Below are 57,671 nucleotides of genomic sequence, written 5' to 3' on the forward strand. Positions count from 1 at the left end.
CAGCACTCTGAGTGCTGTTCTTCATTTAATTGGTAAGACATACAATAACACACAAAAGAAATGAGCAATACTTCCAACCATTACAAAGAGATGCCATACCGCATGGTGATACTTGAAAGCCCGCCAAACATAAAAGATCGCTCCCAGTGTATAGGCACCGCCGCCGATGACTAGGTACATCAACCCTTCTGGCGAAAGATTTTCAAGTAAAGGGTTCCAGGCTAAAACAATTAACCATCCCATGATGACATAGAGAATGGTTGAACTAAATAAATACTTTTTTACAAAAAAACATTTAAATACGGTACCAGCAATAGCGAGACCCCAAACGACGCCGAAGAGTGACCAACCCAATGTCCCTTTAATGACGATTAATAAAAAAGGCGTATAGGTCCCCGCAATAAAAAAATAAATGGAGGAATGATCTAAAATCTCAAACACATCCTTGGCCTTTCCTTCAGGTAAACTGTGGAGCAAGGTGGAGGACATATAAAGGATGAACATAGTAATACCGAAAATCGAGAAGCTAACGACATGCAAAATTGACCCATAAAGGGATGCATAAACAATTAAAATAACTAAGGCAGAAATGCTAAGTAATGCTCCAATTCCATGTGTAATCGAATTAGCTATTTCCTCCTGTTTAGAAAAAGTATGTGTTGCTGCCAATGATAAGACTCCTTTCTATACTTACTACTCCACGCAGGGAGAGTTTCAAATAAATTCACATCTATTTAATCAAAATAACATGTTCATAGATCCTAGACAATGGACACTTATCATATGAAAAATGACAGAAACGGAAAATAATTTCCCACCGAACCTTTCTTAAACTATTAATTAAACCTTAATAGTTTGTTCATATTTGTCCAATACAATGTAAATAGGTTCTCGGAAGAACCTTAAACCTCCGCCCCCTTTTATATAGATTTGTTTAACTGCCCGGTTATGTAGCCGGGTAATTTTTTTGTCTACATATCCATTTTTTCTTTTCAAAACACTTTTCTTTAATCGTAAGTATACATTTCTAAAACCCTGTCAATAACAATATCAACTAAGTGTAACTGAGAGGGTGTTAGTAATGAAGGGAATCTATTTTATTAATGAGAGGATCAGTTTTGAAGGTTTTTCGAAAGAAGAAAGTATACAAATGCAAGAACAAGCCATTAAGAACTTTCTATCTGTTCAAAACATACAAGTAGTCACGCTTAATCCGCACCAATTGAATGAATATTATAGCATTCCACATGCCCTACTCTATGATCTAAAAAAAGAAAACAGCCAGTTTGACTGTTTAGTCTATTATTCACTTCCAGCTATTGCTGATTTTATTTATACCTATCCCGCAAAATGGCTTATCTTAAAAAGCTTTTTTAAAGAAATCATCAATGTCGATAAATCATCCGACTTTACTATTCAACAAGTTATTTAATCAAGTTTTATTAGCTGTCCTTCTGTAGATTATCACCAAGTTTAGGAAGAAAATAATGAGCACATAACAACCATATATCCCAATCGAATAAAGTTTATTACTGCTAAAAAGTGAACCAGCATAAGATAGGATTAGAATGTTAGGAATTTTCCCAAGCGTTGATGCCACGAAAAAAATGATCCATTTCACACCGCTCAATCCACAAATAATATTCACAATAGGAGCCGGAATAATAGGGATAAGGCGGCACGTTAAAATTGCCACAAACGAATTACGGTTTAGAAACTCCTCGTACTCCGTTATTTTCGGGTATTTTGCTAATTTCTCTACTGCAAAATCCCGAAATCCATATCTGCTTAAAAAGAAAAAGGCCATTGTCCCGACGATAGCGCCCGCTAACGAAATAAACACCGCTAAGGTAGCACCAAAGACCGCTCCGATTACCCCTGCTAATACAGGAAAAGGAATAATCGGAAAAAATACACATATCGCTACCATTAACATACTAATCAAAATGGATAAATTTCCGCCTTGCTTAATCATTTCTAGCAAATCATCCTTCTGCAAGAAACCAAGAATAATAATGACTAGTAAAATACCAACGCTACTCATTCTTTTAATCATCTGATTATCCTTCCTCGTCATACCTGACGCTTTTTCTCCTACAATTTATTCAGAATTGTTTGTCTTAATAGTAAAGTAATCCCTTGCTGATTTACAAGCTTAAAGACCTTGATAACTTCACAAACATGTAATAGGAATGTAGAAATATTGTAACAAAGCTACCATGCACTTCATCTGGTTAAAATTATAATTAACCTATAGAAATCGTTTTTATGGTTAAAAATAAAACAGAATTTGGTGATAAATATGCAAGGTATTGGTAAAGGACATCCACATTCAATGGGACATCCACATTCAATGGGACATCCACATGGAGCAGGAATGAAAATTGATTATGATATGAATCCGTTTATTGTCATTTGGGAAGTAACACGAGCATGTCAGCTTAAATGCGTTCACTGCCGCGCTGATGCTCAACTCACAAAAGATCCAAGAGAATTAACACACGAAGAAGGCATTAATCTAATTGATCAAATTTACGAAATGGATAATCCTATGCTCGTCTTTACCGGCGGGGATTGTATGATGAGAGAAGATCTTTATCAGCTTGCTGATTATGCAATCAAAAAGGGAATGCGCGTTTCCATGACACCTAGCGCAACGGACAATGTGACCAAGGAGAAAATGAAACTCTTTAAGGACGTCGGTTTATCACGCTGGGGCTTCAGTTTAGATGGACCAACCCCTGAGATTCATGACCATTTCCGCGGAACCCCAGGTTCATTTGATTTAACGGTAGAAAAAATTAAATACTTAAATGAATTAGATATGCCGTTACAAATCAATACGGTCATCTCACGCTATAACTATGATTCGCTTGAACAAATGTCCAAACTAGTCGGAGAACTTGGGGCTGTTATGTGGTATATTTTCTTACTTGTACCAACTGGCCGTGGTCAAATGGATGCTTGTATCTCTCCAGCTGAACATGAAAAGGTATTCCGCTGGTTGTACGATTTAAGTAAGACCGCACCATACGATATTAAAACAACCGCAGCACAGCATTATCGTCGAGTCGTCCTACAACAAAAACAGCGGGATCATTTAATTGAAAAAGGAGAACTTCATTACGAAGACACCATTACAACTGATTTCGCTTCCATGCATGATGGCTTAAAACGTGCTCCAAAAGGGGTTAATGATGGAAATGGTTTTGCCTTCGTCTCCCACACTGGTGACGTCATGCCTAGTGGTTTATTGCCAATTGTTGGCGGGAATATCCGTGATACGCCACTTGCTGAAATTTATCGGGAAGCCAAGGTCTTTAAGGAACTTCGCCAGCCTGACAATTATAAAGGCAAATGCGGCGTTTGCGAGTATAACAAAATTTGTGGTGGTTCCCGTTCAAGAACCTTTGCCGTTACAGGGGACTATTTGGAAAGTGAACCATTCTGTGTGTATATTCCACAAGCCATGCGGAATAAAGAGTCTACAACAACTATATAATTTAGAGGAGGCATTTCATCTTAAGGGAATGCCTCCTTCTTTATTCAATTAACCCTGTATCCTCGATTTGAACTTTTGTTTGAACTTTAAAGGCAATCGTTGGATAAATCTGTTTCCATTGTTCCCAATCATCATTATTGAAGTGCCTAGAACGGTACCGCAATCCAAATCCAATCGGATCTAGATTCGCTTTTTGAATTTTAACAAGTATATTTTTAACTTCCTTACTGATTGATTTTTCGGCGGCTCTCTCAAAATCAGATAATTTTTCTTTTGGGACCCGCTTTGTAGTTTCCTCCAAATTCCCCTCAACTGATACATTTACCTTAATAAAGGGTGCTTTTCCTTTAGGCGTTACTATTTTATATTTCGTATTTACCTTATGGGTATCAATAACGATCGTCGTTTTTCCTCTGGTAATCTTATTTGAACTTTTCTCCTCACGTCTTCTAAGAAAATTTAATATTTTTGTCTCTTCTGGTGGTAGTGTCAATATCATATGACTTTTATTAAATAAACCAACCTTATTTATTTCAAAAAAACCCTTTTTGGCATCTATTATAGGAAGGACTGGGTCTATTCCTCTTTCAATTAACCTGTATTTCATGTCGAATAGGAATTCTGACATCACATAAGGGCTCTCCGAACCATCCTTTCCTAATGAAAGGAACAAGGCATTTGATGGAATACGCTCTGACTTAGGTTTTACTTTTAAGACCTTGAGAGCACTAGGACGACCAATGGCTACCCAAGAGATTTTTTGGATATCTCTTCTGCGGGCAAACCAATAATAAATACCGGCATTCCCCTTTTCTCTAACCAATTCCTCACTGAGGACGATGGCTTTAGCATGACTGAAATCAATCTCTTTATCCACCTTTGTTTTAATCATTCTAACTGCTTCTGACATGGAATTTGCCTTTTCCGAAATAATTTGGAATTCAGTTGGAGTTTCTTTTGAAGCATTTGAGACTGCGAACTTTAAGCTAACCAAATAACGTTTACTATTCGTTTTATCCAGATCCACTCCGATACTAACCACAAAATATCGCTTATCAATATCTTTAAAACCACAACTTGTTAACAAAAGGACGGACATAACCACAATCATCAAATACTTCCATTTGTTTAAGAAGTTCAAGCAGCCCGCCTCCTAGCCCAGAAGAAAAATATACAGACCACGAGAAGTTCAAAGCCTAAACGTCCAATCAACCAGTACACAGTTATTTTATTTAACAGCAGTGCGTTCAGATAAATAACACCGATAACAGAGAAAACACCAAAGAAGCTAAGCACGATCCAATTCTTTTTCATATTGACCTTTCCCCTAAAGGTTCCTTTTAATAATTCTAAAGCCACATGCCAATGAATCGAGATACTCATAAGGGATATACTCATATAGAACATAAGAAATAGGAAGATAACACGTTCAATCGGACTATAGACTAATCGAAGTGAATCTGCTGTTGTGATCCATGGATAAAGCAGTTCCTGAGCCCCATCTGAACCATGGAACCCAATTGGGATAAAGAATGTAGTAAATAAATTGAACACCCCTAAAACTGTAATAATAAAGAAATTCCATAATTTTAATTTCCCTTTTATGACTCTATTAAAGATAATTAAGTTTGTATAACCTGAAAAGCAGTAGGTTGCCGCAGCAATCGCTTTTAAACTAGGCCACGCCCATATATGCGTGCCTACCTCTAGCATCGAATCCCAACTAAGATACTCATTTGAGAATGCCTTAAAAATAATAAAGGCAATTAAGGGAGTATTGAGGAAAAGGATAATTTCTAAAAGATACATAACCCTATCTGTCGGCATCTGAATAATTAGAAATAATGCAGCTAAAAAAATGGTTAGTAGCAGTAGCTTAGGCATCTCGGGGTTAATAAATCGAGTTAAAATATCAATAAAACTTATCAATGTAATTAGCCCTGCTGTGAACCATACCAGTTGAATGCCAACTAAATGTACTACTCCGAACCAGTGATGCTTAAGTAGACTTATTATCTCTGGAAGACCTTGTTGCGGAAACTTAGTGAGAGTAGTGCTAAAAAGGTAGTTTAAAGCAATGCCAATGGGAATGGCGATTAACACCCCCATTACAGCTCCATCATAACGATATTCAATTAAAATCTTCGGTACAAAAATAATGACATTAATGAGCATATTCAGTAACACTAAATATAAAAAGTAACGATTCATAGCCCACCCCCTCCTAATAATTTCACAATTTCTTACTCGGTTTACTTTGAATCAGGGTAAGGAATGGCTGTCCAAAGCTATCTAGTTTCACCATATAGGCCACCAGCAGCAAAAATCCAAACACGACACCAACTAAACCAAAGATGGTTCCCAAGACTAAGACAAAATATTTCATAATTCTTAGTGTAAAACTGAAAGCGTTGATGGGAACAACAAAGTTTGAAATGGCCACTGAAGATGTAATGATAATCATAATATTACTGACAAGTCCTGCCTCCGTTGCTGCTTGTCCAAGGATTAACCCTCCTACTGTTGTTGCCGTTGGTCCAATTGCTTTTGGCAGCCGAATACTTGCTTCAGTCAGCATTTCCATCATAAACAGCATTAGCAATACCTCTATAAATGATGGATATGGGACACTTGTCCGACTTCCAGCGATATTTAACGCTAATTGAACCCTAAATAACTCGGGATTATAACTGGTTACTGCCACATAAAGTCCTGGGAGAACTAGGCTAGTCATAAAACCGATATACCGTAAAACCAGTAAAAATTTTGCCACCCAATAGGTTTGATAAATATCTTCCATCGACGACATAAAATCCTTCATGACAGTTGGAAGGACAACCGCAAATGGAGACCCACTGACAAGTAAAATAATCTTTCCAGCAGCGATATTCACTACCACCCTATCAGGTCTTTCCGTCACAAGCATTACGGGTATGAGTGCCCGGTTGCTTTTTTTTATGATATCTAACAATTGTTCCCCTGTTTGAAACATTTCAATGTCAATGGATGATAAAAATTGCTTTATTTTATGTAATGTTTGTATGTCGGCAACCTTACGATCATGAATTATCATGACTTTCGTTTTTGAAATGGTCCCAACTGTTGTTGATTCCACTTCTAGTGTGTTTTGAGGATATCTCTGCCTAATAAGTCCGATGTTCGTCGGTAAACTTTCACTGAACCCTGATTGTGGGCCTTGAATGGTTGTTTCAACAGTTGTATCCAAAACCGAGTTATTTCGATCAACCTTACTATCCAACAGGAAAATATGGTCCTGATAAAACAGAATGGCATCCCCTCTAATTAATTCATCAAGAGCACCATCCTCTTTTTCAAACATTTTTATAGTAGGCAGCGATTGAAGATAATCTAAAAACTGGTCAGGATTAGCTATTTCGAAAAAAGGGATAATCAAATTATCTTTAATAACCATTCCATCACTGACTGTTTTAATATAGAGTATTTCAATGTATTTTTCTTTTGTATGGAGTTCTTTATAAACAACATCTTCAGACGGCAGAATTTTATTTCTCAAGCTTTCTTTGATTATTTGAACTTTGTTTGATGGCATTTTTCTACCTCTCATTGAACTTCTTTCTACATAATGTCCCGCTATGATTGGCATTTTATTCTAAAAAGTAGTTCCCCGTATCGATTGAACTTCTTTAAAAATTCATTCCGTTCGTGTTTGTTTATTTTATTTTGCCAATCGATTATAGTGGATAGAGAAGAATGACAATAAGGAGATTTTATGATTAGAATAATTGCAGTGGATAATAATTTTGATGTGTTAAACAACGTTGAGATTGCAGAGGTGGTCAACGGGGATTTTCGTTGGTACTGGATTGATTTTCACCAGCCAAGCAAGGAAGAAATAGACTTTCTTAGAAGCCCTCTTTCTTTCCATCCTTTAGCAATAGAAGATTGCGTGAACCATTTGCAACGTCCGAAGCTGGATTACTACGAGGGCTATACATTTTTTGTTACACAAGCACTTAATGAACTATCAATGTCTAGAGAAGAGATTAATTTCTTTCTTGGTGAGAATTATATCGTCACTTTTCATCATCAACCATCAAGCGTAATCGATGAAGTATGGGAAAGATTAACCGTGTCAAAAACTATTGAAAAGTGGGATCCCTCGCATATTCTTTACTTTGTCCTTGATCAAATGGTCGATCATTATTTCCCACATGTATATCAAATTGAAGATATGCTATCTGAAATTGATGAGAATTCAAAAGGAAGATCGATGGAAACATTGCTAGATGATTTATTTGGCACGAGACATCGCCTACTTTCTTTACGGCATACGATTACCCCGATGCGTGATCTGTTATATAGAATATTAAACTCTCAACGGGAAACTTACATTCAAGGAAAACATGAGTACTTTTCTGATATCCATGACCATCTATTAAAATTAACGGAAATGGTTGAGGCGAATCGTGAATTAACGACTGACATTCGAGATAGCTATATTTCACTCAATTCCCATCAAACGAATCATGTAATGAAGGTATTAACGGTTATCACTACGATTTTCATGCCCATTACCTTCATCGCAGGTTTATATGGTATGAATTTTCACTATATGCCTGAATTAAGCTGGAAATATGGGTACTTTGGCTCTTTATTCCTAATGGTCATCGTTACAGTCGCTATGTCATTATGGTTTAAGAAAAAAGGATGGTTTAAATAGGCACATAAAAATACAGGCAGCAGGACTAGTGAATCTAATCATGCTACCTGTTCTTTTTTACTATCGTTACTCCCACTCTTGATAGTCAACGGTCCCACCCGTTAAGTCGATCGTATTTCGCTCGCCTTTATAAAAGGTCTTCCCATCTTTTTTAAAGATTAAATTATCATACGTATATACCTTTTGTCCGTTCGGTAAATGAATAACAACCTTTTCCCCTAAATCCTCTGATGGTGCTTCTATTTCGATCGTACTCTGATAGTAGTAGCGAAAAACAAAGAAACTTAACGATAGAATCATGCAAGCTACAATGAAAAGAAATAGACCTCTCCAAGAAAATTGCTTCGCCTTTTGGTTATATAGTTCTACTCTGGTCAACCTTTTCTCCTCCGTTTGTACAAATGTGATTCACAACCACAATTTTTAAAATAATTAGAATAGTTCCATTTATGCCCACATATATCACTTTTAAACCCTCAACACCCATTAACATATGCGTAAGGACGTAAAAAGTTGACCAATATCTTATTTTTTCACATGGGAATTTTGATTTTATGTATAATAGTAACGAATGAAAATTCAGAAAGGGGGACCATCAATGGTTCATATAAAAACAGATGAAACGGTTAAATTAATTGCAGACTTAGTGTCCATTCCGAGTCCATCCGGTAATACAAATGAGGTCATCACTTTCGTCGAAAAATTTTTAGCTGAGCTCCAAATTAAATCAGTCAGAAACCGAAAAGGTGGTTTAATTGCAACATTAGAAGGAAAAAACACAAGTAAACATCGGATGTTAACGGCCCATGTTGATACACTCGGCGCAATGGTAAAGGAAATTAAGTCAAATGGGAGATTAAAGATTGATTTGATTGGAGGATTTAAATACAACTCCATTGAAGGAGAATACTGCCAAATTGAAACAAGCAGTGCTAAGAAATTCACAGGGACAATTTTAATGCACCAAACCTCCGTCCATGTCTATAAGGATGCTGGAAAAGCAGAACGGAATCAGGAAAATATAGAAATTCGAATCGATGAAAAAGTACATAATGCCGAAGAAGTTCGAGCACTTGGGATTGAAGTGGGCGATTTTGTTTCATTTGACCCGCGTGTGGAAGTAACGACAAGTGGCTACATTAAATCAAGACATTTGGATGATAAAGCTAGCGTTGCCATCTTGCTTCAATTAATGAAGCAAATTAAAGCAGAAAATATTACTTTACCTTATACCACACATTTTTTAATTTCCAATAATGAAGAAATTGGTTATGGTGGTAACTCGAATATCACGCCTGAAACGGTTGAATATTTAGCAGTGGATATGGGAGCGATGGGTGATGGTCAATCCACTGATGAATACACCGTTTCCATTTGTGTCAAAGATGCGAGCGGTCCCTATCACTATGGATTACGTAAACAATTAGTCCAACTTGCCGAAGAAAATAATATCGATTATAAACTAGATATTTATCCATTCTATGGCTCCGATGCCTCAGCTGCGATCCGCTCCGGTCATGATATTGTTCACGGCCTAATTGGTCCTGGAATTGATTCATCACACGCTTTCGAACGGACACACCAAGCATCAATAGAACATACCGCAAAACTTTTATATCATTACGTCCAGTCAGACATGGTTTTATAAGAAAGGTAAAAGCCTTCCAGCGTTGAATTAAATGGGTTAGCAACGTAAAATGTTCGTACTAGAACAATCCGGAGAAAAAAGGTACAATAAACGGGAAGTCGAATGAATTAAGATTAGGAGATGTAACAAATGTTCTCTAATATAGGTGTTCCAGGATTAATTTTGATTCTAATAGTAGCCTTAGTTATCTTCGGCCCGAGTAAACTACCTGAAATTGGCCGTGCTGCTGGAAAAACAATACGTGAATTTAAAAAGGCAACTGAGGGAATTGCAGATGATTTAAAGGAAGAATTTAAAGACGATTTAAAAGACGATTTAAAAGAAGCCAAAAAAGTTGATTTAAAAAAATAAAGTAGTGTTTCATGCATCCCCTCAAATAGGGGGATGCATTTTTTAATAAGACTTTTTATCGTTTCGATTTTTCCGCAAATGCCTGGAATTGATTCATTAATTTCTTTCTCGATTTTGGATTGCGAAGTAAATATGCTGCTCCTAAGCCAATAGTCGTCATCATTAAACCTTTTCGCTTCATGGAAACCCCCTCCTAAAACTTGCTTACTACTTAAATGTTCCCTTTGCTGCCTCATTTAAAACTCGAAAATATTGACAAAACATATGGTGATTAAGTCCCTATTTACTATGGAATAATAATCATCCGAAGCATAAAAAAAAGTCAATCCTAGTCTGGAACTGACTTTTTTTATGCGACTTAGTTACTTCTTTAATTTCTCTTTCATCTGTTGATTATGCTGTTTAGTTTGTTCTAACAATTGATTCAGCAGGGTTGCCACTTGTTTATTATCCTTTTTCTCTACTGCCAGCTTTAATTCACGATAGGTCTTCCAATGTCCCATCTTTTTCTCGCCATGCAACTTGTTTATAAACTCTTCTTTGGTGATCTTGCCTTCATCTAATTGTTTCTTTAATTCCTGCATTGTCGCCATTTTTTCTTTTTTCCATTGTTCACGTTTGGCAGCATTTTCAGGGCTCATCCATTGGCCGCGAAGATTTTTCTTTTCCTCAAGAACTTTTGTCCATTCTTCCTTTTTGTCAGGAGTATATTGATTAACCCAAGCGAGAAGCTGCTTCTCTCTTTCAGCCATCATAGCCTGCCAATCTTTATGCATCATATGATGGCGACCGCCTTCATGACAATCACATGGTTTTTCCTCATGGTCGACAGGTATATTCATATTTGCTGCTGCAAAATTTGGCACCATGACTAATAGTGCAAAAGTAAGAAATAACATTTTTAGCTTCATAACGATCTCCTTCCATTCCTTTGAAATATGTTGCTTTTTTCAGCACGAAATTATCATGCCCAGTTTGTCAAAAAAAATTTACCATTTCGACAAATATTTAGTCAAAAACCTATTGTGATGTCAATTTATTTATCGTATTCTATGAATATAGAAGATATGTGAATGATTTCACATAAAAGAAAAGAGCATTTGCTCTAATTTTTTAAAATATTATTGTGAATTGATTCACAATTTAATTTAAAAAATATAAAAGGGGATTGGAGTGGAAGTTTTATGAATAAGCCAAAAATTGTTATCTTAGGTGCCGGATACGGTGGAATTATGACCAGTAAGAGTCTTGAGAAGTTATTAAAATCTGGGGAAGCAGATGTTACCCTCATAAACAAACATGAATATCATTATCTTTCAACACAGCTTCATAAAACAGGAGTTGGAACAGCAGCAGATCGCCAAATTGCCATGTCCATTCCAGAACTAATCAATCCAAGCAAAACTCATTTTGTCAAAGCTGCCGTATCCTCAGTAGATATTAATACGCAAGAGGTTCATCTAGAAGGCGGCGAGAGCATTAGCTATGATTATTTATTAATCGCGCTTGGCTTTGAGGTAGAAACGTACGGTACTCCTGGGATTAAAGAAAATGCCTTCGAAATTCGCAGTTTTAGAACTTCAAAAGCAATTTATCACCAAATCAATAAACAATTAAACCTATATAAGCAAGATCAAGATCCTTCTCGTCTAACCTTTGTTGTAGCTGGTGGCGGATTTACCGGCGTTGAAATGCTTGGCGAATTAGCTGACGGTCTTCCAAACTTATGTAAAGAGCACAATGTTCCATTTGAAAAAGTTAAAATTGTTGCCATTGAGGCTGCACCATCTGTGATTCCATTTTTTCCAAAGCAGTCCATTCAATATACAACTGAGGTACTTGAAAAGCTAAATGTCGAATTGATTACGGGGAAGAAAATTCTCGAATGTACACCTGAAAAAGTGGTACTTGAAAATAATATAGAAGTTCGCACACGGACACTCATTTGGTCATGTGGTGTAAAAGGAAACACAATTGTTCATAATTGGGGCTTACCAATTGTGAGAGGAAAAATAGCAGTTGAGGCTGATCTTCGTGTAAAAAACATGAAAAACGTTTTTAGCATTGGCGACTGCTCTATCTTCATGAAGGATGAAAAGAATGCTTTAGCGCCGACTGCACAGGTCGCCCTCCAACAAGCACCTGTTTGTGCGAAAAATATTGTCGCTGCACTACGTGGAGAATCCTTAACAGCATTTGAATATCATCACAAAGGTTCTGTAGCATCGATCGGACTGAAAGCTGGTGTAGGTAAAGTAGGGAATGTACGCTTATCTGGTCTTATTGGGGCCTTTATGAAACTCGTTATTGAGGCTCGCTACCTCTTTAATCTAGGTGGCCCAGCACTGATCATTAAACAACATTTTGGTGTAAACCGTGAACCGCTTAAAGTAACAGCAAAACAATAACATCACCTTGCTTATTTCCCTAGCAGTAGGACATCCCTCCCCCTACTTGCTATTTGTATAAATATATTGCTATAAACTTATGTCTTAAATCCCCCAATTTAAGACGAAACCCCCATTCCATATAGGGATGGGGGTTTTCATGCTGACTTATAAAGAAGTGAAACCTACTTACACTAGGGAGATTGAAATCTACCTTTAAAGTCAAAATCATGCTAAGCTATTCCTGCTTATCAGGGATAGCTTGTCTTTTTAATAAACATCCTTTTTCGTAAAGGCAATAAAAGAAACCACTAAAGCAGCAATCCACCAAATAATTAAGACCATCATGGAAAATGAAAGATTCATTCCTTCAATAGGAGGAGCGGTTCCTTTCATATAATCAGTTAATCGTAAATTCACCATAAAAAAGTATTTAGCTGATTCCCATGAGGACACCATATTATTTAGAATGGCTCCTGAAATGAGAGCGGCTAGCATCACGCCCATTCCTGCAGCCGTACTACGAATTAAAACTGACAGCATGAAGGACAACGTACCTACGACAATTGCCACAAACCATACAAGCCCAAAATCCATCAATAAGAACTTCCATTGGCTTAATAACTTTACTTCAGAGGTATTTAATCCAGTATCTGTCACATTAAAGCCTGTTAATATTGGCGCTCCCCAGCCTTTGTATCCAAACACTACTCCTGATATCAAATAGGAAAGGACTCCCGCTATTGCTATGATTAAAGAAATGGCTAAGCAAAGGGTAATATATTTACTTAAGAGAACCTTCCACCTTTTCACCGGTCTCGTCAACAATAGTTTAATTGAACCAAGACTATGCTCAGAGGAAACCAAATCACTTGCGATGACCATAACCATTAAAGGAATAAATAAATCGATTGAGCTTTCCAAAAAGATTCGGATGAAAGTTGGTGCACCTGGTTCTGATGGATTAATATCATGGTCGAGATAATATTGTTGCTGCTGCAGTGAAATTTGCAGTTGCTTTTTCCATTCATCTGAAATTCGACTACTACTTAATCGATTCGTTGTATCAACAATTTGCTGTTGTAATGTCGTCCGCCAATCACTTGTCCCTAATTTTTCACGTTGTGTTTCAACTTGTTTATATTGTGCATATGTAAATAGAATTACCAAAACTCCTATGATCAGGGCAATAACGACAAGTCGCTTTTTAGCAATTAGCTTCATCATTTCATTTTGTATAAGTCTATTCAATGGTGTCACCACCTGTCAATTCAAGGAATAAATCTTCAAGCACTGGCATTTTCCGATAGATTTCGGTAACAGATACACCAGCTTTGACCAATTGTTTATTCCATTCTGGTGTTTTCTGCTCATCAAATTCCGTCAACAGCGTTCCATCTTCCATTTCTTCAATGGACGTGAAGGAACTAAGAACTTGCTTACCTTTTTCTAATGGAGATATACGCCAGACTACTCGCTCACGATTGGCTAACAGCTGTTGAACGGTATCAATCCGAACAATTGTCCCCCTAGAGATAATTGCCACACGATCACATAATAATTGAATTTCACTCAATAAATGACTCGAAACAAGGACACTTAGGCCTTCCTCTTCAGCAAGAAATCGGATAAATTGCCGCATTTCCCGAATTCCCGCAGGGTCTAATCCATTTGTTGGTTCATCTAGAATTAACACCTTGGGTCTACCTAATAAGGCTTGGGCAATTCCTAATCGTTGTCTCATCCCCAATGAGTAAGTTTTCACCTTGTCATGAATGCGGTCAGAAAGACCAACTAGCTCCGTAACCTCTTTGATCCGCTCTTCCCCAATTCCGTCAATCATGCGAGCGAAATGTAACAAATTGTTATAACCAGATAAATATGGATACAATTCTGGATTTTCAACAATGCATCCAAGGTTATTCATCGCCTCTTGAAATTGCTCTTCGACGTTGTAGTCACAAATGCGAATGCTGCCTGCCGTTGGCTTTATTAGTCCTACCAACATACGGATCGTTGTCGTCTTCCCTGCGCCATTGGGTCCTAAGAAACCAAATACTTCCCCTTCGCGTAAATCAAACGTTAAACCCTTAATAATTTCTCGTTTACCAATGACTTTTTTTAAATTTTTGACCGCTAATGTAATTTTTTTCTCCATCTATATCCTCTCCTTACCAGGTGAGCAATGAGGCCACCCGTTCAGCAATTAACCGGTACCCTTTAGAATTCGGATGAAACTTGTCAGAATAAAGGTAATCATTTACTTTTAACTCAAATAAGTCAAAGGTTGGCACAAACACAATTTTGGGATAGGCGGCACTAATTTCTGCACTGTCATAATTCCAGTGACGGACCACCTTCGACATTTCTTTTCCTTGGTCTAACTCAATAAATGGATTATACAAACCAATGAAAAATACATTGGCATTACTATTATTCTTACGAATTTGATCAAAAATAAATTTTAGATTGTCTAGATAATCTTTTTCAATTGCAGCAATATCCTCTGTAGCAAAATCTTCTAATCCTTGCCCGCCACGAAACAAATCATTACCGCCAATAGTTACTAACACCAAATCAGCCTTTTTAATTTGCCTGCCGACCTCCGTTTGTTGAACTTGTTTCCGCAATTGATCGGATCTTTGACCATTTATTCCAAGGTTTGTCAGTTGAACAGGACGCTTTGTCTTTTCCTTGATTTCATCCATCAAGACACCGACATACCCTTTTCCTGTCTCATCACCTGTACCTCTCGTTAATGAATCACCTAAGGCTACAATCGTTATTCCTTTTTTGTTTTCAATCTTCTCGTTTACAAGCTTGGTAGTCGGAACTTTCTCTGGTTGCCCTGCATAATATTCACCAACTGCCCATCCCAGTCCGAGTAGCCAGATGAGGCAAAATAATGCGGCAACGACAGTGATGGAACGAATGGTATTCTTGTTCATGAACAACATCCTTTCTGGCCTTTTCTATTATTTAATCATAGTTAACTGGCAAATCAAACTTTCAATGACCTGTCTTGGCGATAATTTCATAAAGGTTCAATAAATGTTAACTTTTTCAAATAAATCCTTCCGTATGAAATGGTGAAATGAATTCTAGTAGTTAAATCCCCACATACCTCATATGAATCAATTTCATAACCAGCAGAACTATTCTTCACAAAAAAGCCGATCTCCCCTCAAGGAAATCGGCTTTAAGTGATTCTATTCTTCTAAATTACCCATTGGGCCAAAGAACTCAAAGTGAATTCTGTCATCATTTACTCCTAAAGCTTTTAATGAACGATTCATTGCTTTCATAAATGGAACTGGTCCACAGAAATAAAATTCTCCCTCTTCAATGGAAGTTCTTTCTTTTAACCATTCAGTAGTGATATACCCTTCCACATCAAAACGGTCATTTACACGATCCTCTTCTGTAGGTGAATCATAAAAGAAAAAGGATTGAACATGATCAAGTCTTGATAATTCTTCTACTTCATCTCTAAGTGCATGAACATTCCCATTTGCTGCCGCATGAACAAAGGTAACCTTACGACCTGGTTGAATGTCTACAACTGTTTTTAACATACTCATCATCGGTGTTAAACCAACCCCACCACTTAACAAAACAAGCGGGTTATTTTTCTTCGTATCCAGTACAAAATCACCGGCAGGAGCACTTATTTTCACAATATCTCCTTCATTTAAACCATCATGTAAATAATTTGATACAATTCCATCCGGATTCATCGGCTGAGCTTCTCGTTTTACACTGATTCGGTAATAATCTTTCCCAGGGGCATCTGAGAGACTATATTGACGAATATGTGTGAATTTCTCCCCCTCAATTTCCAGTTTTATACTAATATACTGCCCAGGGATAAAACCTGCGATTGTCCCGTTATCTTCAGGCTTAAGGTAGAAGGATGTAATAACATCACTTTCGATCACTTTTCGATCAACGATAAAATTACGGAAGCCATTCCAACCTCCCTCTTGATTTGTTGCTTCGTCATACATTTCTGCTTCCACGCTGATGAAAGCATCAGCAATCATGTTATAGGCTTGGGCCCAGGCATCAATAATTTCATCCGTTGCAGCATCACCTAATACCTCTTTAATCGCTAGTAAGAGATGCTTTCCAACGATTGGGTAATGCTCGGGCTTTATGCCAAGACTTCTATGTTTATGGGCAATTTGTTTTACGACCGGAAGTATGGCTTCAAGCTGATCTATATACATCGCCGCAGCATAAACGGTTCCTGCAAGTGCTTTTTGTTGTCTACCTTGTTTCTGATTAGCATGGTTAAATATATTTAATAGCTCAGGATGGTTACCAAACATTAGCTGATAAAAGCGAGTGGTAATCTTTTCTCCGTGTTCTTCAAGAACGGGTACAGTTGATTTAATGATGTCAATTGTGTGTTGATTTAACAAACTAAACACTCCTTATGATGTTTTTTACTATGAACATAGTGTTTATTATATGGAATTAAACACAGCAAATAAGTGATTCAAATCACACTTCACTATAATTTGCTCCCTTTTCTCGGACATATCCGGCAATCGTCACAAAATGTTCAATTTTACACATGACAAATATAACTAGTTGATAGGATGACATTCTTGTATCGTTAAACCTAGTTAATGAAGATTATGCCCAGGGTGTTGTTATTGAAGTTCCTTTGAAGTTGGCATAATCAGTGAATGTACTGGAGGAAGAGAATAATGACTAGAGGAAAAATTGCCTGGATCACTGATACGACTGCTTCGCTAAGTAAGGAATTTATTGAGAAGCATGATATACATGTCATTCCCCTGCACGTTGTGATTAATGATGAATTCTACAAGGAAACGATCGATATTTCCGCACAGGAATTTTATGATCGAATGGAAAAAGAAGAAGGTAAATTTCAATCTTCTCAACCTTCTATTAACGACTTTGTCGAGCTCTATCAAAAGTTAAAGAAAGATTATGACTTTGGTATAGCGATTCATGCCTCTAGTACTCTAACAGGAACCTATCAATCATCTGTTTGTGCGGCAGAAATGGAAGATTTTAAACTATTTGCGATAGATTCACAAACTGGTTCCTATCCTCTCTCCTTTTTAATTCAACGAGGACTTGATCTCGTAAATCAGGGAATAGAAGCCGAAGAAGTGGTAACACAATTAAAGGCATTACGTGAGCACACTCGTTTGTATTTGGTTCCATCCAATTTGGATCAACTGCACAAAAGCGGTCGTGTATCTGGTAGTCAAAAAATATTAGCCTCACTTTTTAATATTAAGCCGATTCTAGCGATTGAAGATGGAGCGGCACAGATTAAGGAAAAGGTCAGGACTGAGAAGAAGGCACTAGCATGGCTTGTTGCAAAATTAAAAGAAGACCTCGAAACTAAAATAGTAAAAAAAGTTGCCATAGTACATGCTAATGATTTAGAAAAAGCCATCAGTTTTGAAAAATGTTTGAAGGAAGCACTCCCTGAATTAGACACAGAAATATTAATGCTCATAACAGTTGCAGGTGTTCATACTGGTGTTGGGACACTTGGATTGTCGTGGGTTTGTGAATAAAAACTTGCTTTTTTAAAAGGAGTATCATAAAAGGTGCATGAGAGACTCATGTGCCTTTTATCGTTTTTTATTAAACGACAAAAATTGTTATAATATGGTACTATCAAAATATAATTAGTCTATGAACAAAACTACTAATTAAATCATAGGAATGGATTTGAAAAGATGAAGAAAAAGAGGACAATGTTACGTTTAATTGCTTTCTTAGTGGTAATAGGTTTGATTTATGTTGGGATATTACAATATAAAATCAGTCAGTATAGTGATGAAACACCTTCTAAGAATGCTGATTACTTAATTGTTCTTGGGGCAGGGGTTAGAGGGACTATTCCTTCATTGGCGCTTGCCAGCAGAATAAATGCTGCTGGGGCGTACTTAAAGAATAATGAGAACACTGTAGTGATTGCTTCTGGGGGAAAAGGACCTGGCGAAGAAATTTCTGAAGCGGAAGCCATAAAAAGAGAACTCGTCAAGCAAGGAATTAGCGAGTCTCGTATCATAATGGAGGATCGATCCACTGATACATATGAAAATATTGAGTTCTCGAAAGAGTTAATTCCTGGTGATGCTAGCGAAGGACTTGTCGTAACAAATAAATTTCATCTCTATCGTGCCCTGTCAATTGCCCATGACCATAACTTGGAGGTTAAGGGAATTCCAGCAGAGACTCCATGGAAGGCAGTTTTAAAATCGTACACACGTGAATACTTAGCCATTACCAAATATTATTTAAAGCACTTTTTTTAGACTGATAAAAAAGGAAAACTCGACTAAAATGGTCGAGTTTTCCTTTTTATTTTTGCATAGATACAAGTATCGCGCAGATCTACTCCATCGACAGACAAACTATCATTTTTCAATATCCCTTCTAATGTAAAGCCCAACCTCTCGGGAATGGCACGACTTTTGCTATTTACTTGATCACAACGAATCTCCACTCGTTTTGCCTTTAATTCAGTAAAAGCAAATTCCGTAATGGCTTCAGTCGCTTCCGTCATATAGCCCTTCCCGCTTAAACGAGAATCTATCCAATAGCCAATTTCAAACTTGGGCACATCCCAATTAATTCGGTGTAAACCAGAGGAACCGATGAATCCCCCGGTTTCTCTATTAAATAGATGAAATCTTAGATCCTCTCTCGTTAAAAACTTCGCATGGGCATTCCGCATATTGGCCTCAACATCTTGCTCTGTTTGCTCGTTTAGAGCCCAAGACATCCAAAGCTTTAGTTCTGGTAATGATGCCTGCATTGCATCATATACTGACTTCCCATCCCCGGGCATTGGCTTTCGAATAAATAATCTTTTCGTATAAAATTCTTCTGGAAAATCAATTAAGATCGGCTTCATCTATTTTCATACCCTCCTCCGTCTCTTTAGGATTCGCTAGAAAATACGTTAAATCCTTTTTAATCTGGGGAATATGAAAAGCTCTCCCAAAACGGAAGAGCCCACTCAATTACTTATTTTTAGTATGCTTTTGCCCAATAAACCATTTTATCAGCTTCTTGTCCACAGCATACACACTTGTCTGAAACCTGTTCTTGCTCGAATGGCATACATCTAGATGTTGCACCTGTATCTTCTTTAATTTTTTCCTCACAGGCTAATTCACCGCACCACATTGCCTTAATAAAGCCTGGTTTAGCTTCTAGCGTTTCTTTTAGCTCAGCAAGTGTTAATGCAACTGAGGTTCTTTGCTCACGATGATTCAATGCTTTATTATATAAGTTTGATTGAATTTCATCTAATAATTCAACAATCTTCGTTTCTAATTGATCCAAAGGAACGAACACTTTCTCTAATGTGTCACGTCTTACTAAAACCACTTGCTTGTTCTCAATATCCTTTGGACCTACTTCAAGACGCACTGGAATACCTTTCATTTCATACTCATTAAACTTCCAGCCTGGCTTTTTATCGCTAGCATCAATATCCACACGTGCAACATTTCCAAGTGACTTTTTCAAATCATAAGCAAAATCAAGAACGCCTTCTTTATGTTGGGCAATTGGAACAATCATCACTTGAGTTGGTGCAGCTTTAGGTGGAATTACAAGACCGCGGTCATCCCCGTGAACCATGATCAGTGCTCCAATAATTCTTGTCGTAAAGCCCCATGAAGTTTGGTGTACGTATTGTAATTTTCCTTCTTTATCTGTGTACTGAATATTAAAAGCCTCAGCAAATCCCGTACCAAAATGGTGAGATGTCCCAGACTGTAATGCTTTTCCATCATGCATTAAACTCTCAATTGTGAACGTCGCTTTTGCACCTGCAAACTTCTCTTTTTCCGTTTTTTGTCCCTTTACCACTGGAATTGCAAGAATTTCCTCACAAATAGCTGCATAAACATTTAGCATTTTAATGGTCTCTTCCATAGCATCTTCATCGGTAGCATGGGCTGTGTGACCTTCTTGCCATAAAAATTCTAATGTTCTTAAGAATGGACGTGTTGTTTTTTCCCAGCGGACAACATTCGCCCATTGGTTATACAGCTTTGGTAAATCTCGATAAGAATGGATGATATTACTGTAATGCTCGCAAAATAAAACTTCTGATGTTGGGCGTACCACCAATCTTTCTGCTAATGGTTCAGAACCACCATGTGTCACCCATGCCACTTCTGGTGCAAAACCTTCAACATGATCTTTTTCTTTTTGCAATAAGCTTTCAGGGATAAACAATGGCATATATACATTTTCATGTCCTGTTTCTTTAATGCGACGGTCCAGTTCATTCTTAATATTATCCCATAAAGCATATCCGTATGGGCGAATAATCATGGAACCACGAACACTTGAATAATCAATTAAATCTGCTTTCGTTACAACATCTGTATACCACTGAGCGAAATCCTCGTCCATACTAGTAACGTCTTTTACAAATTCTTTAGCCATCTTGACACCTCATTAATTTTTTATAAGAAAGAGCTTAACGGTCGCTTCCGATTTTCCACACAAAAAGACCCTGATCCTCAAAAAGGGACCAAGGCCTGGCGGTACCACCCTAAATTCATAAAGCAATAGCTTTAAACTCTCTCCATGATAACGGATTTTATCCGCTTGTATCTTCAAAAAATGATCCGATACAGAACTCGGAGGCAGGTTCAACTGAACGTCTTAAGAAACCTCACACCTTTGGCTCCCTCTCTTGGTAAGACAATTTCAATCTAATAGTCCTCGTCATCGTTTCAATAGTGTTTTTGAAAATTATATATTTCCCAATCATAAAAGTCAAATCTAATTATAGAAAGCTTACATTTACTACTAAAAAAGGGGTGAGACCTCTTTCACGATTACGATCTATCAGGTAAAATGTCATAAAAGATACAAAAGGGGTGGAATCATGTCAGAAAAGGATTTAGATGTAGTCGAACAAGAAGAAGCTGAAAAAAAATTATTACTCGAATACATCAGATTACAGAATGAAGCAATGAAAAGAATTTATAAAAATACACTGGATAAAGAAAAAAAGGATTAGTCCCATCTCCGGAAAAACCAACACAATATTTTCCCTTCAAAAAGATTCATAAAACGTTCATATTAGTCACTTAATATACAAATTCCAACTCTATTTTAGCATTTATAATACTCTTATGTTGTTTATTCAAATTGACACATAAGAGGAGACCAAACATGACAATTTTTTCGATTATTTCAGCAGCCATTGTTGCTCTTGGCACAGGCTATTCCATTTACCTTGTATACCGCAATAAAACCAAGCTGACCAATACCCCAGGTATTTTACTTAGTATGGTGATTGCTGTCATCACCGGATTACTTACTGGGAGTATCGTCGGAATTACATCTGGTGAAACCTTTCTTGTTGTAGGCGTTACGATGATCATTGGATTCATTGTTGGCTTCTTAGCAGGTCACCCGGTCGGGATTTTGGCCATCTTGATGGGTTCCATTTCTGGATTAATTGGTGGTATCAATGGCGCCCTGCTTGGACTTTTCCTTCAATTCATTAATCCAACTATTTTACTTGGCATATTATTAGGTTTTTATATTGTTATTATTGGTTTTGTTATGGTTTATATCCATGTTGCAACCAATAGTAAGTCATCGATTAATACCGAAGAGCTCTCACCTTTTGCCATTATTGCTGGTGGTATTGTCCTCGTAACCTTATTTTTATTTTTCTATAGCAGTGATATGGTGAAGATTCCTGGTCAAACTGATTCCACACAACCACAGACTACTCAGGAATCGAGCAAACAGGAAGTTTCAAAAACCGAAGTGGATGTGACGAAGGAAACCACCCCCTCAGTTAAAATGCTGGTCACGGCAAAAGGATATTCTCCAAACGTCATACGGGTTAAAAAAGGGATTCCCGTGGAGCTAGACATTGAAAATCCACTTGAGAATAATAGCTGTTTATCGACCTTTATGATTCCTGATTTTAATATTAACAATGTAGAGTTAAAGGTAGGGACCACAAAACTTTCCTTTACGCCTGACAAAACAGGTGAATATATTTTCAGCTGTGGCATGCAAATGTTTAAAGGAACCATTATTGTTGAATAACAAAAGAGGCAAACCAAATAGGTTTGCCTCTTTATATTAGATTGCTTGTCCATCTAGGTCATTACTCTGACCATTTTTTCGCTTCTTTTCAGCTCGGAGAACTTTAATGGATAAATAAATACCCGTACCTGTTAACACCATCATTGCTAGAGCGACCAGGTCAATGAGCCATTTAATATTGGTATTGCCAATTCTCCCTTCATGAAGCCCACGGATTGTAGTCATGACAGAATTCTGCCCCATCGCAGCCCCTGCTCGAGGTCCACCTGCTATATTCCGATTACCACCGAATCCAGATCGACCTTGAAATTGTCCGTTTTCAGCTGAACCCGCTTGTCCTTGTGACTGACCTGAATCTGATGGTACTCCTTGTCCACTTTGTCCTTGATTGAATTGACCACGATTAAATTGGCCTTGTTGGAAATTCCCTCCAAACTGTTCAATTTGTGATTGTTGCCCAATGAGCCATGGCTCATTCATCAGTAATCCTGTTAAGGACTCTATGAAGATAAAAATTGATGCCACTAATCCAATCCATAAATGTGCTCTTCTCGTTTTCTTCATTCTATTTAACTCCCTTCACAATCTAGCTGCACGTGTGTGCTATTTAAAAGAATAAACACATTATGAAGGGACATCCTTAAGATTTACTTAACAAAAAAAGCCCAATGTTAACTTTTTTGGGCTTTTGGAAAAATGATTTCAATTTTCGTTCCTTCACCAATCGTGCTTTGTACTTTCGTCTTTCCATGATGTTTCTCAATAATCCATTTGGCGATTGATAGTCCTAGACCCGTGCCTTCTGCCTCTGTTCTTGCCTTATCACTTTGATAAAACCTGTCAAAAATTTTCGGAATATCTTTTTCAGGAATCCCAATACCATTATCCTGAACATGAAAGAGAATAGAGGAATGAGTCTGTGTACATGAAAGTAAAATATCGCCGCCCTCTTTCGTATACTTCATGGCATTATCCAAGAGAATGACAATCAACTGGTGGATTCTTTCTTTATCCGCTAAAAATGTGACTGGCTCGTCTACCTCTAACCGTAATGTCTTTTCTTGGTACATTGCAATTTCTTCGTAATGGTGAATGATTTCTTTTAAAAGCTCGTCCATTCGAAATACTGACTTTTTCATTTCAATTTGATCAGAGTCAGATCTAGCAAGCGTCAATAAATTTGTGACTAATTTGGAAAGACGCCTTGATTCATTTGAAATCGTCGAAACGTCGAGAATTTTTTCTTGTATGGTTGCCGATGGTGCGCGAAATAATAAATCTGTTTTTGCCTGAATGACGGCTAAAGGGGTTCTTAATTCATGAGAAGCGTCAGAAACAAACTCCTGTTGCTTTTTCCAAGCCTTTTTTATCGGAACTAATGCCCGACCGGCTAAGAAATAACCCGAAACCACCGCACAGATTACCCCAACGCCACAACCAATCAGGATGATTAATAATAGCCTGTCTAATAATTCCTTTTCTGAGTTCACATTACGAATCACTTGGATAGTAATATCTCCAAATTCAGGTAGGTTTACCTGAAAAGCTAGATAGCGAAATGCAAAATTTTCCACCGTTACATCCTGCAAGCTGTCTAATTTTTTCGGATGAATACGTTCTTCATTATCGATAAAAATATCTGAGTCACGATTTTGCTCTGTTAGAAGCTGATCATTTTTCCAGACTAATGTGATAATCCTTGGATCTCTACGTATCAATCTCGGCCCCTCTACTCCATTTTCTTCACCATTGTCACTCAAACCTAAGGGCTTCTGAAAATGATCAACCGAATCCAAAATAGATTGGTTCACATCTTTATATAATTTATTATCCGTATAAAAATAAATGATGCTTCCGAGGATACTAATTAACACGATAAAGACTAATGAGTTTAAAAAGGTTAGTCTAATATGGGTTTGTCGAAACATATGCTACTCCTATTCTTCATTCAGCATATAGCCGACGCCGCGGATGGTTTTAATATCAGCATGATAACCAAAGGGTTCTAGTTTTTTACGAAGATGATGCATGAACACCTCAACAATGGCGACCGTAGTATCCGAGTCAAATCCCCAAACGCGATCATATATTTGCTCTTTTGTTAAAATGGCACCTTTATTTTGAATCAGGAATTCTAACAGTTCGTATTGTTTGGCCGTTAATTTGATTGACTCGCCATTAACAACAATGTCTCGTTCCTTCCCTAATAATTCAATGCCTCTGTATTGAATTGTTTGATTGGTTGTTAAGCTTCCGCTCCTTCGAAGTAAAGCTCTTATTCTTGCCTTTAGCTCAGCTGCCTGAAACGGCTTGACCAAATAATCATCACCACCGCTATCTAAACCCTTCACTCGGTCTTCTAAAGAATCTCTTGCGGTTAAGAATAAAACCGGAATCTTTAATCCTTCTTTTCTAATCGTCTGTAAAACCTCAAACCCATCAATCTCTGGAATCATGACATCTAAAACAATTGCGTCATGAATATTTTGCATTGCTAAAAATAAGGCATCTTCTCCATTTGATGCTTGGTCCACTTCAAATTCATCCGATAATAATTCTACAATCGATTCTAATAAAGCAAGATTATCTTCTACCACTAATAAACGCATCTCAATCTCTCCTCTATAAAAGGGCATTCACTTCATTATATAGAAAATAAAGCGGCCGCAACAGTGGCGAACCGCTAATTACTACCATTATTCGTATCTTAACGCTTGAATTGGATTCAGCTTAGATGCTTTATTTGCTGGGAAAACGCCGAAAATGACTCCGACAATTAATGAAAATAAGAAAGACAATACAATCACCGACGTAGAAAATGATACGGTCAAACCTGCGAGAGTCGAAACTATTTTACCTAAGCCTACCCCTGTTAGGATCCCAATAATCCCCCCGACACCACTTAATACAACAGCTTCAATTAAGAATTGGAGAAGAACATCTCTTCTTTTTGCCCCAATTGCTTTTCGTATCCCAATTTCCTTCGTTCTTTCAGAAACCGACACTAACATAATATTCATAATTCCAATTCCGCCCACAAGCAAGGAAATACTGGCAATGCCGCCTAGCATCATTGTCATTGTATCGGTAACAGAACTCATCGTATCCATTAAATCCTGTTGATTTGTTACACTGTAGGAGTCACTTTTACTTGGGTAAAGTGAGGCCATCTTCATTTCGACTTCATTCATCACAAAATCCATTTGTTCTTGACTTTTACCTTGTAAATACACTTGATTTATGGTTGTACTTTTCACCAAGCGCTGACCTGTGCTCAGTGGAACGATAATAACATTATCGCCGCTTTGCCCCATCGAGCTACCCTTGGACACTAATACGCCCACTACTTTAAAGGATGTTCCCTCTATTTGTAGATATTGACCAACAGGGTTATCCGTGCCAAAAAAAGTGGAAGCAGTATCAGCGCCAATGACAGCAATCTTTTGCCGATATTCAAGATCAAGGTCTGTGATAAATCGACCTGAACTTACTTTCGCATCTCGAACCGTTGAATAAGCAGCATTCGTCCCAGTCAAGCTAACCTGTGAGGTGGTTCGATCCTTTTTCACATTGACTCGGCCAGAAACGACTGGGGAAACTGCCTTTACTCCATTCAGTTTACTCAACTCACTAATTTTATCCTCTGTCAAAGCTAAATCGGTTCCAAAGGTATTGATCGTTAAAAGATTGGTCCCAAGATTATTTATTTGGCTCGTCACATTTTGAGCGGATCCTTGAGCAATGGAAACCAAGATAATAACAGACGAGACCCCGATAACCATGCCTAACATTGTTAGAGCAGATCTAAGTTTATTTCCCTTAATACTCTTTAGTGCCATTTTAATAGATGGCAAAATCCCCAACGAGCTCACCCCCATTTTCCTGTAATTGCCCGTCCTGGATACTAACCATTCTATTTGCTTGTTTGGCAATTTCTAAATCATGGGTAATTAAAATAATCGTATGACCTAATTCATTCAATTCCTTCATAACCAGCAGAATTTCCTTGCTCGTCTTACTGTCCAGTGCCCCAGTCGGTTCATCAGCAAGAAGGATAGCAGGATTACCAACAAGGGCCCTAGCAATGGCGACCCTTTGTTGCTGTCCACCTGAGAGTTGTGTTGGTAAATGTCCAGCCCGGTCCTTCAAACCCACTTTGTTCAAACCCTCTAATGCCCTTTCTCGACGTTCCTTCACGGGGACCCCGCTATATAATAAAGGAAGCTCAACATTTTCCAGAGCTGATAATTTTGTTAACAGGTTAAAGTTTTGAAATATAAAGCCTATTTTTTGATTCCGGATCGTTGCTAACTGATTATCATTCATTTTCCCTATATCCTTACCATCAAGCAAATACTTACCGGATTGTGGCCGATCAAGGCAGCCAAGCATGTTCATTAAAGTTGATTTTCCTGAACCTGAAGGGCCAATAATCGCTAAGAATTCCCCTTGTTCAATTTCAATTGATACATCATTTAAGGCGTGAACAGTTTCCCCGCCCAGCTTATATGTTTTCATGAGATTACTAATTTGAATAATAGGCTTGCCCATTAGTTTCCACCCCTTCCACTAAATTGTCCTCCATTGCCGCCCATGCGGTTCATTCCACCCATATTGCCCATTCCTCCGATTCCGCCAAAACCGCCGCTTTGTATCCCTTTTCCTTGATTACTAGAGGAACTTCCAGTAGCCAATTGTGGTAGTTGGACTGTTTCTCCTTCTGAAAGTCCTTCCGAGATTTCGACATAGTCTTCATTGGCTAAGCCTGTTTTTACGGTTATTTGTTTGGTTCCTGTCTTTTGATTATCTGTACCAGCAACAATCACATATTTTTCACCATTTCCCGTATGAACGGCATCTAGTGGAACATAGAGGGCATCCTCTTTACTTTCTGTTAATATACTTGCTTCTGCACTCATCCCAACTTTTAGATTTTCAGGTTTATTAATCTCAATTGTGACGTCAAAAGTAGACACTCCATTAGAAGAAGTTCCCTCGTTTGCTACTGTTTTTACTTTCCCTGTATAGGTTTGATCAGGGAAGGCATTCACTTTTAAATTAACAGCTTGTCCTTCTTTAATTTTGGTAATGTCTAGCTCATCGATTTGAACAACCGTTTGTAAGCTTTGATAGTTTGATATATGGGCGACAACTTGTTCAGTCGTCACTCGCTCCCCTGCTGTCACAGATAGAGTAGTAATTGTCCCATTTGCAGGTGCTGTGATAGGGTCACTCCCATCGGTAAAGGTAATTAATTCATCCCCTTCGTTTACCTGCTCACCTTCTGAAACTAATACTTCATCAATTTCATCATTATTAATAATGGATTTAATATCTTCACTGGTAACGGCCTGAATCGTCCCAGATCCGCTAATCTTTACTTCTAAAGTGCCTTTTTGAACATTTGCTGTTCTTTCTTGAGCGGACGCTGTTTGGGTACCTGCTTTTGCTGAATACCATTGATATCCAACAAACCCAACAACTAGTATACCGACTGCTATTAAAATCCATTTTTTCATATTTCCATGGCTCCCTTTCTTGCCTGAACATGCTTCAGGTCATGATCAATTTTTGCTACAGACCTCAATCCTGTTCGCCTTTCAGCTCTCCAGTCAATGAGTTTTCCTAAGATAAGTCTATTATTAAGTTTGTACCTTAATTTTTCCTTAAGGAAATCATTGATGAAAATTTCCCTTGAAGTTATCGTTAATTACATTATCAGTTAACCAATTGAATCTATGTAATTTCTAGATGGATTCATCATTTTATAGACTAGAACAATTTTATTTAAAAATAATTATAAAATTTAAAAAATTCTTTCTTTCCTTTTTACTTTTACTATATAATAAATCACATAAAATATAAGGGGGAAATGTATGGAACAGTTTGTAAATTGGCTTAGTGGAGTTATTTGGAGTCCTGCACTTATTTATTTATGTTTAGGGGTAGGTTTGTTTTACACACTTGCTACCCGATTCCTACAAGTAAGACACATGAAGGATATTATTTCTTTAATGTTCAAAGGGAAGAAATCAGATGCTGGTATTTCATCCTTCCAAGCATTAACCCTAGCATTATCAGGCCGAGTTGGAACGGGTAATATTGCTGGAGTTGCCACTGCGATTGCTTTTGGTGGACCAGGTGCTGTTTTCTGGATGTGGGCCATAGCCTTTTTAGGTGCAGGTTCAGCATTTGTTGAGGCAGCTTTAGGACAAGTATATAAAGTAAAGCAAGATGGGCAATTTCGTGGTGGTCCTGCCTATTACATAGAAAAAGGACTAAAAATGAAGTGGTATGCAGTATTATTTGCAGTTGTAACGGTGATTGCAACTGGTGTCCTATTACCAGGTGTACAGGCAAATAGTATTGCTGCAGGTATTGAAAATGCTTTTGATATAACGCCGGCCATTACTGGAGCAATTTTAGTTATTCTACTAGCAGTCATAATCTTTGGAGGAGTTAAGCGGATTGCCCGAGTGGCTGAAATTGTTGTGCCATTTATGGCTTTAGGCTATATCATTGTTGCATTGTTGATTACCTTGCTAAATATCTCGGAATTGCCAAATGTATTAAAATTAATTTTCTCTAGTGCATTCGGTGCAGATGCAGCATTTGGTGGAATTTTAGGTGCTGCTATTTCCTGGGGAGTGAAACGTGGTATTTATTCAAATGAAGCTGGACAAGGTACTGCCCCGCATGCAGCAGCTGCTGCAGAAGTTTCCCACCCTGCTAAGCAAGGAATTGTACAAGCATTTTCTGTTTACATTGATACATTATTTGTTTGTTCCGCAACCGCATTTATGATTTTGATTACAGGTATGTACAATGTTGTGCCAGAAGGAAAGGCAGCCATTGTCAATAACCTTGGTAATGTAGAACCAGGTCCCGTCTATACTCAAAGAGCAGTTGAATCTGTATTACCAGGATTCGGAGCACCATTTGTTGCTATTTCCTTATTCTTTTTCGCATTTACAACGATTATGGCCTATTATTATATGGCAGAAACCAATCTTGCCTATATTAATCAAAAAGTAAAACGTGTTTGGACCGATTATCTCTTAAAAGTAGCAATATTAGGAATGGTTTTTTATGGTAGTATCAAAACAGCCGGCCTTGCTTGGACCCTAGGTGATATTGGCGTTGGAAGTATGGCTTGGTTAAATATCATTGCCATTCTCCTCCTATCAAAACCAGCCTTAAGGGTGTTAAAGGATTACGAGGCACAGCTGAAAGATGGAAAAGATCCTGTATTCGACCCAGTTAAACTTGGAATCAAAGATGCTGAATTTTGGGAACATGATTACTCCAAATCATTAGAAAACGAAGAAAAAATAGGATAATATTAGAATGGATTATCAAGGGACAAACTTCCGTAGTTTGTCCTTTTTTCGGCTTATTCCAAATAAATATGAAACTTTTCGCAGCATATTTCGTACACTTTAGGAGTAGATAAAACACAAAATACTACGGAGTTTTACCCTTTTTTTAAAATAGATTTATAATGTACATAAGATGAAAAAATAAACAAGGAGTGAAAAGTATGGGAGTTTCTCTTAGCAAGGGACAAAAAGTGGATTTAACAAAGTCTCATCCTGGCCTGCAAAATGTCGTTGTTGGTTTAGGCTGGAACGTTAGCCATATGGGTTCCAATTTCGACTTAGATGCCTCGGCATTTTTATTAGGTGAATCTGGTAAGGTCAACAGTGATCAAGATTTTGTTTTTTATAATAATCCTTCAGGTGGAAATGGCTCTATCCTTTATAGCGGGGATAATCGAATTGGTTCTGGTGTAAAGGATGATGAGCAGATCCAGATTGATTTAAGCCGTGTACCAGCACATATCCATCGTATTGCCTTTACCATAACCATTCACGATGCACAGGTGAAACGACAAAATTTCGGACAAGTGTCAGATTCCTATGTGCGCATTTTTAACCAAATGAGCAATGAGGAAATAATGAGATTTAACTTAGGTAAAGATTTTACTGTTGAAACAGCGATTGTTGCTGCAGAGTTATACAGACATAATGGAGAGTGGAAATTCAATGCTATTGCAAGCGGATTCCAAGGTGGATTAGCGGCATTATGTCGTAACTTTGGAATAACGGTGGATGATCCCCCTATAATTACACAGCCATCCCCATCCACTCAGCCGCAAAATTTCCAACAGATTCAAAGCAGCGGTTACAACAATCCGCAACATCAAACGAATCAATATCAGTCAAACCAACAAAACCAGTCTAACCATCATGTATTCGAACAAAGTCAGCAGCCTGTCCATCTTCAGCCGGAAACTCGACCATATCAACAGCCTGCTTATGGTTATCCAGCGCAGTCAACGTATCCAACCAATACTAGTTCACGACAAACATATGGCGGAGATGATATTGTTTGTCCGCGTTGTCATTCCACAAATGTACGAACTGGGAAAAAGGGTTTTGGACTTGGTAAAGCTGCAATTGGTGGCCTAATCCTCGGACCCGTTGGCCTCCTTGGAGGATTTATTGGTAAAAATCAATTAAAGCTTACCTGTAATAGTTGTGGTAACTCATGGTCTCCTTCACAAACAGACTATGCCGAGTGGGCAAATAACCAAAAGAGGAAGGCACAAGACTTGTTCAATCGTTATAAGAGTCAAGATGTCCTCGATGCGGTTGTGGCAGCCTGTGCTTTAGTGGCGATGGCGGATGGATACTTAGATACTTCTGAGCGTCAAAAAATGCTCGAATTTGTTCATCAAAGTGATGAATTACGTGTTTTTGATACTAACAAAGTCATTCAACGCTTTAATCTTTTTATTTCCAAAATGGAAAATGATCGAATGATGGGCCGTGCAGAAGCATTTCGAGCACTTGGGAAAATTAGAACAAAACCAGAAATCGCCAGGCTCGTAGCGCGCTACTGTATTGCGATTGGTTATGCGGATGGAAATTTCGATCCAAATGAGCAGCAAATAGTGTCTGATATCTGTCGCGAGCTTGGACTAAATCCAGCTGAATTTCTTTCATAATCACAAAGAGCCTCATTTTCCGACGCGGAAAGTGAGGCTTTTCTCTTTAGTTCATCCAAACTCGTTTGTTTTCAACACGCTTTGTGAATCCCTTTGCATCTAATCTTTCTAAAAAAGGAATCATATATTTCCTTGAAAGGTCAAGGACATCCTTCGCATCTCCAACCTCAAATTCTTGACTTGTTTTACTTTGAAGTTTTTCAACGGCTTCTTTGAATATCTCGCCATGATAGGCGAACTGCTCATCCAATTGAACAATTATGCTTTGATCTTCAAGAAATTTTTTCAAGTCTAATTCAAGCTTTTCAGGTATACCAGCCGTCGAAAAATAGTCTTTTAGGTAGCGTACCTTTAATCCATCCTTTTTTAAGTCATCAAGGAGATTTTCGGTTCGCTTTGCCCAGCTTTTCGGAATATGGGGAACAAAACTGGAAAGAGATACATATTGTTCTTTCCGTTTAAAGATTCCGTTCAATATTCCATTTTCCACGACAAAATCGAGCAAGGCTTTCGGAAACCGCTTTTGCAATGATTGCAATAGTTCTGCCTTATTTATGCCCGTCTTCAATGAAAAGAGATGATGAAATTCCTGTAATTTATCATAAATATCTTCTTCGATAGAATTGATAATTTGCCCTAGTGTATACTCTTTTCCATTATATAAGACAAATTCACTTTCGTTTAAATGCTCGGCTAATGTCAATTCGTCAAGAGCTGTCCGCTTAATTAATTCATGAAGAGGAAGGCTTTTTGCCTCCACTAATGCTGCAGTAATACGTTCCTTTGGTGTCCCCACTTTTTTCTTCTCAAGTTCTTCAATGGTTTGGTTCCCAAATCTATACTTATTACCAAGTGGATCAATTACCCATCCTCCGCCAATTGTCTCTTGCGGACTTGGTCTACGTATAATAAAACGATCGCCACGTTTTGTAAGAATCTCCTCCTCCAGCCTTAGCTGGCAAAGAATCTCACCATTTTCCTCATTAATCTCATTCCGATCAAAAAACACAATTCGCCCCATCACTTCGGTCGTCCCTATATGAAGCCTGATCGGCATCCGCTGCTTGACCATATGATCTAGGTCCATAACGACTCGAATAGCTACATCAACAGTTTTGGTCACAATAAAATGATTGGAAGAAACCAGTACATCTCCACGTTCTAAATCCTCTTTAGAAATATTTGAAAGGTTGATAGCCGCCCTTTGTCCGGCATATGCCTTATGTGCCGACTTATGGTGGACTTGGATTTGCCTGGCCCTTACTTCCATTCCCTTTGGCATAATTGATAGAAGCTGTCCTTCCTCCACTGTTCCTTCATAGACAGTCCCACGAACCACAGTCCCTTGACCTTTAACCGTAAACACCTGATCAATCGGGAGTCGGAAGGCCCCTTTAGCATCACGCATTTCTTGTTCCTTTAATGTTCGAATGACCAATTCTTTTATTTCAGTTATTCCTTTTTTCGATAAACTATCGATTAAGACAAAGGGAGCTTCTTCAAAAACAGTTCCGTTTAGCTCATTTAAAATATCATCTTTGACCAATTCAATAAATTCTTCGTCCACTCGGTCTATTTTTGAGATGGCCACTATTCCATTTTTTACACCTAAAAATTTTAAAATATCAAGATGTTCTCTAGTTTGCGGCATAACCCCTTCATCAGCCGCCACAACAAGGACGACCAAATCAATTCCAGCTACCCCGGCGATCATTTGACGAATAAAGCGTTCATGCCCAGGAACATCAATGACGGAGATTTGGACTTCATCGTCTTCGTATAAAGGAGCAAATCCTAGTTCGATCGAGATTTGCCGTTCTTTCTCCTCTTTTAAACGGTCCGTATCGACATTGGTTAATGCTTTGGTTAACGACGTTTTCCCATGGTCAATATGACCGGCCATTCCAATTGTAAAATATCTTTTTTCCAAGCTACCACCTTCTTAATCGTTCTACCATTCTACTGTAGCCTTAATGGTACATTTGTTCAAGCTAACATTTACAAGGGAAAGATTTTCACGAATCCTCCACATTATCACCGTCCATGTTATACATAGGTATGCTATGTTGAAGAGAAGACATTTTAACAGCAAGGGAAGAAGGCAAATGAAAAAAGTAATCGGGCCATTTCTGGCTGCAATTATTCTAATTAGTGGATGTCAGAATAGTGAACCAAAGGCAAGTGATGTGAAAAAGCCCCTCTCTGAACCAAAACAAATGATAGAAACGAAATCAGGCTCTACCACTTTTCCATACCCAAACTTGTTAGCCACTCAAGAACAAACTTATTCTCTCTTAGCAATTGGAGAACAGGATGAGCAATCTCCCATTGAAGAGAATCAAAATGTCATTGAAAACGTAAAAAACATTTTGAGTTTACCGACACAGGAAATAGCCCAGAAAGCTTTTCCCGAGTTACAACTAAACAACATGGCATACATTCTGTTTAACCAGACTGGTATTGTACACCAATCAAAAAATTTAAAAGAACTTACTCGCTTTTTACAAGAACATCCCCCGAAGTAAAAATCAATTGTCTAGGGTTTCTCCCTCAATGTACTAGATAATTAATCATTAGCTTCCTTCACATAATAAAGCTGAGTTTCGCATTTTATGCGTAGCTCAGCATCATTTTTAAAACCAGACCGCATGCTCTGGTTTTTTATTTTTGCTTATTTTCCCTAAATTTAATATAATCATTTTATACAAATTGCACTAGTGCAACATTTATTCACATACGAACAAACCTTGCTCGTACGAAAAAAGATAAAAAGGATGGTGACTTATGACCAATACTAATTCATATGCAGTCCACAGAGACCAAGCAGCTGAACAGAGAACTATTTCTGCTGCTAGAGATGCCATAAATGGAAAAGTGAAAGGAATACGGGCGTTATTACCGTTCATTGGTCCTGCCTTCATCGCTTCCATTGCGTATATAGATCCAGGAAATTTTGCCACGAACATTCAAAGTGGTGCCCGTTTTGGATATAGGATGCTATGGGTAATCGTTTTAGCAAACCTGATGGCTATGCTTCTTCAAAACATGTCTGCGAAAATCGGGATTGCAACAGGAAAGAATTTACCCGAGCTTTGTCGTGAGTATATGCCAAAATGGCTCACGATGATCATGTGGATTGTTTCTGAACTTGCCGCTATGGCAACCGACCTAGCTGAGTTTTTAGGTGCCACTTTGGCGTTAAATTTACTGGCAGGAATCCCCATGCTTTTTGCCACCCTTATAACGGGATTGGTCACCTATTTAATCTTAATGCTTGAAAAATTTGGCTTCCGCCCATTGGAAAAGTTTATCGCTGCCTTTGCGATGCTAATCGGGTTATGTTATTTAGTCGAAACGATTCTTTCTAGACCTGATTTTTCACAAATTGCTTATCATAGTGTTGTTCCATGGATAGGGAACAAAGAAAGTATTATGTTAGCAGTTGGTGTGATTGGTGCGACTGTCATGCCTCACGCTATTTATTTACACTCTAGCCTAACGCAAAATCGGATTGTGCCAAGAAACGATGCAGAGAAAATAAAAATCCAAAAATTTAGTACAAAAGAGATTCTGATTGCGATGACGCTTGCAGGCTTTGTCAATTTGGCAATGATGTATATGGCAGCCTCCGTTTTCCATTCATCTGGTCAAAGTCGTATTGCCGATCTGACAACAGCTTATCACACGTTAACACCATTGCTCGGGGCAGCGGCAGCCAGTGTATTCCTTATCTCATTACTGGCTTCAGGAATTTCAAGCTCTGTCGTAGGGACGATGGCCGGACAAGTAATTATGCAAGGGTTCGTTGGTTTTAGCATTCCTTTATGGATCCGCCGCTTAGTGACAATGCTACCTACTGTCATCATCGTTGCTATCGGTTTCGATCCAACTCAGACGCTCATTATTAGTCAGGTCATTCTAAGTATTGTCTTACCATTTCCCATCATTGCCCTAATTTATTTCACCCAAAAGAAAGAATTGATGGGCGTGTTAACAAATAAACGGATCACAACTATTTTTTCTAGCCTTTTTGCGATCATCATCCTCGGTTTAAATGTCTGGTTAGTTTTGCAAATATTTGTAGACTAGTAAATTACCATTAAATTTGCATACAAAAAACACCATCTCTTGATGAATAGTGATGGTGTTTTCTCTGCAAATGTAATGTAAAGATTAGGCTGTGTTAAAGTTGTCTATCTACCCCAAGCACTCGTTTTTCAAAATGACTAATAAATAATCCAGTGGCTACCTCATGGTCATTAATATAATTATAACCACTTTTCAAATATAAGCTCTTAGCTGGTGAATTATCTTTACCTGTCGATACCTGGTAAATGGCAATATCTTTATTCCGATCTTCAACATCAATTAATAAACTTTGAGCAATCCCTTTTCGAAAATGATCTGGGTGAACGACCATGCGGCAAATAGTTATCACATCGCCATCAATTGTGAAGGAAACAGCACCTACTAGTTCATCTCCCTGAAAGTACCCTAAAAATTTTTCTCCGCAGGCTGCTAAATCATCGATTGTTTCCAGCAAAGGTGGAATATTAAAAAAATTGATTAATTTTGCCTCAATCAGATAGGAGACCCTTTGAAGTTTAAACAATTCCTTAAGTAGATTCCTAGTTTGTAAGTCAATTTCTTTTATCATGAAATGAAATTCCCCTCTAGCATCTAACATAAATATCCCCCACAAGGTGAGGGATTTGTTTCTCAAGCAACTTTAATTGCTTTTCCAAACGGGACACGCGGTAAGAATACCCCTGGCACAAGCCAGAACAATTCATAGTCTACTTTTTCCATGTCTTCCGCAAAAAAACCCGTCACATCGGTAATATAAAACAGTGTATCAATATTTTCTTCTTTTGCCCACTCCAACACTAAGGTATAGGAAGATTTCCCATGTGTATAGTATTTAATCGTATCACTTTTCACGGGAGAAATACTCCTAATTTTAAAATCTGCTTGAACTAATACCGTATCGGGCTTCAATTGTTCAAACAGTTTAATGATGTTATTAATAAGAACATCTGGTGCCTCATTCGTGGATGTATCTACAGCTAAGGCAACCTTTTTATCCTGTCGTTGTTGTATCATCGAGAGTATCGTTTTATGCCATTTCAACTCCAACCACCCCTTTGGTTTAAATCTGTGCACCATCTTATTTTGGATTACCATGAAAGGGATTATGATTGGATAAATACGGGAAAATAATCAGGTCCTAATCGGGAAAAACTAATTTCTAATAAGCAAATTGAGGTCATCTATTTATGTTGAGAAAATCAGCGTCTTATACATAAGTACTAACATTACTCCTTTTTACCGTACTCTTTTTTTTCCTTTATATAATCTTTTTCACACTTTAACAGCTTGTAATCAATGGCATTCCCTTCTTTCCTTTTCTTTTCAACCACTTCCCATTTTAAAGTTGCCAGTTTTAAATGGACGGCAACGTTCGTATTATCAGGCTGTTTATAAAGTAAATAGGCTTCTGCGGGCTTGATAAATAAAGTCGGTTTCCCCCGTGAGGCAACAATAAATTGATCATGCAAGGACTGATAGTACTCGTCTATTTCTTTACCACCATAGATCAGATTAGCGGCATCTAATCCCCTGTCGGTTACTTCGATATAGCTTTGTTCGTTAATATCTAGTTCTAGACTGGTAATAATATCATTCATAATGGTTTTATTATATTGCTCATCTCGATTCCTCATATTCTTAAGGCAATCAGCTGATAACCTCGGAAGTTCTTCTCCCTGAACATCCAGTAAATAAAGGAACATCGGTAAGAACAGACCCCCAATAAGGATTAATATTTTTCCCATGGAATCATTCACTCCTTATAAATTATGTACATATTATCCAACAGCAAAGGAAGTTATATACAAATTGCTAAAGATTATCCACCATTTTTTGAGTTTACTTATGACAAAATTAAAATTGGAAAAGCCACATTTAAAGAATAGTCATGATATAATTTAATGTATTGATTTTTCTGAATATATAACTTATTTTTCGAAATGGGGGAAATAACTTGAAATATGACGTAATAGTGGTTGGAGCTGGTCTTGCGGGATTAGTAGCGACAGCGGAACTCGCAGATGCAGGCAAGAAAGTTCTCCTCCTAGATCAAGAGCCAGAAGCATCACTTGGTGGACAGGCCTGGTGGTCATTTGGTGGCTTATTTCTCGTCGATTCACCAGAGCAAAAAAGAATGGGCATCAAGGATTCCCGTGAGCTTGCCTGGCAGGACTGGTTAGGAGCTGCCGGCTTTGATCGCGAAGATGATCAGGACTATTGGGGTAAAAAATGGGCAAAGGCCTATGTTGATTTTGCGGCTGGTGAAAAACGTAAATGGCTTCATGATATGGGGGTTCGTTTCTTTCCAGTAGTCGGCTGGGCAGAACGTGGTGGCTATACAGCGGAAGGTCATGGTAACTCCGTCCCCCGTTTTCACATTGTCTGGGGAACTGGGCCTGGACTTGTCAAACCCTTTGAAGATAGGGTTCGCAATGCGATGGCATCTGGCCTAATCGACTATCGCCCCCGCCATCAAGTCAATGAATTACTAAAGACTCAGGGAGCCATCATGGGTGTGCGTGGTAACATTCTTGTTCCGAGCTCTGCAATACGTGGAGAAGCAAGTTCACGAGAGATACAATCGGATTTTGAGTTTCAATCAAAAGCAGTCATCGTAACGAGCGGTGGCATTGGAGGAAATCATGAATTGATTAGGGAGAATTGGCCAGCCAGACTTGGAAAAGCACCAAAAAATATGATTTCCGGTGTTCCTGCGCATGTGGATGGAAAAATGCTCGCGATCACGGAAAAAGCAGGCGGTCGTATTGTCAATCGAGATCGAATGTGGCACTATACGGAAGGAATCAAAAACTGGAATCCTGTCTGGCCAATGCACGGTATCCGAATTCTCCCTGGTCCATCCTCCCTATGGTTAGATGCAAACGGTAAGCGCTTTCCTTCCCCTAACTTCCCAGGCTTCGATACTTTAGGAACACTCGATGCCATTATGAAGACAGGCTATGATTATTCTTGGTTTATATTAACGCAGAAAATTATTGAAAAAGAGTTCGCCCTTTCTGGGTCTGAACAAAATCCTGATTTAACGGGAAAAAGTATTAGAAAGGTGTTAGCTCGTGTCCTTCCTGGTCCTACTGCACCTGTAAAAGCTTTTATGGAAAAAGGTGAGGATTTTGTCGTTGCGAATACACTAGGAGATCTTGTTGCAGGGATGAATGAGCTAAGTGGTCATCATTTGCTTAATGTTCACGACATCGAGCGTCAAGTTATCGCAAGAGACAGGGAAATCGATAATAAGTTTACGAAGGATCTGCAAATAACGGCCATGCGTGGAGCCCGACATTATCTTGGCGATAAATTAATTAGGGTAGCACCACCCCATAAAATTTCGGATCCGAAGATGGGGCCGCTAATTGCCGTTCGATTAAATATTGTTAGTCGAAAAACACTTGGTGGATTACAAACAGACTTATCTGGTAGAGTACTAGATTCAAATGGAAGTCCTGTTCCTGGACTTTATGCTGCCGGTGAGGTTTCAGGGTTTGGTGGTGGTGGAATTCATGGCTATCGCTCGTTAGAAGGAACATTCGTAGGTGGCTGCTTGTTTACAGGAAGGCAGGCTGGTCGTGCACTAGCAGAGGAACTTTGAGATTCCATTACAATTTTTTCAAAAAAGCAGCGTGATTTTTCACAGATAATATCACGCTGCTTTTTCCAATTTTAATTCATATAGATAAATTCTGTCCGACTACCGGTCTGATCTGCTATCACTTCAAGCCTTACATCGATCCGCTCTTTCAGTTCCGGTACATGAGAAATAATCCCAACCAGCCGACCACTACTCTGGATATCCATTAACGCCTCAATCGCTTGTTCTAGTGATTCAGGGTCAAGCGTACCAAACCCCTCATCAATGAACATCGTTTCCAATGATACACCTCCAGCATAATTTTGAACCACATCCGCAAGTCCCAATGCCAATGAAAGCGAGGCTTTAAAGCTTTCACCTCCAGATAAGGTTTTAACATGACGTTCTTGCCCCGTATATTGGTCAAATACGAGCAATTCCAATCCACTTTGGGCATTCCCCTTAGAGCGATCTGTTTTTCGTAACAATTGAAAACGACCAGAGGTTATCTTTCTTAAACGTCCATTCGCTTCCCGTAAGATATCATCTAAAAAGGCGGCAAGCACATACCTTTCGAACGTTATTCTAAAGTTGTTTTGACCCTTAGCAATATCAGATAGATGGCCGATTAACTTGTACCTTTCCTCTAGCACCTTCATTTGCTCATTTAAACTCTCCACTCGATGATAAATCGCTTCATTATCCCGCTTTTTAACAAACAAATCCGTACGAAGCTGATTAAGCTCCTCAAGTTCGCTCGTCAGTTTTGTGAGTTCCAGCTTAATTCCCGCAACATCTGGCGTTTTCACATCTGCCAACAATTCTGTTAATTCTTTCAAACGGTCAGAAACTGAGCGTAACTCTTCTCGATAACTACGAATATCCGCCTCAAGGCTTCGTATTTCCCCTTCCGTCCGTTTGGAAGAAGCATACTCACCATATTTTTCAAAGCCCTGTTCCGATAATTTACTGATAAAAATGTCTCGCTCGGTATCAAGTTCCTTTTGTTTCCCTGTTTGATGTAATTCTGCATCTTTTAAGCGGGCTGTTTCATTTGATAACTTTTCTTTTATCGATTGGAAGTGTTGCTGCGTATCCTCGAGTTGCTTTACTAATAACCGATGTCGTGTTTGAGCTGACACGAGTGCCTGTTCATATGCATGTTCAGAGCGCAGGTTTTTTGGAATAACATTCATCATTCTTGTAAGTGTGGTCCTCTTCTCGGTAAATTGAACCGTTATTTCATTTACCATCACTGTCACCTGATGAATAGCGTTTTGAAGGGCTCCTTTTTCCGACTCACAATTGTCTATTTTCCTCATAACATCCTCATAAAGCTTACTCTCTTCTGCCAATTGTCTTTGAAATTCTCCAAGATTATTTTTTACTGTCATTGCCTCTATTTTTGCCTGTGCAAGGTCCTCTTCAGTAAAGTCTCGACGTGTGGTACGAATTTCATTCAGAATTTCTAGAACGGCTTCCTTCTGCATTCTCTCAGCCGATTGACTTTGATAAAATTGAGCTTCATCATGGGACTTTTCCTTTTCCCACTTTAGCATCTGTTCCTTGGCAACCTTTAAGTCGTCTTCTGTTGGAATCTGATCCTCTTGCTGTAGGGCAGGTGCAGGATGATGCTCTGAACCACAGACAGGACAGGCATCACCCGTTTGAAGTTTAGTCGCTAAAATGACGGCCTGGCCATGCATCCATTTCTTCTCCAACTCGTCGACAAGGACTCGAGCATCCCTATAGCGAGCCACCGTATTTTCATACCGACTAGCCATGGCTTTATGCTGTCCCTCTGCCTTATGTTGGCGCATCAAGTTGACTTCATATTTTTCAAACCGTTCAAGTTCATTTTTCAGCTTTTCTAGCTTACCTTCGTTTTCTAAAAAGGTTAATTTCCCCTTTTCAATTTTCTCCTTTTGCTGCTTAAGAGTTGCTAATTGTTCCTCTAAATGCGCAAGGCTCTTTTCATAATTGATTTGTTTTTCTTTCGCGGCTTTTAGTTCCTCATCCTTGATGGTAGTCTCTTTACGCAAAACAGCAAATGAATAGACATCTTCCTTCATATTGACTAGCTGAGTTACTTCATCTAATGCAGACTGCCGCTCTCCTTCTCGCTCAAGCTCCGCCTGCAGCTGCTGTTCAACTTTTTTCGACAGACTCTCATATTTTTCAATTTCGATCATGATGGATTTAACATTTTCCTGTAGCTGATCGACTTCCCGCTTTAAGCGGTGACAAAGCTCCTCCTGTTTGGATAATAACGCTGCTTTTTGCGCCCGTTGAACTTGTCTGTCTTTTTCGGCATATGTTTCCTCGTCCGTACTTAGTCGGGCTTTTCTCTCCTTCAACTCTTCTTTTATCTGGAGCTGTTTTAAAATGGTCTCAGCTTCAAAGAGCTTCCCCTTAAGGTTGTCCTGTGCTTGAATCTTTTGTTTTACACGATTGTCGAGCTGCTCAAGATTTTCTGACATTCCGGCAATTTCAGCTCGTAAAAGCGGCATGATGACGGTGTCATTAACACTCTCTTCATCAAGCTGGGTGCGAAGCTCTTCATTTGTCACTGCTTGAATACATCTAATCGCTTCATTTCTTGCTTGAACTTGGTCTTCTACCGAATTCTTCAACTCAGACGCTTCAAACTTAAGCTTCTCTTCTACCAATTTATAAAGCTGTGTATGGAACAGTCTTTGCAGGATGGCTTCTTTATCCTTGCTATCAGAAGTCAACAACTTTCGAAACTCCCCTTGAGGAATCATTAAAATTTGCCTGAACTGGTTTGCATCAATCAACATAATTTCTTTAATTTTTTCCTCAACATCACTGATTTTGGTAGCCAGCAACTTTTTCTCACCATGATGGTCCACAGTCGATAATTCTGCTTTAGCACCAATCGAAGTGTAGCCATCCCCCTTGTCTTTTTTCTTCAGCTGTTGGGGGGACCGAGTGATAGAGTAGACTTTATTACGCAGTGAAAAATCAAGAGAGACTTCTGTTAACAAGTCGGCCTTCGCAAATTGACTACGAAGTTCGGGGCCATTGCGATCTTCACCACTTGCCTTTCCATAAATCGCATAGCTAATCGCATCAAAAATAGTCGTCTTACCAGCGCCGGTTTTTCCTGATATCACAAACATGGTCCGATTACCCAGCTGGGTAAAATCAATTTCTTCCCTACCAGCATAAGGGCCAAATGCCTGCATCCTCAGTCTTAATGGTTTCATTTCACTTCTTCCCCTCGTAACACTTTTTCTATTATGTCAGCCATAACTTCTTTTTTTTCACTCGTAAAATCAGAGGTCGTCATTTCCTTGTAAAACTGTTCAAATAAGTCAATTTCTGACTTTTTCTCACTTCTCTGCGCACTGAAGAACTGTTTTTTCTTCAAATCTGTCAAATCCATTTTCCGTTCCAAATGAAGGACATTTGGATAAATCTTCCGCAGCTTATTAATTGGGTCAATTAAGGCACCTTCGTCTAGTAAGGTGATTTTTAGATAATCATGGAGTTGTTCTTTTTCATAAAAATGTGGATCAAGTAATTCCTCTAAGTGGCCTTCAAGCTCACGCATGTCATGCTTTGGCGCAAGTGAACGATAACGATGCGTGAAATTCCCCTTTTCATCCATTTCAATGATTGAAATGGATTTTCGTTGTTTTGCTTCAGAAAAAGAATATTTCAAGAGGGATCCGGAATACTTCACTTTCTCATGTCTAATGGCATCAGGACTGTGTAAGTGACCGAGAGCTGTGTAGGAAAACGGTTCGAACAACTCGGCACCCACACAACCAGAACCACCCACTGATAACATTCGTTCAGAGTCTGACGTTTGCCCCCCAAGGACAAAAGCATGACCTACTAAAACATTGGGCTCATTTGGATTAAGGGTTTCCTCGATTTTACCAATAAATGATTTCATTGCCTCATGATGAGAGTGGATCGAGTCATCGCCCAATAGTTGTCGGACGATACCTGGCTCAGCATATGGCAGGAGATAAAAATTTACCCCATTAATATGAACAGGCCTGAAGCTATTTGTCAGTTTCCCTGTCAAATGAAAATCGCTATGCTTATACCATGAACTACCAAACGAAAGGCGTTCCGCACTGTCATGATTGCCAGCGATTGCTACAATCGGCGTCTTAAGTTCCACATTTATTTTAAAAAGGATTTCATCTAGTAACTCCACGGCATCTGTCGGCGGGACAGAACGGTCATAGAGATCGCCTGCAATGACAACAGCATCTGGCTTCTCTTCCGCTACAATGGAAACAAATTGCTCTAGTACTTCGCGTTGATTCTCCGTCATGTATACACCGTGGACTAGTTTACCTAAATGCCAATCGGCAGTATGGATAAATTTCATTTGGGCCACCTCACTTTTTTCTACTTCATTCACTTATCGAATACTACTATTATATCAAACTACTAATCCGTTTGAGTCTGGAAATCATTATTGGATTTACCACTAAAAACAGAGGAAGAAAGACAACAAAAAACAGCCCGGCACATATGTCCGGGCTGTTATAGTTGGTTTTAATTATTTTTTAGTTACGTTAGCAGCTTGTGGTCCACGAGCTCCTTCAACTACTTCGAAAGATACTTCTTGACCTTCTTCTAAAGTTTTGAAACCTTCTGTTTGGATTGCAGAATAATGAACGAATACGTCATTTCCGTCTTCTGCTTCGATGAATCCGAAACCTTTTTCTGAATTAAACCATTTAACTTTACCGTTTTTCATGTGAAAAAATCCTCCTATTGACTAGCAATCTAGTCATGTGTAAAATTCACCAAATTACAACGTGATAGCTTTACCTTCATTTTCTCATCCAAACATCGATTAACACTTTGAACAAGCTTCATATATAAATCTAATCTCGTGCAACGGCTGATTAAAATTTATCATTTTCGCCTAATTCTGTCAAGAAAGGGAACAGCGACACAACCCTACAGAATTCTACATTTCTCCACCTTTTCACCTCTAAAAAACAGGGTTTATGAGTAGATACAAAAAGAGCGCACGAAGAAATTTGTCGAATTCTGATGGAAAATAATTTGACTCGAAAACAGAATCTATTTATCTGTTTTCACACCCTATATTTAAATGTAGATCCGAGATTATTGTTGTTTCTCTGAACTTGAAATCAAGACGCCATTTCTATCAATTTTTCCAAATCGGCACTTTACTTCATTTATTATATCCTTCACCAGTAACTCTAAACCAATATAGGTTAAGGAAGGAAAATCTGCAAACAGCTTTTTAACCTCCCACTTTAATTCATTTTTTCCACAAATACTATGTCGATTGATTTGATCAACTTCTTCCTTTATTTTTGCAAGTTCTCGTTTTTGATCCACTACCGGTAAGAGAACTAATTCATCTAATCGCTTAAGGAATTCTAATGATTTTTCAATTTTAATAGCTACCTCATCATGGACATCTTTTGTGATAATCTTATTTATAAACTTAAATTCATTTAGCCTTAATGCTGAATCATACGTTGCCCTGACGATCTCCTCTCTTGTCATTTTATTTGTTTCATAGCTTAGCATATTTTTCCATGAAGGTTGTTTCATGGCATTTCTGAAGTCCTCAAGGTTATGACAGAATTTCTTATAACCATATTTTTCAGGATGTTCAAAAGCTGGACTTCCCGGATCTAAAAATGGTGATAGTGGGGCTACAAAGTAAGAAATTCTTAAATCTCCACCACATTCTTTGTGAATAATTTCACAAAAATCCACATTTCGCATTGCACTTTCGTAGCTTTGATTAGGGATTCCCGTCATGAAGAATAAATCGATTTTTGCACAATTATGCTTAAGTGCGTTTTGCAGCATTTCGATTACCTTGACATTGGTACAAGGTAGTTTTCCATTATACTTTCGGATTTCCTCATCTGCGGATTCAAGTGTCAGTTCGATGCTATATTTAGGGATTGCTTTGTCCAAGCGTTTAAAAAATTCTTCGTCTGCATAATTGAATAATTCAAAGACCATTTCGTTTTTTAAGTCCATTTTTGCTAGGCCTGTGAGAAATTCATCTACATACTCTTTCCCCCCCTGCCTGATATCATTTAACAGAAAAATAGGAGCGCGAGTAAACCTTTGAATCAAAGTAATATCCTCAAACATTTTTTTAGGTGAACGCATCACCAACTTTTTCCGGTTACAGTTGAGGGCGTATGCATCCTTCGAGCCGCCACATATTAAGCAATTATAAGTACAGCCTTTAGATGTCAAAATGGCGGTATTTGGATATTGGAGCCACCCTTTGTATGGCAATGGGTCAAGAAGATTAAAGTACTTAAATACGGAACGTATGATATAACGATACCCTGGTAGGTTAAATTCATCGAGACTATCTGGAACATAGGTTATTTCATTAAAATGATACGAAGTTCCATTTTTCCATGTAAGATTCGGGATATCATAGAAATTTGCACTATCCTTCTTCTCCAACTTATTCAGCAACATAAGAATTAACTTTTCGGTTGTATCACCGCGCATAACGAAATCAATACAAGGATATTCAATCAGCTCTTTGTGAAAGTAAGTGCTAGAAAGACCGCCAAACATGACCGGAGTATCCGGGTGATACTTCTTGATAATTTTTGCAAGTTCAACACTTCCATGTGCATGAGGCAGCCAATGGAGGTCGATGCCAAATGCTTTTGTTTTAATCTTTTTAATTTTCTTTTCAACATCAAAATTAGGATTTAACAACATTCGGTTGGCAATATTAATGATCTTCACCTTTAAGCCAAACCGTTCGAGATAATCACCGATACTGGTTAATCCAATCGGATACATTTCAAAAACAGGTGAGGAAGGAACAACATCACTAATTGGGCCCGTAAACAACATCTCTTTGCGGAAATCATAAACTGTTGGGGGATGTAGCAATACCAAGTCATACATATTCAATCACCTTCCAAAATTTTTATATGTAGTTTCACCTTAATCTTAATATAATTTTTTTGTTAAAAATGGATTAAATATTACAAAATACCGATAATTTCCAAAAAAATAACAAAAGTAGCTTTAATACCTTCGAAATAGAAAAAAGCCGAAGAAATTATTTCTTCGGCATTGCTGTTACATCTTCTTCCTCTACCTTAAACTTATCCAAGATCGTGATGGTATCAATAAGATGATTATTAAAAATTTGTCGTGCAATCGCTAAGAGCTCAATAATCATCGGATCCTTCAGTGTATAGATAACTTTATTTCCCTCTTTCATTCCAATAACTATGTTTTTAGCTCTCAGTATTGTGAGCTGCTGTGATACCGCGGAACCTTCGCTTCCCACAAGGGTCTGAATTTCATTTACATTCTTATCACCTTCAGCTAACAGTTCCAAAATACGGATTCTCAATGGATGTGATAATGCTTTGAAAAATTCCGCTTTAAATTGCTGCATTTCTAAATTCAATTTGTTCACTTCCTTGTTTTTCTAAAAGGTTGCTCTTAGCTTTGCTCTACTCTCTACTGTATCCATGGAAGATAATTTTTTACATTCTCGAAAGGCAAAATGCTTACAACCCAGACATTTATTTTCGTTTATTTGTGTGAGACCATATTGTAACGCTTCTCCAGTATGTTCAAAAAAGTGATTGTCACCAATTAAATCAAATAAACCTGTCTTTTTAAGAACATTTTCAGGCTGAGGATTTAGACCAGATATTATCACAATACCATTTTTTGAAAAATGGTTCACAATACTTGCTAGGATTGCTTCCCCAGTTGTGTCCATTAAAGGAACCTTACTCATTCGCAACAATAATATCTTAGGTCGATAATTGATCGTATCCATAATCGATTTTTCAAATGTTTGCGCTGCCCCAAAAAACAAGGGACCTTCGACATTAAAGATACTAATTTGTGGACAGTCATGTGTCTCTGTAACCATCGATGTTTCTACCTTTCCTTGCCTATGTGTAGGATTAGGTAATGCTTTCCTTGTCGTTGTGACATCACTCATACGCTTAACAAACAAAATGGCTGACATCACTAAACCAATTTCAACAGCTGTCGTCAAATTTACAAAAACTGTTAATAAAAAAGTAACAAGTAGAACCATTGAATCCGTTGATCTTGTTTTTAAAATATGGACAAATACCTTTCTTTCACTCATATTCCAGGCAACGACCATTAAAATTGGTGCCATACTCGCCAGCGGAATATACGATGCTTTTGGAGCAAAAAATAGTAAAACAAGTAAGACCACTACCCCATGTATGATACCAGAAAACGGAGAAACGGCTCCATTCTTAATATTTGTAGCGGTTCGAGCTAAGGCACCTGTTGCCGGTATTCCGCCAAATAGAGGTGCAATCATGTTGGCGATACCTTGACCGATTAGCTCCTTATTGCTATTATGACGACTACTTGTCATCCCATCTGCAACAACCGCGGAAAGAAGAGATTCAATCCCACCTAACATAGCTATAATAAAAGCAGGTTTCAAAAGCTTACTGATAATGTCTATATTCATATTTGGTATGTGTAGTTGTGGTAAGCTACTCGGAATTTCACCATAGGCCGTTCCAATTGTAGCGACTTCCCCTGGGTAAAATAATGTCGCAACGATCGTTGAAATGAATAATCCAATCAGTGGACCAGGTATTTTCGGTGCTATTCTTGGAGTAATCAACACGATAACCAAACAAATTGCAGCTGTTAAGAGACTATAAATATTAATAGTACTGATATTCACAATGATTTCCTTGAAATTTAAGATAAATTCCTCATGTTTCTTTATTCCTACTAATCCAAGAAAACTTGCCACCTGTCCTGTAAAGATAGTGACAGCGATCCCCGCAGTAAAACCGATGGTGACAGGTTTGGGGATCCATTTGATTAATGAACCAAGTTTCAGCAAGCCCATGATGGTCAAAATAATTCCCGCCATAAATCCGGCGATAAGGAGATTTTCATACCCATACGTCATTACAATACCAAATAGAATCGGAATGAATGCCCCAGTGGGTCCTCCGATTTGATACTTTGACCCTCCCAGTAAGGAAATGAGAATCCCTGCAACAATAGTGGTATAGATTCCATACTCCGGGTTCACCCCTGAAGCAATGGCAAACGCCATCCCAAGTGGAATGGCAATAATCCCGACAATCAAGCCCGAAAGGATATCCTTTTTCAGACTGCCTAAGGAATAATGCTGGAATCTCTTGTCAATAAACATAATAACCCTTCTTATCAATCGATTTTTGTATATCTGATTATTTGAATATAGAATAATACAAACTATTAAGCAAGCATTTTATTTTTAAAATTTCCACTTGCACTTTATCATAGGTTAGTGTTATAGTAATTAAGCGATGAGCTGAGTTGTGTAAGTCGAGGAACATTCCTACTTGGAACACACTATGTGGAGTGTGGTTTCTCGCCTCAATACGCGAAAGACGTCTGATTAGTCAGACGTCTTTTTATTTTTTTAAATTAGCACTTACAATAGAAATTTTTTATAATAAAGATAGGTTCACAATTAATGAATGGAGGAGTTTACATGAATAATCATGAAATTGATTACAAGATCTATGGAGATGATATGCAATTTGTTGAAGTAGAGCTTGACCCACAAGAGACTGTTGTCGCTGAAGCTGGAAGTTTTATGATGATGGATGATAATATACATATGGAGACCATCTTTGGTGATGGGTCAGGTGGCGGCAGCGGGCTGATGGGGAAATTATTCAGTGCCGGAAAACGAGTTCTAACAGGTGAAAGTTTATTCATGACAACCTTTACGAACCAAGGTCAGGGCAAGCAGCGAGTATCATTTGCCTCTCCCTACCCAGGTAAAATTATTCCTATGGATTTAAGTCAACTTGAAGGAAAAATCATTTGCCAAAAGGATGCCTTCTTAGCTGCAGCTAAAGGTGTTCAGGTCGGAATTGAATTCCAACGAAAAATTGGTGCAGGTTTCTTCGGTGGCGAAGGATTTATTATGCAGAAGCTTGAAGGTGACGGTTTGGCATTTGTACATGCCGGTGGAACGATTATAAAAAAGGATCTCCTTCCCGGCCAAACACTACGAGTAGATACCGGTTGTTTAGTTGCGATGACGAGCAGTGTAAATTATGATATCCAATTTGTAAAAGGGGTCAAAACGGCTTTATTTGGCGGAGAAGGCTTGTTCTTTGCCACATTACGTGGACCTGGCTCCGTATGGATACAATCCTTGCCATTCAGCCGACTCGCCAGCAGGGTTTTCGCTGCTGCCCCATCAAGAGGTGGAGCAAAGGATGAAGGAAGTATTGCAAAGGGACTATTTGATATGTTTAATGGTGATTGATCATAATCATAGTTGAAATAAAGCTAAATCACAATAGATCCTCATTCTCTAAGAATTTGAAAGAAGAACTCCCTGCATTTGTAGGGAGTTCTTTTCTTTACTGTATGAAATCAAATTTCTCTGATGATGGCGATAAATTCACAGGAAGTTGTCCATCCTTTTTCTTTTTCCGCTTCCTTTTCATTAATTGTACTCCGAGGATCTGATCTTCTAATTCTTTTTTTATCATATTAACAACCACGATTACAAAGAAGAAACCGATAAGAGGCATGAAGACTATCCAAGGCGCAAGAACAAACTCCGTGAAATTTTGTCCAATTAACCCAGCCCATTCATTCGATAAGGACGCTGGTTTTGGATTGCCTGATGCATCATCATAACCAAATACCCCTGCTCGATTTTGACCACCTAGATAAATATAAAAAATACTTAGCTGCATCGTGATCTGCAGGGTGCTTAAAATCTGTTGAACGGTAAATAAAATGCCATAGGATCGCATGTAGGGCAGTAATTGTCTTTTAATGATATGTAATTTACTGGCACCCAATAAATAAGAACTTTGGACAAAGGAGGTTTTTAATAATTCATCGGTAAGATCGGATGCAAATAGGGTGACGGAAGGGAATCCGATAAAAACTAAAATAATGATTTGATAGGTAACAATCGATGAAATCCCCACATCATTGGGTGCTCCGGCAACGGGAAGCATCAAAATATAAGCCACTAGAATGGCCGGAATATATCGCATCGTTAAAAAGAAGTCCTTAAAATACCCTTTTAGAAAAGGAGCCCATAAGGATAGAACCATGCCAAAAATCCCACCAAGCAAAACTCGAAGAACAGCAACGACAAAAGCGGTAATTAATGTGAATTTGGCACCATAAAGTAAGACCAAGTGTAAGTCCTCTCCATTGCGGGTCGTTCCCAGCCAATGTTCTTGTGAGGGAGGGAATGGTGCCCTGTCAATAACCTTACCATGCTCATCTCTAATTAATATTTGATGATTAAAATCAATTGGGGCGTAATAAGGGTATAAACAACTCAATACGAATAGAATCAGCAGCAGGGCAGTGCCAATGATTGTTTTTTTATATCTACTCATAAACTGATGGCCTCCTTTCCCTTGATTCTTTTCGATAGTAACCAACCTATCGCTTCAATAATTAGTAGTGGCAGGCAAAACATCAGTAAACATAGGACGAGCGAAGTGAAATCTCCACCTTGCTGTATGATAATAAAAAACTGGCGGGTAAATCCATTAATGTTAAATAAACTTTCAACTAGATAAATATTGGATAATAATACCCATATAATGGTTCTAAGCTGTAAAACTAACAACGGAAAAACGTTGCGAATAATATGTATAAATAATGTTCTTACACGTCCTATTCCTTTTGCTTTTGCATAAAGGACGTAGGGTTGACTTTGTTCCTCAGTCATTACCCGAATCAAAAACTGTAATAACAAAAACATAGGTAAGAAGGAGACGGTGACGATCGGCACAAAATATGGTTTATGACCAAACATACCATAAAGCTGTAAAAACTTTAGACCCGTGGTCTTATACAGTGTAATGACAAAAAACTGAAAGAGGAAGATGATTAGTAGATCCGGGACAGCCTCGAAAAAATTCACACCACTTTTTAAACGATTTCTAACCTTCTCTGGGACGATCAATATTAACAAAGCCATACCAATTGCAGCTATGATAATGACTACTAAGCTTGCAAAAAGGATAGTCATCGAATATTGATAACTTTCAGCAATCTCTAGTTCTTTAAAAAATCTTAGGTACATTGGATCCATTATTTGGAGTATTGATTGAAGATCTGAATTTACTGCCATCCAAAAAATGTTGCCATGAATTTCTACTGAATCTTTTCCAATTCCAAATAATGTTGGTAGATGAAAAATAAAGAAAAATCCTGCCAGAATCAATCCTATCCTAATAAGTGAGCGTAACACACGTTTCATTTTATCCCTCGCGCATCAATTTATTTTTTTAAAATAGAGATGTTTCCTCCTATTGTACTCCATTTTTTGTAATATTCTCAATTTATTTGACGAATTAACTTACCTAAAGTTTCACAATATGGAAAAAGCATGCAAGTTCCCTTGCATGCCGTTTTAACTAGTTTATTTGCATATCTATCAATTTTTCTGCTACTTGGACTCTTTTTAGATTATAGGATTGCCAAGACGTACTCTCTTCTTTAGCCTCTTGTTGCTTCGCTACTAAAAGGTCTCGTACACCTGGTAGATGCTTATCTTCTTCATATAGCTCAATCAAGGCTAGAACCCCTGTTGAAGATAAGCTGTTAAGATAGGCCACATCCAATTTCCCACTTTCTTCATAGCGGTTAATATTTTCCTTTACCACTATCCTATCCAGATCTATAACGGTGATCGCTGTATAGTAAATTAATGTAGTAATAAAGTAAAAGTGAAATAATGATAGCTTATCAATCCATATTTTTGTGAATGTATAGGAATAAATAACTGCTAGGAAAATCATAAAAGAATGGGACATCACTCTTGTAAAGGTAAACCCATATGCCTCCTCATACATGCTTAAACGTAGAAATGCAGAACAAAGCATAACAGAGCTAGCTATAACAAGAACAGTAAGCATTATTTGCGTCATCCGTTTGCCTAAATTTCTCCCCCGGTCAGCAAAGGTGATTACTGCCACAGTGATAGTCAAATTGATCATGGTAACAAACAAGAGTTCAAAAAATCCCTTTCTGGCATACTCTGCGTATGTATAGTCCCCTTGTAACTTACCGCTGAAGAAATACGTAAATTGAACAATGGTAAACAATACATAAACAATATTGATTAAAACAAGAACAGTATTAATAATAATAGAGTCCAGTTTTCCAGCTGGTTGTAAAGAGGTTTGCATAAATACCTTCACTTGTTTTTGGTATAGGGCTTGCATCAGACCAAAGAAGGCAACCATAAATAGAAATATTAAAACCAATCGTATAAAGCTTTCTGCGTCGACTACTCGGAACAGGTTTGGTATATCTCCAACCAGCCGTTCGAATTGTGTATCAGCACTAATGAGCAGCCTCAAGACTATCATAAGGACAGGAATCGCCATGACAACGCCAATCATGATTTTCTTCCAAATGACCGGCTTATTATCGTTCACTCCACCCTTTAATCCTTTTCCAGAATGAGCTGTAAATAAAATCGTATACTTTAGGGCATCGACCAGTCTTGAGAATAGATAAGGAATAAAGGCTAATCGAGTCCACTGCATTTGCTTGGGACTTGTAACCAAGATAAGATGAAAAATGACCAAACTAGGGATGACTAAGATATTTAAGGCATTAAAGAACATATTATCGTTAAGAAAGTAACCAGCCGCCAAGAGCCAAATACAACAAATAATCAGATAGCCAAAACGCTGATGGGAAAAGGAAAAGCCACGAAAACGCCAAAAAAACACCCCATAAAATCCGATCAGGAAGACAAGATAGGATATCCCCACTTGACTGCGAAAAAACGATTCTTCTGCTAAAATTCCGAGCAACAAGCATAAGACTAAGGTGAGCCAATCCATTTTACTTATTTTCATTCTCCATCCCTCTTCCTTATAGAAATTCTATATATATAGTTTTTCTATGTATATGAGCAAAAAAAACTGCTTATATCGATGCTTTACGTCCCCAACGATAACCAATCCAGCTGATTGGGTAAAGACTGATGGTAAAAATGATACAAGCAATAATAAACGTCTTCGTTAATAAAGGAGCAAACCATTCATGCGGAATAATTTTAAAAACAGTAAGAATCATCAACACCAAATTGGGAATGAGCGAAAGTAAGAATGTCTTTCTAAGAAGTATCCGCCCTCCATGGCCAAAGCCTTTTCCAATTTCGTACCCCAGTAATGCCCAAAAGAACATATACAAAAAGGCAATTAAGGTTGGCACAGCTGTTACATGACTCCAAATAGCCGAGAGCCAATCCCATTGATAAAGATTATGTGCGAGAGTCAATAAGCTGCCGCCGCCAAAAAAAATGATATTTAAAAAAATGAATAGCCATTTCATATTACTAGGTGTAACTGATAGCTCTTCTTTCCATAGTTCTGCAATCTCTGAAGGGCTTCCAAGTCTTGAAACAATCTGTTCCATTACTTCGTCATCATTTGTCCAATCATGCAATTCAATCAAAATTTCATCAATATGGGCCTCGTATTCAAGTAGAATACTTGCCTGGTCTTGATGACTGCCTAGTCCATTGCTTAGTTCTTCAAGAAAACTATTCTTCGGCCGTTCCATGCTTCGTTCTCCCAATAACCTTGTTCATAACCTGAACAAAATCCTGCCATTCACGAGTTTTTTCGCCTAAAAGATCTTTTCCTGCGTTGGTAATCTTATAATACTTGCGTGCGGGACCCTTCTCTTGCTCTTGCCAGTAACATTCAATGTATTCTTGCTTTTCAAGCTTATGAAGTGCCGGGTATAAGGTTCCTTCTTTTACACTTAATCCATTATCACTGCGCTTTTCTAATTCTTTTACTAATTCGTAGCCATACATATCACGTTCATTTAACAATTGAAGTAAGATTAAGGATGTACTCCCCTTGACCAATTCTCGGTTAAACATTTTTTCACCTACCTAGATATTTTAGGTACAAAGAAATTCTACAACGGATTGATATTGTTGTAAAGCCGTAGAGAAAACTTTTTTGCAAAAATGGGACCAAGCTTTTATACTCCATTGCACTAAAATGAGCTGTATTCCATAAAATATAGTAGGAATATACATGGTAAATGGCACGCATGATATAACCATTTCTTATTTTATAAAAACATTCAAGCATAAATATTCCATTTTTCTCCCATACTAAGAAAAAACTTGAGGTGAATAAAATGGGACTACTAAACTCAATTAATCAGTGGAGAGAGACAAAGTATCAAAATCACGTCTCCACAATGAAAGATCAGGGTAAATGTCCAGATTGTCAAGGACGGGGCTATACTGTCTACCCTTATAATGAATATGCCTACTTTAATTCATTTGAATGCCCGGGCTGTCAAGGCAGCGGCCAATACACTGATTGGGAAGAAATTCGCTAAGAATCATAAACATATTAGTTTACGACGTTTGTCGAGCAAAGAACCCTTCATGGACGACATGAAGGGTTCTTTGCTCAGCCTTAACCTCGCTTTTTTAATTGACTTTGATAGATTTTGGCCGTTCGCACCTCAACGGTTAACGAGCCTTTCTTAACAATCGTCTTTAAGAGCAAGGGTACACCTGTAGTATTTTTAAATCTAAAATCTTTCCCTCCATAAGAAACCGTTGCATCTCTTCCTGTCGGAACGTAGCCCACATGCAAGGAATGGTGATGTTTTTCAATATAACTCACCGCAAGTTGATCAATGGCATTATACAAGGTTGATGATGTTTGGCAGATGCCCCCGCCGATGCCATCCACCAATTTCCCTTCTACAATTTCCGGAGCTGGCTGGTATCCATGCTCTGCATCACTAGGTCCCACTGTAGTGTTAAAAGAAAAGGAATCCTCTGAACCAATGATAACATTATGAATTGCCGCTGCTGATAAGGCAATGTTTTGTGTCCGACCTGCGATCCCGCTATTAAAAGAGGTCGAAAAAGAGGCAACGACTACTTCCCCTAGTTGCGCTGCTTCTTCTCGCTTGTAGCCGCTCTCGGTAGCATAGAGAGGTAGTTCCACATCGCCCCCTTTTACGGAGGCTTGTATAATTTTATTTGCTAACTCCTCTTCTTCGAGGATGGTTTGTGGAGTTCCTTTTATAATTTGTCCATTGGCATCAAGCCTGTCCAGTATCATTCTTTTATCATATCCCGGTGTTTCCTTTGTACCTCTCGCTATTTCTTTAGTTAAATTTGCTATTTCAGCTTTATACTTCTCATCATCTGTTTTATATCCCAATTCCTTCGGATTAAAGGTTTTAATAATGCTTTTTGTGTTCGGATCAACAATATTGATAAAAACAGGTATATCCTCTTCTTTTTTCTTTTCTTCCTTTACTTTTTGCTCATTTTTGTTTTTCTGTTCCTGTGCCGATTCCTTTGCTTCTGTTTTTTTCGTCTTCTGTTCCGAACAAGCAGCTAGTCCCATTAAACTAACTGCAACTAAGATTGACAATAACCTAAAGTACTTTTTCATGTCTCCCCAACTTTTCTCATGAATTATAAAAAAGAATAAATTGCAATATATATTATGACGAATCAAACAGGATTTCGTTTCAAATTTTTTCCTATTCCACTCCATTTTTTTACTATACTCCTACAAACTTTTGAATTCACTTTAATTTTGGTCTATTTTAGCACTTTATCCTGGTCATAAATGAAAAGTAAACATCAGCCCCCAAAGACCTAGGTATAAACAAACGGAATTAGTAAATAGTAATCAATAAGTATGTTTATTTTTTGGAGGTGCAAAAATGTCTGTCTATGTCTATCAGACGTTTGTGATTAAACAGGATAAATTTAAGGAAGGGATTGAAAACTTAAAGGAAATTAAGAAGTTTAGAAATGAAAATTATGACCAACATGTCGAGATATTGACCCCTATTTCGGGAGAGGATCATACATATGCCCTATTATCAAAATACGAGGGATTAGCAGAAATGGAGTTACAAAATAAAAAAATGTTTGATGATGAAGAGTATGTCGAGTTAATCGGTCCTTTTTTTCTTGAAAATATCGTAGAGGGTAGTATGTATACTCAGATTTACCGTTCACTAAACGAAGGGAAAAGTGACAAAAAGAAAGATAAATAATGTGTATGAACTAAGAAAAGAATCTTAAAAAAACAAAAAAGGGCTATTCGCCCCTTTTTAATTTTATCAGATAAAATTAATCTCGCTCTAACAGTGCAGCACCAGCAATACCAGGTGCAGTCATTTCATAAATGTTTAAGATAAGGTCTAATTCTTCTTCTGTTAGTACATCATATTTTAAGCATAATTCACGTACTGATTTTCCGCTGATGGTCGCTTCTCTTGCAATACGTGCCGCAACCTCATATCCCAAGTGTGGATTGACAGCTGTAATAATCCCCACACTTTTTTCGACATATTCTTTTAAACGTACTTCATTTGCTTCGATACCTTTTAGGCAAAAATCTGTAAATGAACGGAATCCATTGTTCATTATACTAATGGATTGCAGCAAATTAAAGACTAATACCGGCTCCATCACATTCAATTCAAGCTGGCCTGCTTCTGATGCCAAACAAATGGTGTGGTCATTTCCAATCACCTGGAAGGCAATTTGATTGATAAGCTCAGGCATGACAGGATTCACTTTTCCCGGCATAATCGAAGATCCTGGCTGGCGGGCTGGCAGGATAATTTCCGCTAGACCTGCCCGTGGACCAGATGCCATTAAGCGAAGATCATTGGCTATTTTGGACATATTCATCATGCAAACCTTTAATGAGGCCGATACCTCAGTATACGCATCAGTATTTTGTGTAGCATCGACAAGATGTTCAGCATTAACAAGGGGGAGCCCACTTATTTCAGCTAACTGTTTCACAACATCGATAATGTATTTAGGATCTGCATTTAATCCAGTTCCAACGGCTGTTGCCCCCATATTTACTTCAAATAAATGAACCTTTGATTGTGAAATTCGTTTAATATCTCGTTCAAGTACACGTGAATATGCTTCAAATTCTTGGCCAAGACGAATAGGAACTGCATCTTGAAGATGTGTACGCCCCATCTTGATCACGTTTTCAAACTGCTTTGCTTTTCCCTTAAAAACACTTTGCATATCACTCATCGTCTCAAGCAATTTTTCAAGTAAGTTTAGGGTAGCAATATGAATAGCTGTAGGAAAGACATCATTTGTGGATTGTGACATATTCACATGTGTGTTCGGGCTTAAATGTCTATATTCCCCTTTTTCATGACCTAACATTTCAAGGGCCCGATTGGCAATAACTTCATTTGCATTCATATT

The 57,671-nt window shown here is 38.1% G+C and carries 54 protein-coding genes and 1 other annotated feature (1 of these 55 running past the window's edge); of the genes, 17 read left to right on the forward strand and 37 right to left on the reverse strand.

Features of this window, described 5'->3' with window-relative positions:
* Positions 1–21: 21 nt before the first annotated feature.
* On the reverse strand, positions 22–669 hold the full coding sequence (gene trhA, locus TY15_RS09535) for a PAQR family membrane homeostasis protein TrhA (protein WP_040209591.1): 648 nt from the start codon (positions 667–669) through the stop codon (positions 22–24).
* Between the two features lie 412 nt (positions 670–1,081).
* Between trhA and TY15_RS09540 the strand changes: the two genes are divergently transcribed.
* On the forward strand, positions 1,082–1,432 hold the full coding sequence (locus TY15_RS09540; RefSeq protein WP_040209593.1) for a hypothetical protein: 351 nt from the start codon (positions 1,082–1,084) through the stop codon (positions 1,430–1,432).
* Here the strand turns inward: TY15_RS09540 and TY15_RS09545 are convergent, their stop codons facing one another.
* A complete protein-coding gene (locus TY15_RS09545; RefSeq protein ID WP_040209709.1) occupies positions 1,433–2,056 on the reverse strand; it encodes a TVP38/TMEM64 family protein in 624 nt (207 codons plus the stop codon).
* Between the two features lie 279 nt (positions 2,057–2,335).
* On the opposite strand from TY15_RS09545, the gene TY15_RS09550 reads away from it, so the two are divergent.
* A complete protein-coding gene (locus TY15_RS09550) occupies positions 2,336–3,502 on the forward strand; it encodes a TIGR04053 family radical SAM/SPASM domain-containing protein (protein WP_042374373.1) in 1,167 nt (388 codons plus the stop codon).
* Positions 3,503–3,542: 40 nt separating this feature from the next.
* Here TY15_RS09550 and TY15_RS09555 read toward each other — a convergent pair whose 3' ends face one another.
* The 3 genes from TY15_RS09555 to TY15_RS09565 are packed head-to-tail and all read right to left on the reverse strand — an operon-like array spanning position 3,543 to position 7,073.
* A complete protein-coding gene (locus TY15_RS09555) occupies positions 3,543–4,643 on the reverse strand; it encodes a Ger(x)C family spore germination protein (RefSeq protein ID WP_096911912.1) in 1,101 nt (366 codons plus the stop codon).
* Positions 4,640–5,713 carry a GerAB/ArcD/ProY family transporter gene (locus TY15_RS09560; protein WP_040209594.1) on the reverse strand — a complete coding sequence of 358 codons (1,074 nt, stop codon included), beginning with the start codon at positions 5,711–5,713 and terminating at the stop codon, positions 4,640–4,642. Before TY15_RS09560 ends, TY15_RS09555 begins: the two co-directional genes overlap by 4 nt.
* A gap of 22 nt (positions 5,714–5,735) precedes the next feature.
* Positions 5,736–7,073 carry a spore germination protein gene (locus TY15_RS09565; RefSeq protein ID WP_052353739.1) on the reverse strand — a complete coding sequence of 446 codons (1,338 nt, stop codon included), beginning with the start codon at positions 7,071–7,073 and terminating at the stop codon, positions 5,736–5,738.
* 180 nt (positions 7,074–7,253) lie between these two features.
* Between TY15_RS09565 and corA the strand changes: the two genes are divergently transcribed.
* A complete protein-coding gene (gene corA / locus TY15_RS09570; RefSeq protein ID WP_040209596.1) occupies positions 7,254–8,204 on the forward strand; it encodes a magnesium/cobalt transporter CorA in 951 nt (316 codons plus the stop codon).
* 66 nt (positions 8,205–8,270) lie between these two features.
* Here the strand turns inward: corA and TY15_RS09575 are convergent, their stop codons facing one another.
* Positions 8,271–8,582, reverse strand: a complete 312-nt coding sequence (locus tag TY15_RS09575; protein WP_040209598.1) for a hypothetical protein — start codon at positions 8,580–8,582, stop codon at positions 8,271–8,273.
* Positions 8,583–8,802: 220 nt separating this feature from the next.
* On the opposite strand from TY15_RS09575, the gene TY15_RS09580 reads away from it, so the two are divergent.
* Complete coding sequence (locus TY15_RS09580) at positions 8,803–9,852, forward strand: M42 family metallopeptidase (RefSeq protein ID WP_040209600.1); 1,050 nt, start codon at positions 8,803–8,805, stop codon at positions 9,850–9,852.
* Positions 9,853–9,981: 129 nt separating this feature from the next.
* On the forward strand, positions 9,982–10,203 hold the full coding sequence (locus TY15_RS09585; protein WP_040209601.1) for a twin-arginine translocase TatA/TatE family subunit: 222 nt from the start codon (positions 9,982–9,984) through the stop codon (positions 10,201–10,203).
* A gap of 55 nt (positions 10,204–10,258) precedes the next feature.
* Here TY15_RS09585 and TY15_RS25125 read toward each other — a convergent pair whose 3' ends face one another.
* Both TY15_RS25125 and TY15_RS23135 read right to left on the reverse strand, forming a co-directional pair.
* Positions 10,259–10,384 (reverse strand): hypothetical protein, encoded by a 126-nt coding sequence (locus tag TY15_RS25125; RefSeq protein WP_257000309.1) that lies wholly within the window; start codon positions 10,382–10,384, stop codon positions 10,259–10,261.
* A 181-nt stretch (positions 10,385–10,565) separates the two neighbouring features.
* A complete protein-coding gene (locus tag TY15_RS23135) occupies positions 10,566–11,114 on the reverse strand; it encodes a hypothetical protein (RefSeq protein ID WP_052353740.1) in 549 nt (182 codons plus the stop codon).
* Between the two features lie 273 nt (positions 11,115–11,387).
* Between TY15_RS23135 and TY15_RS09595 the strand changes: the two genes are divergently transcribed.
* Positions 11,388–12,611 (forward strand): NAD(P)/FAD-dependent oxidoreductase, encoded by a 1,224-nt coding sequence (locus TY15_RS09595; RefSeq protein WP_040209602.1) that lies wholly within the window; start codon positions 11,388–11,390, stop codon positions 12,609–12,611.
* A 249-nt stretch (positions 12,612–12,860) separates the two neighbouring features.
* On the opposite strand, the gene TY15_RS09600 is transcribed toward TY15_RS09595, so the two are convergent.
* The 4 genes from TY15_RS09600 to hmpA all read right to left on the reverse strand — a co-directional run bounded on the left by TY15_RS09600 (position 12,861) and on the right by hmpA (position 17,014).
* On the reverse strand, positions 12,861–13,841 hold the full coding sequence (locus tag TY15_RS09600; protein WP_040209603.1) for an ABC transporter permease: 981 nt from the start codon (positions 13,839–13,841) through the stop codon (positions 12,861–12,863).
* Positions 13,834–14,748 (reverse strand): ABC transporter ATP-binding protein, encoded by a 915-nt coding sequence (locus TY15_RS09605; RefSeq protein ID WP_040209605.1) that lies wholly within the window; start codon positions 14,746–14,748, stop codon positions 13,834–13,836. Before TY15_RS09605 ends, TY15_RS09600 begins: the two co-directional genes overlap by 8 nt.
* 13 nt (positions 14,749–14,761) lie before the next feature.
* Entirely contained in the window at positions 14,762–15,538 is a 777-nt protein-coding gene (locus TY15_RS09610; RefSeq protein WP_040209606.1) for an SGNH/GDSL hydrolase family protein, read from the reverse strand.
* A 261-nt stretch (positions 15,539–15,799) separates the two neighbouring features.
* Entirely contained in the window at positions 15,800–17,014 is a 1,215-nt protein-coding gene (gene hmpA / locus TY15_RS09615; protein ID WP_081799374.1) for an NO-inducible flavohemoprotein, read from the reverse strand.
* Positions 17,015–17,305: 291 nt separating this feature from the next.
* On the opposite strand from hmpA, the gene TY15_RS09620 reads away from it, so the two are divergent.
* Together TY15_RS09620 and TY15_RS09625 are read left to right on the forward strand one after the other, a co-directional pair.
* Positions 17,306–18,154, forward strand: a complete 849-nt coding sequence (locus TY15_RS09620; protein WP_040209609.1) for a DegV family protein — start codon at positions 17,306–17,308, stop codon at positions 18,152–18,154.
* A 165-nt stretch (positions 18,155–18,319) separates the two neighbouring features.
* Positions 18,320–18,901 (forward strand): YdcF family protein, encoded by a 582-nt coding sequence (locus TY15_RS09625; protein ID WP_040209610.1) that lies wholly within the window; start codon positions 18,320–18,322, stop codon positions 18,899–18,901.
* A 23-nt stretch (positions 18,902–18,924) separates the two neighbouring features.
* On the opposite strand, the gene TY15_RS09630 is transcribed toward TY15_RS09625, so the two are convergent.
* Both TY15_RS09630 and proS read right to left on the reverse strand, forming a co-directional pair.
* Positions 18,925–19,503, reverse strand: a complete 579-nt coding sequence (locus TY15_RS09630; protein ID WP_040209611.1) for a GNAT family N-acetyltransferase — start codon at positions 19,501–19,503, stop codon at positions 18,925–18,927.
* Positions 19,504–19,622: 119 nt separating this feature from the next.
* A complete protein-coding gene (gene proS / locus TY15_RS09635) occupies positions 19,623–21,053 on the reverse strand; it encodes a proline--tRNA ligase (RefSeq protein WP_040209612.1) in 1,431 nt (476 codons plus the stop codon).
* A gap of 80 nt (positions 21,054–21,133) precedes the next feature.
* Positions 21,134–21,351 (reverse strand) — a binding site (T-box leader).
* A 150-nt stretch (positions 21,352–21,501) separates the two neighbouring features.
* Between proS and TY15_RS25130 the strand changes: the two genes are divergently transcribed.
* Both TY15_RS25130 and TY15_RS23140 read left to right on the forward strand, forming a co-directional pair.
* Positions 21,502–21,636 carry a hypothetical protein gene (locus TY15_RS25130; protein WP_257000310.1) on the forward strand — a complete coding sequence of 45 codons (135 nt, stop codon included), beginning with the start codon at positions 21,502–21,504 and terminating at the stop codon, positions 21,634–21,636.
* A gap of 155 nt (positions 21,637–21,791) precedes the next feature.
* A complete protein-coding gene (locus tag TY15_RS23140; protein WP_052353741.1) occupies positions 21,792–22,685 on the forward strand; it encodes a cupredoxin domain-containing protein in 894 nt (297 codons plus the stop codon).
* Between the two features lie 36 nt (positions 22,686–22,721).
* Here the strand turns inward: TY15_RS23140 and TY15_RS09645 are convergent, their stop codons facing one another.
* From TY15_RS09645 to TY15_RS09670, 6 genes are all read right to left on the reverse strand, one after another.
* Positions 22,722–23,249, reverse strand: a complete 528-nt coding sequence (locus TY15_RS09645) for a PepSY-associated TM helix domain-containing protein (protein ID WP_042374368.1) — start codon at positions 23,247–23,249, stop codon at positions 22,722–22,724.
* 107 nt (positions 23,250–23,356) lie between these two features.
* Entirely contained in the window at positions 23,357–24,613 is a 1,257-nt protein-coding gene (locus TY15_RS09650; RefSeq protein ID WP_040209613.1) for a sensor histidine kinase, read from the reverse strand.
* Between the two features lie 9 nt (positions 24,614–24,622).
* A complete protein-coding gene (locus TY15_RS09655) occupies positions 24,623–25,294 on the reverse strand; it encodes a response regulator transcription factor (RefSeq protein ID WP_040209615.1) in 672 nt (223 codons plus the stop codon).
* An 87-nt stretch (positions 25,295–25,381) separates the two neighbouring features.
* Positions 25,382–26,548 carry an ABC transporter permease gene (locus TY15_RS09660; RefSeq protein WP_081799376.1) on the reverse strand — a complete coding sequence of 389 codons (1,167 nt, stop codon included), beginning with the start codon at positions 26,546–26,548 and terminating at the stop codon, positions 25,382–25,384.
* Entirely contained in the window at positions 26,526–27,236 is a 711-nt protein-coding gene (locus tag TY15_RS09665) for an ABC transporter ATP-binding protein (RefSeq protein ID WP_040209616.1), read from the reverse strand. Before TY15_RS09665 ends, TY15_RS09660 begins: the two co-directional genes overlap by 23 nt.
* Complete coding sequence (locus TY15_RS09670; RefSeq protein ID WP_040209617.1) at positions 27,236–28,204, reverse strand: efflux RND transporter periplasmic adaptor subunit; 969 nt, start codon at positions 28,202–28,204, stop codon at positions 27,236–27,238. Before TY15_RS09670 ends, TY15_RS09665 begins: the two co-directional genes overlap by 1 nt.
* 357 nt (positions 28,205–28,561) lie before the next feature.
* On the opposite strand from TY15_RS09670, the gene TY15_RS09675 reads away from it, so the two are divergent.
* Positions 28,562–30,025, forward strand: a complete 1,464-nt coding sequence (locus TY15_RS09675; protein ID WP_040209619.1) for an alanine/glycine:cation symporter family protein — start codon at positions 28,562–28,564, stop codon at positions 30,023–30,025.
* 200 nt (positions 30,026–30,225) lie between these two features.
* On the forward strand, positions 30,226–31,695 hold the full coding sequence (locus TY15_RS25135) for a TerD family protein (RefSeq protein ID WP_040209620.1): 1,470 nt from the start codon (positions 30,226–30,228) through the stop codon (positions 31,693–31,695).
* A gap of 46 nt (positions 31,696–31,741) precedes the next feature.
* On the opposite strand, the gene selB is transcribed toward TY15_RS25135, so the two are convergent.
* Positions 31,742–33,625, reverse strand: a complete 1,884-nt coding sequence (gene selB / locus TY15_RS09685) for a selenocysteine-specific translation elongation factor (RefSeq protein ID WP_074432794.1) — start codon at positions 33,623–33,625, stop codon at positions 31,742–31,744.
* 175 nt (positions 33,626–33,800) lie between these two features.
* On the opposite strand from selB, the gene TY15_RS09690 reads away from it, so the two are divergent.
* Together TY15_RS09690 and TY15_RS09695 are read left to right on the forward strand one after the other, a co-directional pair.
* Positions 33,801–34,220: a hypothetical protein gene (locus TY15_RS09690; RefSeq protein WP_040209622.1), complete on the forward strand. Its 420-nt coding sequence runs from the start codon at positions 33,801–33,803 to the stop codon at positions 34,218–34,220.
* A gap of 259 nt (positions 34,221–34,479) precedes the next feature.
* Positions 34,480–35,784: an Nramp family divalent metal transporter gene (locus TY15_RS09695; RefSeq protein ID WP_040209623.1), complete on the forward strand. Its 1,305-nt coding sequence runs from the start codon at positions 34,480–34,482 to the stop codon at positions 35,782–35,784.
* Positions 35,785–35,878: 94 nt separating this feature from the next.
* Here the strand turns inward: TY15_RS09695 and TY15_RS09700 are convergent, their stop codons facing one another.
* From TY15_RS09700 to TY15_RS09710, 3 genes are all read right to left on the reverse strand, one after another.
* The gene (locus TY15_RS09700) at positions 35,879–36,382 is read right to left on the reverse strand and encodes a GNAT family N-acetyltransferase (protein ID WP_244440906.1); all 504 of its coding nucleotides are present in this window, start codon (positions 36,380–36,382) and stop codon (positions 35,879–35,881) included.
* Positions 36,383–36,414: 32 nt separating this feature from the next.
* Positions 36,415–36,798 carry a vWA domain-containing protein gene (locus TY15_RS09705; RefSeq protein WP_392391399.1) on the reverse strand — a complete coding sequence of 128 codons (384 nt, stop codon included), beginning with the start codon at positions 36,796–36,798 and terminating at the stop codon, positions 36,415–36,417.
* A 212-nt stretch (positions 36,799–37,010) separates the two neighbouring features.
* A complete protein-coding gene (locus tag TY15_RS09710; RefSeq protein WP_040209625.1) occupies positions 37,011–37,529 on the reverse strand; it encodes a hypothetical protein in 519 nt (172 codons plus the stop codon).
* A gap of 209 nt (positions 37,530–37,738) precedes the next feature.
* On the opposite strand from TY15_RS09710, the gene TY15_RS09715 reads away from it, so the two are divergent.
* Positions 37,739–39,391, forward strand: a complete 1,653-nt coding sequence (locus tag TY15_RS09715) for an FAD-binding dehydrogenase (protein WP_040209626.1) — start codon at positions 37,739–37,741, stop codon at positions 39,389–39,391.
* A 71-nt stretch (positions 39,392–39,462) separates the two neighbouring features.
* On the opposite strand, the gene TY15_RS09720 is transcribed toward TY15_RS09715, so the two are convergent.
* From TY15_RS09720 to TY15_RS09745, 6 genes are all read right to left on the reverse strand, one after another.
* Positions 39,463–42,600, reverse strand: a complete 3,138-nt coding sequence (locus TY15_RS09720) for an SbcC/MukB-like Walker B domain-containing protein (protein WP_040209628.1) — start codon at positions 42,598–42,600, stop codon at positions 39,463–39,465.
* A complete protein-coding gene (locus TY15_RS09725; RefSeq protein ID WP_040209631.1) occupies positions 42,597–43,742 on the reverse strand; it encodes an exonuclease SbcCD subunit D in 1,146 nt (381 codons plus the stop codon). Before TY15_RS09725 ends, TY15_RS09720 begins: the two co-directional genes overlap by 4 nt.
* Before the next feature lie 174 nt (positions 43,743–43,916).
* Positions 43,917–44,117, reverse strand: a complete 201-nt coding sequence (locus TY15_RS09730; protein ID WP_007083969.1) for a cold-shock protein — start codon at positions 44,115–44,117, stop codon at positions 43,917–43,919.
* 377 nt (positions 44,118–44,494) lie between these two features.
* Positions 44,495–46,297, reverse strand: coding sequence for a TIGR04190 family B12-binding domain/radical SAM domain protein (locus TY15_RS09735; RefSeq protein ID WP_040209632.1), 1,803 nt, complete (start codon positions 46,295–46,297; stop codon positions 44,495–44,497).
* Between the two features lie 157 nt (positions 46,298–46,454).
* Entirely contained in the window at positions 46,455–46,811 is a 357-nt protein-coding gene (locus TY15_RS09740) for an ArsR/SmtB family transcription factor (RefSeq protein ID WP_040209634.1), read from the reverse strand.
* Positions 46,812–46,832: 21 nt separating this feature from the next.
* Positions 46,833–48,578 (reverse strand): SulP family inorganic anion transporter, encoded by a 1,746-nt coding sequence (locus TY15_RS09745; protein WP_040209636.1) that lies wholly within the window; start codon positions 48,576–48,578, stop codon positions 46,833–46,835.
* Between the two features lie 324 nt (positions 48,579–48,902).
* On the opposite strand from TY15_RS09745, the gene TY15_RS09750 reads away from it, so the two are divergent.
* A complete protein-coding gene (locus tag TY15_RS09750; protein WP_040209637.1) occupies positions 48,903–49,691 on the forward strand; it encodes a TIGR00266 family protein in 789 nt (262 codons plus the stop codon).
* 97 nt (positions 49,692–49,788) lie between these two features.
* On the opposite strand, the gene TY15_RS09755 is transcribed toward TY15_RS09750, so the two are convergent.
* From TY15_RS09755 to TY15_RS09785, 6 genes are all read right to left on the reverse strand, one after another.
* Positions 49,789–50,793 carry a hypothetical protein gene (locus tag TY15_RS09755; RefSeq protein ID WP_040209638.1) on the reverse strand — a complete coding sequence of 335 codons (1,005 nt, stop codon included), beginning with the start codon at positions 50,791–50,793 and terminating at the stop codon, positions 49,789–49,791.
* Positions 50,790–51,665, reverse strand: a complete 876-nt coding sequence (locus TY15_RS09760; RefSeq protein WP_040209640.1) for an ABC transporter permease subunit — start codon at positions 51,663–51,665, stop codon at positions 50,790–50,792. The genes TY15_RS09755 and TY15_RS09760 overlap by 4 nt, the downstream gene beginning before the upstream one ends.
* A 157-nt stretch (positions 51,666–51,822) precedes the next feature.
* Positions 51,823–53,277: a DUF4153 domain-containing protein gene (locus TY15_RS09765; RefSeq protein WP_040209641.1), complete on the reverse strand. Its 1,455-nt coding sequence runs from the start codon at positions 53,275–53,277 to the stop codon at positions 51,823–51,825.
* Positions 53,278–53,347: 70 nt separating this feature from the next.
* Positions 53,348–53,986 (reverse strand): HAAS signaling domain-containing protein, encoded by a 639-nt coding sequence (locus TY15_RS09770; RefSeq protein WP_040209643.1) that lies wholly within the window; start codon positions 53,984–53,986, stop codon positions 53,348–53,350.
* A complete protein-coding gene (locus TY15_RS09775; RefSeq protein WP_040209645.1) occupies positions 53,967–54,314 on the reverse strand; it encodes a PadR family transcriptional regulator in 348 nt (115 codons plus the stop codon). The genes TY15_RS09770 and TY15_RS09775 overlap by 20 nt, the downstream gene beginning before the upstream one ends.
* Positions 54,315–54,867: 553 nt before the next feature.
* On the reverse strand, positions 54,868–55,866 hold the full coding sequence (locus TY15_RS09785; protein WP_040209722.1) for a VanW family protein: 999 nt from the start codon (positions 55,864–55,866) through the stop codon (positions 54,868–54,870).
* A gap of 277 nt (positions 55,867–56,143) precedes the next feature.
* On the opposite strand from TY15_RS09785, the gene TY15_RS09790 reads away from it, so the two are divergent.
* Complete coding sequence (locus tag TY15_RS09790; RefSeq protein ID WP_040209649.1) at positions 56,144–56,482, forward strand: hypothetical protein; 339 nt, start codon at positions 56,144–56,146, stop codon at positions 56,480–56,482.
* Between the two features lie 76 nt (positions 56,483–56,558).
* Here TY15_RS09790 and aspA read toward each other — a convergent pair whose 3' ends face one another.
* A protein-coding gene (gene aspA / locus TY15_RS09795; RefSeq protein WP_040209651.1) for an aspartate ammonia-lyase crosses the window boundary here: on the reverse strand, positions 56,559–57,671 show its 3' portion. The gene runs 306 nt beyond the window's last position; 1,113 of the gene's 1,419 nt are visible here — the last part of the coding sequence; the start codon falls outside the window, past its right edge; the stop codon is at positions 56,559–56,561.

It is taken from the genome of Neobacillus jeddahensis (assembly GCF_000612625.1).
Lineage (GTDB): Bacteria > Bacillota > Bacilli > Bacillales > Cytobacillaceae > Neobacillus > Neobacillus jeddahensis.

Coding starts and splice junctions, on each gene's coding strand:
- TY15_RS09750 (WP_040209637.1), top strand. CDS start 48,903: ATGAATAATCATGAAATTGATTACAAGATCTATGGAGATGATATGCAA.
- TY15_RS09565 (WP_052353739.1), bottom strand. CDS start 7,073: ATGCCATCAAACAAAGTTCAAATAATCAAAGAAAGCTTGAGAAATAAA.
- TY15_RS25130 (WP_257000310.1), top strand. CDS start 21,502: ATGTCAGAAAAGGATTTAGATGTAGTCGAACAAGAAGAAGCTGAAAAA.
- TY15_RS09540 (WP_040209593.1), top strand. CDS start 1,082: ATGAAGGGAATCTATTTTATTAATGAGAGGATCAGTTTTGAAGGTTTT.
- TY15_RS09675 (WP_040209619.1), top strand. CDS start 28,562: ATGGAACAGTTTGTAAATTGGCTTAGTGGAGTTATTTGGAGTCCTGCA.
- TY15_RS09730 (WP_007083969.1), bottom strand. CDS start 44,117: ATGAAAAACGGTAAAGTTAAATGGTTTAATTCAGAAAAAGGTTTCGGA.
- TY15_RS09585 (WP_040209601.1), top strand. CDS start 9,982: ATGTTCTCTAATATAGGTGTTCCAGGATTAATTTTGATTCTAATAGTA.
- TY15_RS09670 (WP_040209617.1), bottom strand. CDS start 28,204: ATGAAAAAATGGATTTTAATAGCAGTCGGTATACTAGTTGTTGGGTTT.
- TY15_RS09630 (WP_040209611.1), bottom strand. CDS start 19,503: ATGAAGCCGATCTTAATTGATTTTCCAGAAGAATTTTATACGAAAAGA.
- TY15_RS09765 (WP_040209641.1), bottom strand. CDS start 53,277: ATGAAAATAAGTAAAATGGATTGGCTCACCTTAGTCTTATGCTTGTTG.
- TY15_RS09745 (WP_040209636.1), bottom strand. CDS start 48,578: ATGTTTATTGACAAGAGATTCCAGCATTATTCCTTAGGCAGTCTGAAA.
- TY15_RS09645 (WP_042374368.1), bottom strand. CDS start 23,249: ATGAAGAAAACGAGAAGAGCACATTTATGGATTGGATTAGTGGCATCA.
- TY15_RS09580 (WP_040209600.1), top strand. CDS start 8,803: ATGGTTCATATAAAAACAGATGAAACGGTTAAATTAATTGCAGACTTA.
- TY15_RS09650 (WP_040209613.1), bottom strand. CDS start 24,613: ATGTTTCGACAAACCCATATTAGACTAACCTTTTTAAACTCATTAGTC.
- TY15_RS09610 (WP_040209606.1), bottom strand. CDS start 15,538: ATGAACAAGAATACCATTCGTTCCATCACTGTCGTTGCCGCATTATTT.
- TY15_RS09710 (WP_040209625.1), bottom strand. CDS start 37,529: ATGGGAAAAATATTAATCCTTATTGGGGGTCTGTTCTTACCGATGTTC.
- TY15_RS09760 (WP_040209640.1), bottom strand. CDS start 51,665: ATGAAACGTGTGTTACGCTCACTTATTAGGATAGGATTGATTCTGGCA.
- TY15_RS09725 (WP_040209631.1), bottom strand. CDS start 43,742: ATGAAATTTATCCATACTGCCGATTGGCATTTAGGTAAACTAGTCCAC.
- TY15_RS09560 (WP_040209594.1), bottom strand. CDS start 5,713: ATGAATCGTTACTTTTTATATTTAGTGTTACTGAATATGCTCATTAAT.
- TY15_RS09545 (WP_040209709.1), bottom strand. CDS start 2,056: ATGATTAAAAGAATGAGTAGCGTTGGTATTTTACTAGTCATTATTATT.
- TY15_RS09775 (WP_040209645.1), bottom strand. CDS start 54,314: ATGTTTAACCGAGAATTGGTCAAGGGGAGTACATCCTTAATCTTACTT.
- TY15_RS25125 (WP_257000309.1), bottom strand. CDS start 10,384: ATGAAGCGAAAAGGTTTAATGATGACGACTATTGGCTTAGGAGCAGCA.
- TY15_RS09550 (WP_042374373.1), top strand. CDS start 2,336: ATGGGACATCCACATTCAATGGGACATCCACATGGAGCAGGAATGAAA.
- TY15_RS09700 (WP_244440906.1), bottom strand. CDS start 36,382: ATGTTAGATGCTAGAGGGGAATTTCATTTCATGATAAAAGAAATTGAC.
- TY15_RS09620 (WP_040209609.1), top strand. CDS start 17,306: ATGACTAGAGGAAAAATTGCCTGGATCACTGATACGACTGCTTCGCTA.
- proS (WP_040209612.1), bottom strand. CDS start 21,053: ATGGCTAAAGAATTTGTAAAAGACGTTACTAGTATGGACGAGGATTTC.
- TY15_RS09625 (WP_040209610.1), top strand. CDS start 18,320: ATGAAGAAAAAGAGGACAATGTTACGTTTAATTGCTTTCTTAGTGGTA.
- TY15_RS09790 (WP_040209649.1), top strand. CDS start 56,144: ATGTCTGTCTATGTCTATCAGACGTTTGTGATTAAACAGGATAAATTT.
- corA (WP_040209596.1), top strand. CDS start 7,254: ATGATTAGAATAATTGCAGTGGATAATAATTTTGATGTGTTAAACAAC.
- TY15_RS09695 (WP_040209623.1), top strand. CDS start 34,480: ATGACCAATACTAATTCATATGCAGTCCACAGAGACCAAGCAGCTGAA.
- TY15_RS09720 (WP_040209628.1), bottom strand. CDS start 42,600: ATGAAACCATTAAGACTGAGGATGCAGGCATTTGGCCCTTATGCTGGT.
- TY15_RS09595 (WP_040209602.1), top strand. CDS start 11,388: ATGAATAAGCCAAAAATTGTTATCTTAGGTGCCGGATACGGTGGAATT.
- TY15_RS09785 (WP_040209722.1), bottom strand. CDS start 55,866: ATGAAAAAGTACTTTAGGTTATTGTCAATCTTAGTTGCAGTTAGTTTA.
- TY15_RS09605 (WP_040209605.1), bottom strand. CDS start 14,748: ATGGAGAAAAAAATTACATTAGCGGTCAAAAATTTAAAAAAAGTCATT.
- TY15_RS23140 (WP_052353741.1), top strand. CDS start 21,792: ATGACAATTTTTTCGATTATTTCAGCAGCCATTGTTGCTCTTGGCACA.
- TY15_RS09655 (WP_040209615.1), bottom strand. CDS start 25,294: ATGCGTTTATTAGTGGTAGAAGATAATCTTGCTTTATTAGAATCGATT.
- TY15_RS09690 (WP_040209622.1), top strand. CDS start 33,801: ATGAAAAAAGTAATCGGGCCATTTCTGGCTGCAATTATTCTAATTAGT.
- TY15_RS25135 (WP_040209620.1), top strand. CDS start 30,226: ATGGGAGTTTCTCTTAGCAAGGGACAAAAAGTGGATTTAACAAAGTCT.
- TY15_RS09665 (WP_040209616.1), bottom strand. CDS start 27,236: ATGGGCAAGCCTATTATTCAAATTAGTAATCTCATGAAAACATATAAG.
- TY15_RS23135 (WP_052353740.1), bottom strand. CDS start 11,114: ATGAAGCTAAAAATGTTATTTCTTACTTTTGCACTATTAGTCATGGTG.
- TY15_RS09770 (WP_040209643.1), bottom strand. CDS start 53,986: ATGGAACGGCCGAAGAATAGTTTTCTTGAAGAACTAAGCAATGGACTA.
- TY15_RS09705 (WP_392391399.1), bottom strand. CDS start 36,798: ATGATACAACAACGACAGGATAAAAAGGTTGCCTTAGCTGTAGATACA.
- TY15_RS09755 (WP_040209638.1), bottom strand. CDS start 50,793: ATGAGTAGATATAAAAAAACAATCATTGGCACTGCCCTGCTGCTGATT.
- TY15_RS09735 (WP_040209632.1), bottom strand. CDS start 46,297: ATGTATGACTTGGTATTGCTACATCCCCCAACAGTTTATGATTTCCGC.